At 68.1% G+C, this 56,956-nt stretch carries 51 protein-coding genes and 1 pseudogene (1 of these 52 cut by a window edge); 24 read left to right on the top strand and 28 right to left on the bottom strand.

Annotation, left to right across the window (positions count from 1 at the left end; all coding sequences use genetic code 11):
* Together BLQ73_RS35065 and BLQ73_RS35060 are read left to right on the top strand one after the other, a co-directional pair.
* Window positions 1–343, top strand: the 3' portion of a protein-coding gene (locus BLQ73_RS35065; protein ID WP_093172629.1) for a phospholipase A2. The gene continues 230 nt to the left of window position 1, outside the view; 343 of the gene's 573 nt are visible here — the last part of the coding sequence; the start codon falls outside the window, past its left edge; the stop codon is at window positions 341–343.
* A 177-nt stretch (window positions 344–520) separates the two neighbouring features.
* Window positions 521–844 (top strand): SCO4225 family membrane protein, encoded by a 324-nt coding sequence (locus tag BLQ73_RS35060; protein ID WP_420820028.1) that lies wholly within the window; start codon window positions 521–523, stop codon window positions 842–844.
* Window positions 845–945: 101 nt separating this feature from the next.
* On the opposite strand, the gene BLQ73_RS21385 is transcribed toward BLQ73_RS35060, so the two are convergent.
* Complete coding sequence (locus BLQ73_RS21385; protein WP_176955584.1) at window positions 946–2,838, bottom strand: S8 family peptidase; 1,893 nt, start codon at window positions 2,836–2,838, stop codon at window positions 946–948.
* A 1,164-nt stretch (window positions 2,839–4,002) separates the two neighbouring features.
* Between BLQ73_RS21385 and BLQ73_RS21380 the strand changes: the two genes are divergently transcribed.
* Window positions 4,003–5,700, top strand: coding sequence for a S49 family peptidase (locus tag BLQ73_RS21380; RefSeq protein ID WP_093172625.1), 1,698 nt, complete (start codon window positions 4,003–4,005; stop codon window positions 5,698–5,700).
* A 16-nt stretch (window positions 5,701–5,716) separates the two neighbouring features.
* On the opposite strand, the gene BLQ73_RS21375 is transcribed toward BLQ73_RS21380, so the two are convergent.
* The 6 genes from BLQ73_RS21375 to BLQ73_RS21350 all read right to left on the bottom strand — a co-directional run bounded on the left by BLQ73_RS21375 (window position 5,717) and on the right by BLQ73_RS21350 (window position 10,259).
* Complete coding sequence (locus BLQ73_RS21375; protein ID WP_245691239.1) at window positions 5,717–6,196, bottom strand: flavin reductase family protein; 480 nt, start codon at window positions 6,194–6,196, stop codon at window positions 5,717–5,719.
* 284 nt (window positions 6,197–6,480) lie between these two features.
* Window positions 6,481–7,677: a methyltransferase domain-containing protein gene (locus tag BLQ73_RS21370; RefSeq protein WP_093172621.1), complete on the bottom strand. Its 1,197-nt coding sequence runs from the start codon at window positions 7,675–7,677 to the stop codon at window positions 6,481–6,483.
* Window positions 7,665–8,654: an ATP-grasp ribosomal peptide maturase gene (gene tgmB, locus BLQ73_RS21365; protein ID WP_093172619.1), complete on the bottom strand. Its 990-nt coding sequence runs from the start codon at window positions 8,652–8,654 to the stop codon at window positions 7,665–7,667. The genes BLQ73_RS21370 and tgmB overlap by 13 nt, the downstream gene beginning before the upstream one ends.
* A 4-nt stretch (window positions 8,655–8,658) precedes the next feature.
* Window positions 8,659–8,946 carry a hypothetical protein gene (locus BLQ73_RS21360; RefSeq protein ID WP_093172617.1) on the bottom strand — a complete coding sequence of 96 codons (288 nt, stop codon included), beginning with the start codon at window positions 8,944–8,946 and terminating at the stop codon, window positions 8,659–8,661.
* 291 nt (window positions 8,947–9,237) lie between these two features.
* Window positions 9,238–9,450 (bottom strand): DUF397 domain-containing protein, encoded by a 213-nt coding sequence (locus tag BLQ73_RS21355; protein WP_093172615.1) that lies wholly within the window; start codon window positions 9,448–9,450, stop codon window positions 9,238–9,240.
* Window positions 9,429–10,259, bottom strand: coding sequence for a helix-turn-helix domain-containing protein (locus tag BLQ73_RS21350; RefSeq protein ID WP_176955583.1), 831 nt, complete (start codon window positions 10,257–10,259; stop codon window positions 9,429–9,431). Before BLQ73_RS21350 ends, BLQ73_RS21355 begins: the two co-directional genes overlap by 22 nt.
* 225 nt (window positions 10,260–10,484) lie before the next feature.
* Between BLQ73_RS21350 and BLQ73_RS35055 the strand changes: the two genes are divergently transcribed.
* Window positions 10,485–10,910: an ATP-binding protein gene (locus tag BLQ73_RS35055; RefSeq protein ID WP_218125952.1), complete on the top strand. Its 426-nt coding sequence runs from the start codon at window positions 10,485–10,487 to the stop codon at window positions 10,908–10,910.
* A gap of 152 nt (window positions 10,911–11,062) precedes the next feature.
* Here the strand turns inward: BLQ73_RS35055 and BLQ73_RS21340 are convergent, their stop codons facing one another.
* Genes BLQ73_RS21340 through BLQ73_RS21325 form a run of 4 tightly spaced genes read right to left on the bottom strand, consistent with a single transcriptional unit; the run spans window position 11,063 to window position 14,535 of the window.
* Window positions 11,063–11,980 carry an ABC transporter substrate-binding protein gene (locus BLQ73_RS21340; protein ID WP_093172611.1) on the bottom strand — a complete coding sequence of 306 codons (918 nt, stop codon included), beginning with the start codon at window positions 11,978–11,980 and terminating at the stop codon, window positions 11,063–11,065.
* A gap of 38 nt (window positions 11,981–12,018) precedes the next feature.
* Complete coding sequence (locus BLQ73_RS21335) at window positions 12,019–12,702, bottom strand: ABC transporter permease (RefSeq protein WP_093172609.1); 684 nt, start codon at window positions 12,700–12,702, stop codon at window positions 12,019–12,021.
* Window positions 12,699–13,361 carry an ABC transporter permease gene (locus BLQ73_RS21330; RefSeq protein WP_176955582.1) on the bottom strand — a complete coding sequence of 221 codons (663 nt, stop codon included), beginning with the start codon at window positions 13,359–13,361 and terminating at the stop codon, window positions 12,699–12,701. Before BLQ73_RS21330 ends, BLQ73_RS21335 begins: the two co-directional genes overlap by 4 nt.
* A complete protein-coding gene (locus tag BLQ73_RS21325) occupies window positions 13,354–14,535 on the bottom strand; it encodes an ABC transporter ATP-binding protein (RefSeq protein WP_093172709.1) in 1,182 nt (393 codons plus the stop codon). Before BLQ73_RS21325 ends, BLQ73_RS21330 begins: the two co-directional genes overlap by 8 nt.
* Window positions 14,536–14,856: 321 nt before the next feature.
* Here BLQ73_RS21325 and BLQ73_RS21320 point away from each other — a divergent pair, with 321 nt between their 5' ends.
* The gene (locus BLQ73_RS21320; RefSeq protein WP_093172607.1) at window positions 14,857–16,374 is read left to right on the top strand and encodes an RNA polymerase sigma factor; all 1,518 of its coding nucleotides are present in this window, start codon (window positions 14,857–14,859) and stop codon (window positions 16,372–16,374) included.
* A gap of 183 nt (window positions 16,375–16,557) precedes the next feature.
* Complete coding sequence (locus BLQ73_RS21315) at window positions 16,558–17,247, top strand: TetR family transcriptional regulator (protein ID WP_093172605.1); 690 nt, start codon at window positions 16,558–16,560, stop codon at window positions 17,245–17,247.
* 73 nt (window positions 17,248–17,320) lie between these two features.
* On the opposite strand, the gene BLQ73_RS21310 is transcribed toward BLQ73_RS21315, so the two are convergent.
* The gene (locus BLQ73_RS21310) at window positions 17,321–18,295 is read right to left on the bottom strand and encodes a DUF2332 domain-containing protein (RefSeq protein WP_093172707.1); all 975 of its coding nucleotides are present in this window, start codon (window positions 18,293–18,295) and stop codon (window positions 17,321–17,323) included.
* 70 nt (window positions 18,296–18,365) lie between these two features.
* Window positions 18,366–19,391, bottom strand: a complete 1,026-nt coding sequence (locus BLQ73_RS21305; RefSeq protein WP_093172603.1) for a GDP-mannose 4,6-dehydratase — start codon at window positions 19,389–19,391, stop codon at window positions 18,366–18,368.
* Between the two features lie 262 nt (window positions 19,392–19,653).
* On the opposite strand from BLQ73_RS21305, the gene BLQ73_RS21300 reads away from it, so the two are divergent.
* The 9 genes from BLQ73_RS21300 to BLQ73_RS21260 all read left to right on the top strand — a co-directional run bounded on the left by BLQ73_RS21300 (window position 19,654) and on the right by BLQ73_RS21260 (window position 33,582).
* Window positions 19,654–20,904 (top strand): glycosyltransferase family 4 protein, encoded by a 1,251-nt coding sequence (locus BLQ73_RS21300; RefSeq protein WP_245691238.1) that lies wholly within the window; start codon window positions 19,654–19,656, stop codon window positions 20,902–20,904.
* A 73-nt stretch (window positions 20,905–20,977) separates the two neighbouring features.
* Window positions 20,978–21,691 carry a class I SAM-dependent methyltransferase gene (locus BLQ73_RS21295; protein WP_093172599.1) on the top strand — a complete coding sequence of 238 codons (714 nt, stop codon included), beginning with the start codon at window positions 20,978–20,980 and terminating at the stop codon, window positions 21,689–21,691.
* The gene (locus BLQ73_RS21290; protein WP_420820027.1) at window positions 21,688–22,905 is read left to right on the top strand and encodes a prenyltransferase; all 1,218 of its coding nucleotides are present in this window, start codon (window positions 21,688–21,690) and stop codon (window positions 22,903–22,905) included. The genes BLQ73_RS21295 and BLQ73_RS21290 overlap by 4 nt, the downstream gene beginning before the upstream one ends.
* Before the next feature lie 179 nt (window positions 22,906–23,084).
* Window positions 23,085–24,155, top strand: coding sequence for a DUF1702 family protein (locus BLQ73_RS21285; protein ID WP_093172597.1), 1,071 nt, complete (start codon window positions 23,085–23,087; stop codon window positions 24,153–24,155).
* A 101-nt stretch (window positions 24,156–24,256) separates the two neighbouring features.
* On the top strand, window positions 24,257–26,212 hold the full coding sequence (locus BLQ73_RS21280) for an FG-GAP repeat domain-containing protein (protein WP_093172595.1): 1,956 nt from the start codon (window positions 24,257–24,259) through the stop codon (window positions 26,210–26,212).
* Window positions 26,209–27,162 carry an RnfABCDGE type electron transport complex subunit D gene (locus BLQ73_RS21275; RefSeq protein ID WP_093172593.1) on the top strand — a complete coding sequence of 318 codons (954 nt, stop codon included), beginning with the start codon at window positions 26,209–26,211 and terminating at the stop codon, window positions 27,160–27,162. Before BLQ73_RS21280 ends, BLQ73_RS21275 begins: the two co-directional genes overlap by 4 nt.
* A complete protein-coding gene (locus BLQ73_RS21270; protein WP_093172591.1) occupies window positions 27,159–32,540 on the top strand; it encodes a type I polyketide synthase in 5,382 nt (1,793 codons plus the stop codon). Before BLQ73_RS21275 ends, BLQ73_RS21270 begins: the two co-directional genes overlap by 4 nt.
* Window positions 32,537–32,989: an acyl-CoA thioesterase gene (locus tag BLQ73_RS21265; protein WP_218125951.1), complete on the top strand. Its 453-nt coding sequence runs from the start codon at window positions 32,537–32,539 to the stop codon at window positions 32,987–32,989. Before BLQ73_RS21270 ends, BLQ73_RS21265 begins: the two co-directional genes overlap by 4 nt.
* Entirely contained in the window at window positions 32,986–33,582 is a 597-nt protein-coding gene (locus tag BLQ73_RS21260; RefSeq protein WP_093172589.1) for an MOSC domain-containing protein, read from the top strand. The genes BLQ73_RS21265 and BLQ73_RS21260 overlap by 4 nt, the downstream gene beginning before the upstream one ends.
* Window positions 33,583–33,709: 127 nt before the next feature.
* Here the strand turns inward: BLQ73_RS21260 and BLQ73_RS21255 are convergent, their stop codons facing one another.
* Together BLQ73_RS21255 and BLQ73_RS21250 are read right to left on the bottom strand one after the other, a co-directional pair.
* On the bottom strand, window positions 33,710–34,684 hold the full coding sequence (locus BLQ73_RS21255) for a hypothetical protein (RefSeq protein ID WP_093172587.1): 975 nt from the start codon (window positions 34,682–34,684) through the stop codon (window positions 33,710–33,712).
* A 168-nt stretch (window positions 34,685–34,852) separates the two neighbouring features.
* A complete protein-coding gene (locus BLQ73_RS21250; RefSeq protein WP_093172585.1) occupies window positions 34,853–35,485 on the bottom strand; it encodes a class I SAM-dependent methyltransferase in 633 nt (210 codons plus the stop codon).
* A 341-nt stretch (window positions 35,486–35,826) separates the two neighbouring features.
* Here BLQ73_RS21250 and BLQ73_RS21245 point away from each other — a divergent pair, with 341 nt between their 5' ends.
* The gene (locus BLQ73_RS21245) at window positions 35,827–36,885 is read left to right on the top strand and encodes an NAD(P)H-dependent amine dehydrogenase family protein (protein ID WP_093172584.1); all 1,059 of its coding nucleotides are present in this window, start codon (window positions 35,827–35,829) and stop codon (window positions 36,883–36,885) included.
* 56 nt (window positions 36,886–36,941) lie between these two features.
* On the opposite strand, the gene BLQ73_RS21240 is transcribed toward BLQ73_RS21245, so the two are convergent.
* Genes BLQ73_RS21240 through BLQ73_RS21215 form a run of 6 tightly spaced genes read right to left on the bottom strand, consistent with a single transcriptional unit; the run spans window position 36,942 to window position 42,149 of the window.
* Window positions 36,942–37,481 carry a flavin reductase family protein gene (locus BLQ73_RS21240; RefSeq protein WP_420820026.1) on the bottom strand — a complete coding sequence of 180 codons (540 nt, stop codon included), beginning with the start codon at window positions 37,479–37,481 and terminating at the stop codon, window positions 36,942–36,944.
* Window positions 37,478–38,008 carry an NADPH-dependent FMN reductase gene (locus BLQ73_RS21235; RefSeq protein WP_093172580.1) on the bottom strand — a complete coding sequence of 177 codons (531 nt, stop codon included), beginning with the start codon at window positions 38,006–38,008 and terminating at the stop codon, window positions 37,478–37,480. Before BLQ73_RS21235 ends, BLQ73_RS21240 begins: the two co-directional genes overlap by 4 nt.
* Window positions 38,005–39,417, bottom strand: coding sequence for an LLM class flavin-dependent oxidoreductase (locus tag BLQ73_RS21230; protein ID WP_093172703.1), 1,413 nt, complete (start codon window positions 39,415–39,417; stop codon window positions 38,005–38,007). Before BLQ73_RS21230 ends, BLQ73_RS21235 begins: the two co-directional genes overlap by 4 nt.
* Window positions 39,414–40,337 (bottom strand): ABC transporter permease, encoded by a 924-nt coding sequence (locus tag BLQ73_RS21225; RefSeq protein ID WP_245691237.1) that lies wholly within the window; start codon window positions 40,335–40,337, stop codon window positions 39,414–39,416. The genes BLQ73_RS21230 and BLQ73_RS21225 overlap by 4 nt, the downstream gene beginning before the upstream one ends.
* Window positions 40,330–41,130, bottom strand: a complete 801-nt coding sequence (locus tag BLQ73_RS21220; protein ID WP_093172701.1) for an ABC transporter ATP-binding protein — start codon at window positions 41,128–41,130, stop codon at window positions 40,330–40,332. Before BLQ73_RS21220 ends, BLQ73_RS21225 begins: the two co-directional genes overlap by 8 nt.
* Window positions 41,130–42,149 (bottom strand): ABC transporter substrate-binding protein, encoded by a 1,020-nt coding sequence (locus BLQ73_RS21215; protein WP_176955581.1) that lies wholly within the window; start codon window positions 42,147–42,149, stop codon window positions 41,130–41,132. The genes BLQ73_RS21220 and BLQ73_RS21215 overlap by 1 nt, the downstream gene beginning before the upstream one ends.
* 665 nt (window positions 42,150–42,814) lie before the next feature.
* On the opposite strand from BLQ73_RS21215, the gene BLQ73_RS21210 reads away from it, so the two are divergent.
* Window positions 42,815–44,038 (top strand): alpha/beta hydrolase family protein, encoded by a 1,224-nt coding sequence (locus tag BLQ73_RS21210; protein WP_093172576.1) that lies wholly within the window; start codon window positions 42,815–42,817, stop codon window positions 44,036–44,038.
* On the opposite strand, the gene BLQ73_RS21205 is transcribed toward BLQ73_RS21210, so the two are convergent.
* On the bottom strand, window positions 44,035–45,132 hold the full coding sequence (locus BLQ73_RS21205) for an MBL fold metallo-hydrolase (RefSeq protein ID WP_093172574.1): 1,098 nt from the start codon (window positions 45,130–45,132) through the stop codon (window positions 44,035–44,037). The two genes, BLQ73_RS21210 and BLQ73_RS21205, sit on opposite strands and share 4 nt — an antisense overlap.
* 76 nt (window positions 45,133–45,208) lie before the next feature.
* Between BLQ73_RS21205 and BLQ73_RS21200 the strand changes: the two genes are divergently transcribed.
* Window positions 45,209–46,126 carry a glutathione S-transferase family protein gene (locus BLQ73_RS21200; protein ID WP_093172572.1) on the top strand — a complete coding sequence of 306 codons (918 nt, stop codon included), beginning with the start codon at window positions 45,209–45,211 and terminating at the stop codon, window positions 46,124–46,126.
* A gap of 94 nt (window positions 46,127–46,220) precedes the next feature.
* Here BLQ73_RS21200 and BLQ73_RS31540 read toward each other — a convergent pair whose 3' ends face one another.
* The 3 genes from BLQ73_RS31540 to BLQ73_RS21190 form a co-directional block, all read right to left on the bottom strand.
* Complete coding sequence (locus BLQ73_RS31540; protein ID WP_143020365.1) at window positions 46,221–46,877, bottom strand: hypothetical protein; 657 nt, start codon at window positions 46,875–46,877, stop codon at window positions 46,221–46,223.
* Window positions 46,867–49,239, bottom strand: a complete 2,373-nt coding sequence (locus tag BLQ73_RS21195; RefSeq protein WP_275936308.1) for an RHS repeat-associated core domain-containing protein — start codon at window positions 49,237–49,239, stop codon at window positions 46,867–46,869. The genes BLQ73_RS31540 and BLQ73_RS21195 overlap by 11 nt, the downstream gene beginning before the upstream one ends.
* A 78-nt stretch (window positions 49,240–49,317) precedes the next feature.
* Complete coding sequence (locus BLQ73_RS21190; RefSeq protein ID WP_176955580.1) at window positions 49,318–49,803, bottom strand: LamG domain-containing protein; 486 nt, start codon at window positions 49,801–49,803, stop codon at window positions 49,318–49,320.
* Between the two features lie 6 nt (window positions 49,804–49,809).
* Between BLQ73_RS21190 and BLQ73_RS21185 the strand changes: the two genes are divergently transcribed.
* From BLQ73_RS21185 to BLQ73_RS34190, 4 genes and pseudogenes are all read left to right on the top strand, one after another.
* Window positions 49,810–50,334, top strand: a complete 525-nt coding sequence (locus BLQ73_RS21185) for a SigE family RNA polymerase sigma factor (protein WP_093172697.1) — start codon at window positions 49,810–49,812, stop codon at window positions 50,332–50,334.
* The gene (locus tag BLQ73_RS21180; RefSeq protein WP_093172566.1) at window positions 50,331–51,557 is read left to right on the top strand and encodes a TolB family protein; all 1,227 of its coding nucleotides are present in this window, start codon (window positions 50,331–50,333) and stop codon (window positions 51,555–51,557) included. The genes BLQ73_RS21185 and BLQ73_RS21180 overlap by 4 nt, the downstream gene beginning before the upstream one ends.
* Before the next feature lie 377 nt (window positions 51,558–51,934).
* Window positions 51,935–52,447: pseudogene (locus BLQ73_RS34850) on the top strand (MFS transporter); the annotation flags it as partial.
* A 67-nt stretch (window positions 52,448–52,514) separates the two neighbouring features.
* Complete coding sequence (locus BLQ73_RS34190) at window positions 52,515–53,402, top strand: MFS transporter (RefSeq protein ID WP_275936306.1); 888 nt, start codon at window positions 52,515–52,517, stop codon at window positions 53,400–53,402.
* A 304-nt stretch (window positions 53,403–53,706) separates the two neighbouring features.
* On the opposite strand, the gene BLQ73_RS31535 is transcribed toward BLQ73_RS34190, so the two are convergent.
* Together BLQ73_RS31535 and BLQ73_RS32600 are read right to left on the bottom strand one after the other, a co-directional pair.
* The gene (locus tag BLQ73_RS31535) at window positions 53,707–54,153 is read right to left on the bottom strand and encodes a hypothetical protein (RefSeq protein ID WP_143020364.1); all 447 of its coding nucleotides are present in this window, start codon (window positions 54,151–54,153) and stop codon (window positions 53,707–53,709) included.
* A complete protein-coding gene (locus tag BLQ73_RS32600; protein ID WP_176955579.1) occupies window positions 54,150–54,302 on the bottom strand; it encodes a hypothetical protein in 153 nt (50 codons plus the stop codon). The genes BLQ73_RS31535 and BLQ73_RS32600 overlap by 4 nt, the downstream gene beginning before the upstream one ends.
* Before the next feature lie 408 nt (window positions 54,303–54,710).
* Between BLQ73_RS32600 and BLQ73_RS32595 the strand changes: the two genes are divergently transcribed.
* Entirely contained in the window at window positions 54,711–54,851 is a 141-nt protein-coding gene (locus BLQ73_RS32595; RefSeq protein WP_176955578.1) for a hypothetical protein, read from the top strand.
* 44 nt (window positions 54,852–54,895) lie between these two features.
* Here BLQ73_RS32595 and BLQ73_RS31530 read toward each other — a convergent pair whose 3' ends face one another.
* Window positions 54,896–55,402: a hypothetical protein gene (locus tag BLQ73_RS31530; protein WP_143020363.1), complete on the bottom strand. Its 507-nt coding sequence runs from the start codon at window positions 55,400–55,402 to the stop codon at window positions 54,896–54,898.
* 382 nt (window positions 55,403–55,784) lie between these two features.
* Here BLQ73_RS31530 and BLQ73_RS21165 point away from each other — a divergent pair, with 382 nt between their 5' ends.
* A complete protein-coding gene (locus BLQ73_RS21165) occupies window positions 55,785–56,609 on the top strand; it encodes a transposase (protein ID WP_245691236.1) in 825 nt (274 codons plus the stop codon).
* Window positions 56,610–56,956 lie beyond the last annotated feature (347 nt).

Genomic DNA, 56,956 nt, shown 5'->3' with positions numbered 1-56,956 from the left:
AGGAATCTGGGTGGTCGGCATCTATCACGACCACTGCACAATGTCTCCAGATCGCCCCTCCCGATTTAAATTTGATTTTCGCCATCCATGTGACATGCATGACTACGGCTACGGCCTGATCGGGAACACATATAAACCATATGTTTATTACCTGGATCGGCACCGTAAGGTCGATGTCGATGTAACTTTCTATGTAACTTTACGCGACAAGACCTGCCCCGCTTATGGCGGTCGATGGCTAGGGCAAAGGATTTCCACCATCTGTAAGCGATGGGCGTATATCTATCGAACGGGTGTTCGTACCGGAAATCCCAAGAATGGTGCAGATGCAACAACACCCTGAGCTTTACATCGTCTTATAGTCCAACTTAGACCTAAGCGCTCACGAAGCAGGGCGCAAACGTTCCCGGAATGTCCTAGTTTGCAGGTGGGCCGGGTGGCGCTTCCGTCAACGCCACGAGCGCCATCCGCTCCACTTCAATTTAGTGTGTTCTCATAAAATAACCGCCACAGGGAGACCATGTCCTGGTTTCGGAATGTATTTAAGGGGCGCAGGTACGGAAGAAGGGCGGCTTGGATTGCTGGCACTTATATCTTCGTAGTTCTCGGTACGGCCGGGTATGCGCAGTACGTTTCGTATACCCAGGGGGCTCCTATTGGCGGGACTGTGATATTAATCGTCCTCACCCTGCCGGCATCAGTGCTGATCTTGATTCCGCTATGGCTTGGGGTGCTGGAGGATTTCCTTCAAGGAGGGGTTCTGATCGCAGCGCTGGCGGGGTGTGGCCTATTCCAAGCATGGGTGATCTGGAGATTACTGCGTGGACCGCGGTACCTCAGATGAAATTGCTCGGATGGTGCGAAATAGCTTCTGGAAGGCGTGGGGACCGGGTGGAGTCGTCACCTGGTCCCTATAGCCTCACAAGATGCAATCAGGTGGATTGTTTATTTGTTCACGTTCTTGCCGAGGAACGTGGCGGAGGTGCGGAGCTGGGTAGACTTGGCGGTCCGGTTCAGGCGGTGTTTCTCGGTGGAGGCCAGCGCCTGCTTCAGCGTCGTTGAGCCCTTGACCTTGGTGCCGGAGTTGTGGACGCCGTGGGCCCAGTTGAGCCAGCCCGCCAGAAGCTCACGGTCGAGCGCGGCCCTGGCCGAGGTCGACCTGGGCTTGAGCACGCGGTACGCCTTGGCGATCGTCCCGGCCTTCACGACCTCGGTGAACACCTTGCTCCCGTTAGACGTCAGAGCCAGGTAGCAGCGCAGGGTGGAGTCCGACAGCCTGCCGCTGCTCTTGGAGAACTCGCGGGCCCAGGCGGCGGCGCTCAGCGGCTTGGCACCCTTGCCGCGCTTGCACACCTTCGGCAGCGGCATGGGGATGCCGGGGGTGTCGATGAACGTCGGCTCGGGCGACGGCTCGACGGTCGGGGTGGACGTCGGGGACGCGGTGGGGGAGGGGGTCGGCGTCGGGGTCGCGGGCGGCGGAATCGCGGCGGCGAGGTTGATCCGCGGCGTGGTCACCGAGGGCACGCCGTTCGCGATCGGCTTGCCGGTGGCCTTCAGCTTCTCCAGGAGCTGCGCCACGGGCGCGGTCGGGTTGACCTCACGCAGCAGCGCGAACGCGCCCGCCACGTGCGGGGCCGCCATCGAGGTACCGCCCATGACGCCATACCCGTTGCCCGGGACCGACGCCAGGATGTTCACGCCGGGGGCGAACAGGTCGAGCAGCTTGCCCTGGTTGGAGAACTCGGCCACACCGTCGGCCTCGTTCGTGGCGCCGACGGCCACCGCGGTCGACAGGCACGCGGGCGAGCTGATAGCGCCGGTGTCGCCTCTGTTGCCAGCGGCGATGACCGTGGCCACGCCGCTGTTCCACAGCGTCTGGATCGCATCCCTGACCGGTGCGAGGTCCACCTCGCCGTCGCAGTGCTCGGTATAGAGGTAGCCCCCGAGGCTCATGTTCACCGCGGCGATCTTGTGGGAGACCGCGATGGTCGCGAGGTGGTCGAGCGCGCGCTTCTGGTCGGAGTCGTAGGACAGCACGCAGGGCGCAGTCTCGCCCTGTTCGACGCAGATGTTCCCGTCGAAGCGGGTGAACACCTGCGAGGCGATGATGCCCGCCCCCGGTGCGACGCCGTTGCCGGGGGCGCCCTCGGCGCCCTGGGTCGGCTTCTTACCCGCCGCGATGCCGGCGACGTGGGTGCCGTGGTCGCAGAGGTTCACCTGCCCGCTCTTGCACAGCGCCGTCTCGGCGTTGGCCGCGCCCTCGCCAACCTGAGTGTCGGCCCCGTTCGGGCATAGCGACTTGGCCTGGTAGTACGGGTCAGGGTCGTTGGTGGAGAAGCAGTTCTCCCCCGTGATGCGGCCGGTGAAGAACGGGTGGTCACGGTCAATGCCTGTGTCGATGACGGCGACGTTGTAGCCCGCGCCCGTGTAGCCGCTCTGGTGCACCTTGTCGGCGCCGATCACCTTGAGGCTGACGTCCAGGGAGGGCTTGCTCAAGCCGTCCTTGGTGATGGTGTCGATGCGTTTGTCGCTCTTCAGCGTGTTGAGCGTGCCCTGGTCGACCTCCACCACGAAGAAGCCGTCGGTCTTCTTCTTGGGCAGGACGTCGGTCTCCCGGGAGATCGCCTCAGCGTCGGAGGAAACCTCCTTGACGCTCTCGGTCTCGTTGACGGTGACGATGGCGCGGACCTTCTTGCCAGCCTTGACGTCCTGGACCAGTTCGGAGTCGACGACCGGAACGTCGGCGGGGGGCGCCGCCAGGGCGGTAGGGGAGCCGACCAGCCCGGCCGCCGCGGCGGCGAGCAGAGTCGAACCCGCGATAAGAGACCGTAGTCTCACGGTTCCTCCGGTAGGGGGGTGAGGGGGACCGGCGCGCCACACGGCTTGCGCAGCGGTGTTGAAGAAGTGGAAGTCGTAAGGGCCGGAGGGGGGACGCGGGCGGGTCCTGCCGATGCGCTGTCGGCGCTCCCCTGGCGCGGATCAGGCGTGCGGTGGTCCCGGCCCGCCGGAGGCTTCCGGCGGAGGGGAACGGCTCAGGCCATGGAGGTGCCTGTCGCCGGGAAGAGGGGTACACGCGCGGTGTGATTGCTGGCTCCTTGTCGCACGTGTCGCTCCTAGGGGGATGGGCCTGGTCGGATTATGAAATATCCGGTTGACCCGAAGTGTGTATTTTGCGGGACTTGAGTGTAGTGCGACTTCCGATTGCTAGCGGAGGAATGTGCTGCTTATGGAGAGTGCCTGTCCATTACCTGGAGAAAGGCGCCGCTCAGCCCTCGTGGAGGGTTCCAGGGGGCGTGGAAGGGCGCCCTGCGGGGTGGGGCCCCCGCGCCTGGCAGGCGGCGCGGGGGCCCGGGTGGGGGGTGGGGATATATGGTCTATGTGTCCGCTTTGGTGCTTTTCGTCGGGAATTCTCTCTTGCACACGACGAGGGGGCCGCTGGACCGCTTCCCGAACTCATAGGAAAGTTTCCTATTAGATAACGTGAGCGTAAGAGCTCGTTGGCCGACCGGTCAACGCCATCGGTATGGGTTAATTCGCTCTTGAGCCTCTCTTAAGCGACGAATCCTGAGCGTCGGTCAGCAGCGACCGGCCGCCCGCGCCCTTGGCTCTGCGTGATCTGCGCGGGAGCAAGCCGACCCACCAGGTCGTCCGGTTCCTCGCGGCTCATACCGGTCAGCGGCGGATCGGCCAGGGCCTGCAGGGCAAGAGCGCGGGCTTGCGCCGGGCGGGTGCCGGACAACCACTCGGAGGGCGGCTTTGTCGGCGTACCGGTTGCTGGCCTCGGCCGAGAAGCACCGGCTGAACCGGGCGGCCAAGTCCACCCAGCTCCGCACCTCCGCCACGTTCCTCGGCAAGAACGTCAACAAGTGATAGCCCGGGGCCAGGCGGCCTGACACCGCCTGGCCCCGCCTGGCCCCGCCTGGCCCCGCCTGCGGTTTCGCTTTCAGCCCACCGAATATGGCTTTGCCCGCTTGTGCGATGCGGGTCGCTTAGGGTGGCCGTATGGACCCCACCAAGGCGATCATCGACACCGTGGAGCGCTTCAAGCAGCGGCGCACCGCGCCGCTCGTGCTTGAACTGGACATCACCGAAGGATTCATCGAAGGCCCGCCGAGCGACCCGGTGGAAGCCCTGCTGACCATGCGCAAGGCGCGTCTGGCCGACGTGCTCTCGGGGCTCAAGCGGGCCAGGCAGGACCCTCGGGTCAAGGCGTTGATCGTCAAGATCGGCGGGCCTCTCGGGCTCGCCGCCGTACAGGAGCTGCGCCAGGCCGTCATCCGGCTCCGCGCGGCGGGCAAGCTGACGGTGGCCTACGCCGAGACCTTCGGCGAGTTCGGCGCCGGGACTGTGCCGTACTACCTCGCCACCGCCTTCGAACGGGTCTATCTCCAGCCGTCGGGCGACATCGGCCTGACCGGGGTCGTGATCGAGCAGCACTTCGTCAAGAGCGCCTTGGACAAGCTCGGGGTGGACTACCAGCTCGGTCAGCGGCATGAGTACAAGACCGCCGCGAACACGTTCACCCAGGATCACATGACCGACGCGCACCGCGAGTCGTCGGCCCGGATCGTCCGATCGATCACCGAGCAGGCCGTGGCGGGCATCGCCGAGGGCCGAGGGCTGTCCCCCGAGCGGGTGCGCGAGCTGATCGACCAGGGGCCGTTCATCGGGGCCGAGGCCCTCTCCGCCGGCCTGGTCGACGGCCTCGCCTACCGCGACGAGGTCTACGCGGAGGTGAAGCGGTCCGTCGGGGACGACGCCCACCTGCTGTACGTGGGGCGATACAACAAGACGATCAAGAACTTCAAAATGCCCCACCCCGGGGCGCAGAGTGTCGCATTGATCCACGGCCACGGCGCGATCCGCCTCGGACGCAGCGGGCGCAGCCCCCTGGGCGGCGGCGGGGCGATGGGCGCGGACACGATCTGCGCCGCATTCCGGGCCGCGCGCCGCGACGACAGTGTGAAGGCCGTGGTGTTCCGCGTCGACAGCCCCGGCGGGTCCTACGTGGCGTCCGACGCGATCTGGCGTGAGGTCGTGCTCACCCGCGAGGCCGGTAAGCCGGTCATCGTCTCGATGGGCCAGTACGCGGCGTCGGGAGGCTACTTCGTCTCCATGGCCGCCAATGTGATCGTGGCGCAGCCGGGCACGCTCACCGGGTCGATCGGGGTGTACGGCGGGAAGATGGTGACCGACGAGCTGCTCGGCAAGCTGGGCATCGCCTCCGACCGGGTCGCCGAGGGGGCCAACGCGGGGATGTTCCTGGGGTCCCGCCCCTTCTCCACCGACGAGTGGGGCCGGGTCAACGCCTGGCTGGACCGCATCTACCAGGACTTCGTGAGCAAGGCGGCCGACGGCCGGAAGTTCACCTTCGACGAGGCCCACGAGCTGGCCAAGGGCCGGGTGTGGACGGGCGCCGACGCTCGCGAGAACGGGCTGGTGGACGAGCTCGGCGGGCTGGAGGACGCGGTCTCCCTGGCGCGCGACCGGGCGGGGCTGGCCGACGACGCGCCCGTGCGGGTCTACCCGAAGGCCGGGCCGCTCGAACGGCTGCGCCCGGCGGAGTCCAGCGAGGACCGTTCCGCGGCGCTGGCCCGCATGCGCGTTTCGGCGTGGGGACCGCTGGCGCGGTTCGCGGCGGAGCTCGGCCTGCCGTCCCACGGCCCGCTGATCCTGCCCGGCGCCTGGCGGATCCGCTGAGCGGGGGCCGCGGGCGTCAGCCGACCGGCCGGTAGCGCCCGCGCAGCCGTACGAGCGGCGCGGCGGAGCCGTCAATGTAGTCGACGGCGAGCACGCGGGCGAGGAACAGTGTGTGGTCGCCGGCGGGGAACACCCTCGTGCTCTCCGCCTCGATCGCCGCGACGCCCCCCTCGATGATCAGGGCCTCGCTGTGTTGCCCCCGATGGTGGGGTGTGCCGGCCACGAGCAGCCGGGCGCTGGGGCGTCCGGGCGTGGCGAACCTGCTGGCCACGGCGGTCTGCGCCGACGACAGCAGAGTGGCCGCCCACCGGTCGCGGCGGAGCAGCATCTCGGTGAGGTAGCCCGTGGACGACAGGCTCACGAGCACCAGCGGCGGGTCCGCCGAGACCGACATGATCGCCGTCACCGTAGTGCCGACGTCGTCGCGGCCCTCACGGACGGCCACCACGGCGACGCCCGCGGCGAGTTGGGCCATCGCCTCGGTGAACTCGGTCAACGCACTCCCCCGCATGAGATGGTTCAAGGCGGCGGCACCCGGAGCCCCGCGCTGCCGCCGCCTTGGATGTCTGTCGGCGTCCCCTAGCCCGGCGCCGCCACATCGCTGAGGTCCCCCTCCAGGAGTCTCTCCCTGTCCCGCACGCCGAGCTCAGGCGCCAAACCAGCTTGATCGTCGTCTCTCGGTGTCCACCGCCGCCCTTGGCTACGCTGCCCACCGTTCCGCCCCGCGCCATCCAGCAAGAAGATCCCTGGCAAGCGCCGCCAGGGGACTCGTGGATGTCCTTAGAGCACGGGCATCGTCCAGCTTGATGCACCAGGATGATCAAGCCAGAGATGGACACCGCTTCGATCCACCGTAGCCCCGAAGCGGTTGTAGCTCGGACAGCCGAGTGAAACCCACTGAAGGTAAGCGGACGATAGCTCATCCCAGAGCCGCCGCTTGCCGTACTGCGTCACCTGAAACTCGACGGCCCCCGGCTCGAAGTCGCAAGCCGCCCAGGAGCCAGTGGCCTCTTGGTCGTCCAGCTCGTACATGAGCAGTGAGTACGCCGTGCCATCACTGACATCGTGCCAGCCCACACGGGGAGCCAGCGCGGCGAACATCAACTGCGCACCCAGATCCGCCTCACCGAGCGTACGAGGATGAAGCTCGGTCGTTGACACATCCGCCTCTTCGTAGCAGTGGCTACTCCAGCGGGCGTTATAGCGCTGCTCGCGCAGCATCATGAAACTGGCTGTTCCGTGGAAACGGCCGACCGCCGTGGTGTTGTTCAACACTGTGAGGCGGAGCTGGTGGCCGATGCGCCCGCTGCCGTGCCATGGCATGACGATGGTCCCGCCCGGCCTGGTCTGTTCAATCCAGGCCATGGGGATGTGGGCCACGCCTGCCGTGACATGGACACGATCGTATGGGGCGCGCTCCAGGCAGCCCTTGACGCCGTCGCCGACGATCAGATTTGGCGCATATCCAGCCTTCTGCAGAGTAGCCGCAGCCTGAGCCGCCACCTGAGCATCGACCTCGATCGAAGTGATGCCATCGTGTCCGGCCGCCCACGACAGGAGGGCCGCCGTCCAACCGGAGCCGGTCCCGATCTCCAGAATGCGGTCACCTTTCCGAGGAGTCAGCAGCTGCAGGAAGGGGATCACGATGCCGGGTGCAGATACCGAGGAGGAGAATGTGCCCTTGCCGCTGAGCGGGTCACCCTCCCCATCGTCGGTCTGGAGGATGACAGAGGTGTCGGAGTATACGGCCGACCACCAGGCCGCCGGATCGTCGTGGAGGGCGAATCTTCCTTTCGGCGCGCCGGCGTGATTGGCGGTGAACCAGGCCGTCTCGGGAATGAACAAGTGCCGGGGTACCTCGCGGAGTGCTGTTGCCCACTGAGGCTCGGTCAGCGCGCCTTGCTCTCGCAGTTGGCCGGTCAGCCGGGCGATCAGGTTCTCGGCTGCCTGGCCGTCCGTGGTCGTTACCGTGCCCATGCGGGTCCCTTCTGGAGGACGTCGGCCATGGCGGTGTGCACGGGAAGCCCCGTCTTCAGGTTCAGCCACCCCCACTCCCCACTCTGGTTGGTCTCCAGGAAGTACCACTGGCCGTGCGTGTCACAGACGAGGTCCACGGCTCCGAAGATCAAGCCCAGCCGCTCGTGCAACTCCACCAGGCGATCCCTGACGTCGCCCGGCAGATCGATTCTCTCGTAGCTGAGCGAGTCGTAATCGCTGCGCCAATCGATGGTGCCCTGCTCAGTGCTGGAGTCGATCCGGACCGTGAGGACCTGGCTGCCGACGACGACGGCTCTGGCCTCGCATGCCTTGTCAATCCAAGCCTGGAACATCTGGGCCGTGCGGGACATGGCGGGGTCTCGCAGATCGTCCAGGTCCTTGATGGGTGTGGTGTAGACGACCCGAACCTGTCCCTCGTCGGCATGCCAGATTCCGCCGAGCGGCTTGTACACGATGGGCTCGCCAATGCCTTTGGCCCAGGCATGCGCCGCATGAGGATCGGACGTGATGAGGGTCTTGGGGATCTTAAGGCCGATACGTGCGGCGAGGGCGAGCTGGACGGGCTTGTACTCTGCCCGCATCGCGGCCATCGGATCGTTGACCCAGAGGGTTCCGCTCTGCCGGAGCGCGCTCAGCACGCCGCCGAATCCGTAGCGCGCCTCGGAGTATGCGAACGCCCGTTCGGGCGAGGTCATCTCCTCGTCCATTCTGAACTGTGTCGGCCGCCGCATGTAGACCGCGCCCACACCGGCGAGGTCCAGGTCTCCACGCGGTGTGCTGATGACTCCAGTCCAGCTATCGCTGCCGCTCTCGATATGGGTCGCCATCGAGATCTGTGCAGGGAAGTCTGCGGTGTCCATGGTGACAACGGGAATCCCTCGCTCGACCAGCTCGACCGCAACGCGCTCGGCCACGGTATCGGAGTCATCGGTAATGATCAGAACCGTGTGCGTCATGATCTCAGTCCTTGCACATTTCCTCGTTGGGACCGGTGCCGTCTGAACTCGTTTCGCTCGTTTCGTTGCTGCCGCCCTCGTGCTTGCCCGCGGAGATGGGCGGCACGGTCAGGAAACGCAGGCCCCAGGGGCGCGCAGTGCCGGCCGACGTGTCAGGGGCGGACAGGATGTGCTCACTCGGCGACATGGGGAAGAAGTCCCCGCGCCTGAACAGCATGCCGCGAGACTCCCCGTCAGGACTGTGGGTGATCAGGTCGAGCGGGTGCTGCGCGGTGTGCGTTGCTGCCTGCATGGCCTTTCCTTTCATTGAGGGGAAATTCGCCGAAGGGAAGTTGAAAAATTTCCTCGCCCAGCGCGGGAGATGCGCTAAGGAACCACACGAGGGCGCTTGCACGTTGTTGGCCCGGGACGAACTTTGGATCTTGGCCGCCCTAGGAAAAAGCTGATTGCCTTTCAACGCTAGGCCCAGTCAGACCTCTCCGCCAGATGTGGGGTTTGTCTGTCGGATGACGGACAAGTCCGCGCCTGCAACTAGAAGACCCCTGACCTGGCGGTGCGGGGGTCTGGTTCACTTTGGACGAAGCTAGAAGTCGAATTCGCCCTTCTTTACCCTGTCTGTGAATGCTTCCCACACTTCGGCTCGCACAACGTAAGGAGCGAGCTCAGGAGCCTCTGTGTCGCGGATGGCAACACGCCCCCCAGAGAGCGGGGCGACCTCAATACAGTTGCCGCCATTGCCTGTGGACTTAGTTGCCTTACGCCAGGCCGCCGTTTCTAGTTCGGCCCTGAGGTCCATCTCTCCAACACCTTCCCGATGAACTCGATCGACGCGTTCAGGGGGTAAGCACCTGCCCTGATGGCATCCAACTTCACGGTAACTGTGGCAACCGTCTCCGGGGCACTCGTCACCACGGGTTCCGCAGCGGTTTCAAGGTAGACCGTGTGACGCTGCGCGTTGGCCGCGTGAGCCACGACGATAGCGCCACTAAGCCCGGGATTGGCGCCAAGCGGGACAATTTGGATGGTGACGTGTGGGGCCCGCGTCGCCTCCAGAAGCCGACGCAACTGCTCGGCCATGACCTCTGCTCCGCCGATCGGCCTGCTGAGACTTCCCTCGTCGAGCAGGACGAGGTAGCGAGGAGGCTTGGTGCGGGTGAGGATCTGCTGCCTGGCCAGCCGCGCTTCGACAAGGGCCTGGATCTCCTCCTCGCCATATCGGCGTTCCGCTTTCAAGAGAGCCCGGGCGTACGACTCGGTTTGAAGAAGCCCCGGCACCACCAACGGTTCCCAGGTAATGATCGCGGATGCCTGCTCTTCCTCGGTCATCCACGGGGTGAACCAGCGAGGCGCCTTGTCCCGGTGGCCCGACAGAGACGCCCAGAACTCTCGTATTCCGGGTCCGAGGGCCTTCTCGCAGCCCCCGATGAACTCCGGAGTGGGAGAGCGTTTCCCCACTTCCACCGCCCCGACCTGGCTGCCGGAGTACCCGGCACGCAGGCCGAGCTCGTCCTGGGTGAGCTGTGCTTCTGTTCTTCGTCGCCGCAGCTCAGCGCCGAATGCGGCAGCTCTGCTGGCGTTGGGGTCGAGCGTACGTGGCGCAGGCATGCGACTCCGATCGACGTATCCGACGTATCCAACACTCATCAGTGCGACAAGTTGCCGGACGAATGTCCGCCTGAAACTGCTCCCAAAATACCTTCCGGACAACAGGCTAAGAAGAGTCCGCAACCCCCGGGACCCCCAAGAGCCCAACGTTCGGACACTCAAAAACGAGGCTGACGCTGGATGCGGATGTGCTTTCTTTAGGACAAAGGCGACTAGGCGGTAAGCATGACGCTTTCGCAATCAGACCAGGTGCGACTCGGAGCGGTGTGGATACCTTGCAGCAACCAGGCACCGTGTCTCGCGCGCCGGGAGATGTCAAGGTGGATCGGTTCTTCGAATCCGGCGTGGGAGACCATTGGGCTCGTGGTATCCGAGCTGGTGTCGAACGCTGTCAGGCATGCCGACTGCGCCGAACCTGGAGACCTCATTCAGGTGGCCTTGTGCCAGAAGGATGAGTTCTACCGCGTTGAGGTGACCGACTCCGGTTCGCTCTTCAGCACGCCCCACAAGAGACCGCCAACCGATGAGTCCGAGCATGGCCGCGGACTTCAGATTGTCCATGCCCTATCGGAAGGACGTTGGGGAAGCTACTCCTGCGGCCAGGGCCTCGGTCGGACGGTGTGGTGCGAGCTGCGTGCCGCTTCCTGTTAGCGAAAGGACCCGTTGCAGTATCGCAAGGGACTCCTGAGCTGGGACGATGAGGGGAACCGAACCCCTGGCCTGCCGTTCCCAAGTCAGGGTCACCGCGACGGGCGGCACCGCTTCCCGTGCCGCCGCGCGCGGGTGTCACTGCCCGGGTGTTACTACAGCAGGCCGTTGCCCACCAGCCACTCCTTGGCGACCGTCGGCGGGTCGTCCTTGTCGATCGCGACGCGCTTCATCATGCCGAGCAGCGCCGCCGTGTCGAGCTTGGCGGACACGGCGTCGAGCGCCGCCGTGGCGGCTTCGCCGACTCCGGCCTTGTGGACGAGGGGGGCGATGTTGTTGGACCCGAACACGGCCTTGGTGTCCTTGAGGGCGACCAGGTCGCCGGCGGCGAGCTTGGGGTCGGCGGTGAAGACGTTGCCGACCTGGATGGTGCCGCTCTTGAGCGCGTCGGCGGTGGTTTCGCCGGTGGGCTCCCACTCCTTGAACTCAAGGCCGTAGACGTCCTTGAGCCGCTGCTCCTGGCGGGTCTTGAACTCGGGGGGACCGCCCACGGCGAAGTCCTTGGCGACCGCGGCGAGGTCCTCGATCGAGGTGAGCTTGTGCTTGTCCGCCGTCGCCTTCGTCACGGTGAGGGAGTCGTTGTCCTCCGCGGCGGCGGGTGTGAGGACGGCGAGCTCCGCCGGGAGCTTACCCTTGAGGGCCTCGACGGTCTGCTCCTTGGTGCCCGTGGGCGCGGACTTGTCGACGTAGGCGAGGAGTGAGCCGATGTATTCCGGCATGATGGTCAGGCCGCCGCTCTTCACCTGGTCATAGTAGATTTCGCGGCTGCCGATGTTGAACTTCTCCTCGACCTCGACGCCCTTGGCGCGGAGCGCCTGCGAGTAGATCGAGCCGATCAGGACGCTCCCCGGGAAGTTCGCCGATCCGACGACGACCTTGCCGGCCTTGGCCGTACCTCCGCCGCTCTCCGGGGTCTGCGTCGCGGTGGTGTTGAGCGGGTCGCCGCCACCGCACGCGGACAGTGAGAGCGCGGAGGCCAGGGCGAGCGCCAGCACGCCGATCATTCGTCTCATCGTGCATTTCCCTTCTAAAACGGCAGGCAATAGGGAGATTACCCAGCCTTCAAGCGTTCCCTCACGGCAGGCCGTACACCAGGTGAAACCACCATTCGACCGAGCAGGGTGAACATGAGCTGCACCGCCAGCGCGAGAAGGGCGACCAGTACGGCTCCCCCGATCGTGCTGGGGAAGTCCTTGGTCGCCAGGCCGTCGATGATGTAGCGGCCGAGGCCGCCGAGGCCGACATAGGCCGCCACCGTCGCGGTCGCGACCACCTGAATGGCCGCGACGCGCACGCCGAGCAGGATCAGCGGCAGCGCGACCGGCACCAGCACCCGCAGCAGCACCTGGCCGCCACGCAGGCCCATGCCGTACGCGGCGTCGCGCAGGTCGTGCTCGACGCCCCGGATGCCCTCGTAGGTGTTGACGAGGATGGGCGGTACGGCGAGCGCCACCAGCGGGATGAGCACCGGCAGCGTGGTTCCGACCCCCATGAGCAGGACGATGAGCACCAGCAGGCCCAGCGTCGGAAGAGCCCGTGCCGCGTTGGCCGACACGACGACGAACAGCGCGCCCTTGCCGGTGTGCCCGACCCACAGGCCGAGCGGCACCGCGATCAGCACGGACAGCAGGAGCGCGGCGGCGGAGAATTCGAGGTGCTCCAGCAGCCGCACGGGAATGCCGGACGAGCCCGACCAGTTCGCCGGGTCGGTGAAGAATTCGATGAGCCAGTTCACGCGGCCCGCCTCGCCCTCGACCAGGGCGTCAGCACCCGCTGAGCGGCCACGAGCAGGCCGTCGGCGGCCACCGCGAGAAGCACGACCAGCACGATGCCGACCACGATGGGCGTCGGGAACTGCCGCTGCCACCCGTCGATGAACAGGTAGCCGAGCCCTCCCCTGCCCACCAGCGCGCCCACGCTGACCAGGCTGATGCTGGACACCGTCGCCACGCGCACCCCGGCCAGCACCACGGGCACCGCGATCGGCAGCTCCACCGACACCAGCCGCCGCAGCGGCCGGAAGCCCATCGCCACCGCCGACTGGCGCACATGCGCCGGCACCGAGGCCACCCCGTCCACCACGGCCGGGATCAGTACGGCGAGGGCGTAGAACGTCAGCGGGACGATGACGGTGGCGCGTTCCGCCAGCCCGGTGACGGGGATCAGCACGATGAAGACCGCCAGCGACGGCAGGGAGTAGACGACGTTCATGACGCCGACCGTCGGCTGGTAGAGCCACCGCCACCGCACGCTCGCCAGCCCGAGCGGCAGCGCGATCAGCAGCGCGAAGACGACCGGAAGCACGGCCATGACGACGTGGTCGGCGAGCAGGGACTGGATGTTGGGCCAGTTGCGCCCGATCCAGTCCCAGCGGATCAGTGGTTCCTCATCCACGCCCCGCGCCTTCCGCCGGTACGGCCTGTTCGGACTGTGCGGCCTGTTCTGCCGGTGCGGGCTGCGCGGCGCCGTCGGCCGCGACCTTGGCCGTGGCGCGGGCCAGCTCCTCCCGGGTGGCCACCCCCGCGACCTTTCCGTCCGCGTCGACCGCGATGGCGCACCCCGACGGCGCCAGGAGCGCCGCGTCCAGCGCCGATCGCAGCGACCCGCCGTTCACCTCGAACGTTCCGTACGGCAGAAGCCGCAGGTCCGCCACCTTCCCCGCCGGCGGCAGGCCCTCGGTGGAGACCCAGCCCCTCGGCCTGCCCTCGCCGTCGACGACCGCGAGCCAGGACACCGCGGAGGACGCCGCGGCACCCGCCGCCTCCGACACCTCCGCGTCGATCGGCACGGTCAGGTCACCGCGCAGCGGCAGGTCGGCGGGAACGAAGGACAGCCGGCGGATGCCCCGGTCCCCGCCGAGGAACTCGCGCACGAAGTCGTCGGCCGGCCGCGCCAGCATCGTCTCGGGGTCGTCCACCTGGGCGAGCGTGCCGCCGACGCGCAGGACGGCGACGCGGTCGCCGAGTTTGACGGCCTCGTCGATGTCGTGCGTGACGAAGACGATGGTCTTGTTGAGCTCGTTCTGCAGCCGGATCAGCTCGTCCTGGAGGTCTGCGCGGACTACGGGGTCGACGGCGCTGAACGGCTCGTCCATGAGAAGCACGGGCGGGTCGGCGGCCAGCGCGCGGGCCACGCCGACGCGCTGCTGCTGACCGCCGGAGAGCTGAAAGGGGTAGCGCTCGGCGAGCCCGGCGTCGAGGCCGACGCGCTCCAGCAGTTCCATGGCCCGGGTCCGGGCCTTTCTCTTGTCCCAGCCGAGCAGGTAGGGAACCGTCGCGACGTTATCGACGATCTTTCGGTGCGGGAACAGCCCCGCCTGTTGGATGACATATCCAATGCCGCGCCGCAGGGTGGGCGGGTCGATTGTCTGAACGTCCACGCCGTCGAGGAGGATCTTTCCTTCGGACGCGTCGATCATTCGATTGACCATGCGCAGCGATGTGGTCTTGCCGCATCCGGAAGGGCCCACCAAGACGGTTATCTCGCCCGTGGGGATCTCCAGGTGGAGATCGTTCACGGCGACCGTGCCGTCGGCGTAGCGCTTGGTGACGCCGTCGAATGTGATCACGTGCGACCTCGCGCTCCTCGCCCCCAGAGCCGCGGCCCCCGCCACGACCGCCATCACGATCTGCCCAGACAGACCACCCTACGGGACATCTCCCCGCGAGTGCCGCCCTCACCCCCAAGCATCAAGCTTTGGGATTTATGCCACGTCCCAGAAGATTCGAATGATCACTTAGCAGGACTTTCTATCAAATGGGTATCCAGAGATGCGTGAACCCCCTTGACTTGGCATGATTACCCCAGGTTGCCTAACTTACGTTCCGGCCCTTGTTCCACATTCGCCCCATGGGCACCCGCACGTCCCGCGCCCGAACCGGAGGTCTCGGTGGCTCATCCGCTCACCGGTCGGCGATCCCGCGGCGATCTCATCGCCGAGCTCTACGACCGGCATGGGACCGGCCTTTTCGCCTACTGCCTCGACCAACTCGGCGACCCCGACACCGCCGCCGAAGCCCTCCTCGCCGTCTTCGCCAACCTCCCTCCGGCCGAACCTCCCCGCGCGAGCCTCTATGCCGCTGCCCGGCGCGAGATCCTCCGCCGCGACGTCGTGCGCGCCCCCACCACCGTCGACCCGCTCGCCGACCCCGCCAACGCCCTCGTCGAACGCACCCTCGCCGAACTCCGCCCGCACCAGCGCGAGGTGCTGCTGCTCACGATCGTGTGCGGGCTCACCACCGGGGAACTCGGCTGGGTGCTGGACGTGGCCTCGGACACCGCCGACGAGCTCACGCTGAGCGCCTGCCACAGTTTCACCCAGGCGGTCACGGCGGCCCTCACCTCCGCGGCGGCGACCCCGCGGCTTCCCCAGCGGGTCGCCGAGATCTACGGCGCACTCGGCGTGGCCTCCATCCGGGACACCCTCGCCTGTCTTCCTTGGAGCGCTCCCCCGGCGTATCTGCGCGCCGAACTCCTCCGCGCCCTGGGCGGCAGCGCCGTAGGCGACCGCGCCGCGTGGGGCAGTGCTGCGGGGGGCAGTGCCGCAGGTCACGGTGGCGTGGGCGGGACGCGTCCCGCGGCCCCCTTCCCTCCGCGCAGCTCGGTGTACGTCAAGAGCCTGTGGCCGACGACGGCCGTCTGGCCGCTCCCGCTGAGCGACAACGACCCTGCCACCAGCACCGCGCTGTTCCCCGCCGACCTGGTGATCCCTCCGCCGTTCCCGCGCGCCTTCCGGCACGACGCCGCCACCGAACCCCTGCCGCGCTACACCGAGCGCGACCCGCTCGGCTACCGGCGGCACCAGCCAGCTCCTCGGGCACGCCATCGCAAGCCCGACCCGCTCCCCGACCCGGTCGGGTGGGCCCCGGTCGGATCGGCCCCCGTCGGATCGGCCCCCGTCGGTTCGGACACTCCCGGGCCCGGCCGCCCCTTCGTGCTGTCGGCGCCCGTGCCGGCCGACGTCCTCGACGCACCGGACAGCGCCGCCCCACCCCCCGGAGTCGCGCCGAGCGGCCGGGCCGCGCCCTCCGCGTCGCTGTTCACTCCGCCCGTCTACATCCTTCCGCCGCAAGAGCATGAGCTCGCGGCGGCGCAGTCCCCCTCGGCACCTGACAACACCAGCGCGCACGCACGCCACACCGCGCCCGGCGCGCCGTCCGCCGCGACCGCCCCCGGACCGCGAGCGGCCGAGGAGGCGGCGGCCAAGGACGGCGCCGCCGAGCAGGTCAGGCCCGGCGCACCGGAGGGACCGCTCCACCGGTCCTCCCGCGCCCGCTCCCGGAGAGGCAAGCCCCTCAAGCCGGGCGAGCACCGCTTCGACTGGACGTGGGAGATCATCGGATTCGCCATCTGCATCGCCATCGCGTTGATCGTGTTCTTCTCCGTCCCCATGATCGTCAACCCGTGAGCCCCCAAGCGGGCCGCACGGCACGTTCAGAGAACTAGAACAGATTCCAATTCGCTGTCGTCGAACAGAGAGAAAACCCTCTTGAGAGCAGGTCGCATTACCCAAAAGACATGCATGGACACGCATTCTTAGTGACTCGCGAGTAACAAGCGCGGGGGGTCACCGGTCAGATAACGTGTTCTCATGCGGACACCGCGTTCGACCACCGCACAGCCGAAGGGCGCCCGCCCGCATCCCGGCTCCGCCGCGCTGTCCGACGAGCCAGAGGTGACCCAGGTGGAGAGCCATCACGCGACCGGCGGCGCCGGCGTGCGCACCCGCAGCCAGCACCAGCGGCGCAAACGCATCATCCAGGCCGCCGCGGCGCTGGCCTCGCGCGGCGGGGTCGAGGCGATGCAGATGCGCACGGTCGCCGAGCGGGCCGGCGTCGCGCTCGGCACGCTCTACCGCTACTTCCCCTCGAAGATGGACCTTGTGGTCGCCGTGGTGAGCGAGGAGCTCGACCTGCTCGAAGAGAGCATCGCGCGCCGGCCTCCCGGCTCGACCACGCCCGCGGGGCGTGCCGTCGATGTTCTGATGCGCGCGACACGCTCGCTCATGCGCGAGCCCGAGCTGGCCGACGCCCTCATCCGCTCCCTGATCATGGCCGAGGTGGAGGCCCCGTTCGGCGACCGCGTGACCGGCCTGCTGCTGCGGGTCGCCGCGGGCGGGCTGACCACCGAGGACGCCACGGAGGAGCAGGTCGCCGTCGCGGGCTCACTGGCCGGCATCTGGGTGTGCGAGCTGCTGGAGATGCTCCGCGGCCGGCGCACCCATGACCAGGTGCAGAGCCGCATCGAGATCGCCGCCGCGCGGCTGCTGATCGACTTCTGAGCGACGGGCCCGGCCGGGCCCATGCCGTACACTCGCCCGCGCCCCTGTCCCCTCGGTCGCGGCTCGGGCGCGATCACAGCCACTCCAGCCAGCCTCCGTGCCCGCCCGCCAGGGCGACGGGCTCGCCGTCGAGGGCCACCACGAACGACACGGGGCGCTTGGGGGGTCCGCCCGGCAGCCGCTCGGTCAATCCGGGCATGGTCTCCGGGTCCTCCTGTGAGACCCAGTGGCCGGGGAGGGCCGTCACCTGCGCCTCGAAGCGGTCGCGGGCGGCCTGGTCGAGATACATCAGCACCGCCGAGTGGTAGACAACCAGCGTCGCGCCGTCCGGCACGTCGGCGGCGAGTCTGTCCAGCGTGGTGTTGAGGTCTCCCCGGACGATCCTCGGCGGGTCGGCGCGGGCCACCTCCACGGCGGCGGCGAAGCGGGCGCGCCGCTCCTCGTGCTCGGGCCAGATGAGCGCCTTCAGCCAGCGCATCTCCTCGTCGTCGTTCACGTCCAGCGGGTTGAGGTCGATCCCCGCCCGCCAGACCACGTTCGGAAGGGCATTCGGAAGGGCCTCCGGGAGCGGCGGGTTCCCGGCCACGGAGCAGCGGATCATCACCGCCGCGTCCGCCGGGCCGACGACATGGCCGTCGTAGTCGTAGGAGTAGCGGTCGGGGATCAGGCACAGGCCCGCCGACGCGCCCACCTCCAGCAGCGCGAACGGCCCGGGAAGCCCCGCGAGGACGGCCAGCAGGGCGCTGCAGCGCGCGGGCTCGTTGGTCTGGGTACGGCGGCGCATGACAACGTCGATCACCTCGTCACGCCGCTCAAGGACGAATTCCCGGAACTCCGGATATTCCGGCGTGGTTCCCCGGAGAAAGCGCACCGCCCCGAGAAGCAGATTCGGCTGGCGTTTCTCACGCGGAAGTCCAGCCAGGAGTTCCAGCAGCGTCTCGTCCTCGGACACCGCCACGGAAAGGCGCCGATAGAGCGGTGAGGAATCCTGGACGTGCACCTCCCCGAAGCGCCGATACTGCCGGGCCGTCCTCTGCACGTCGTTCATGCGCACCACCTCGGGATCAGGTCGCTCCCCGAAGTAGAACATGTTATGCGGACAGGTCGTCGGGCCGGGTTCACGGCCAGGAGGAGTCCTGGTCGGGCTCCCCTCCGTCGGCAAGCAGGCGCAAATCCGATTCGACCATCATGGCGATGAGCTCCTCGAACGACACCGACGGCTCCCACCCGAGCTGGGCGCGGGCCTTCTTGGGGTCGGCGCAGAGCAGGTCGACCTCGGCGGGCCGGTGGAGGGAGCGGTCGCCGACGACGTGCCGCTCCCAGTCGAGGCCGGCGGCGGCGAAGGCCGCCTGGACGAGTTCGCGCACGGTGTGGGTGCGCCCGGTGCCGATGACGTAGTCCTCGGGGGTGGGGGTCTGGAGCATCATGTGCATGGCGCGCACGTAGTCGCCGGCGTAGCCCCAGTCGCGCCGGGCTTCGAGGTTGCCCAGGCGCAGCTCGTCGGCGAGGCCGAGCTTGATGCGCGCGGCGCCGAGGGTGACCTTGCGGGTGACGAACTCGGTGCCCCTGCGGGGCGACTCGTGGTTGAACAGGATGCCGGAGACGGCGTGCATGCCGTAGGACTCGCGGTAGTTCTGGGTGAGGAAGTGGCCGTACGCCTTGGCGACGCCGTACGGCGACCGCGGGTGGAACGGGGTGCGTTCGTTCTGCGGGGTCTCCCGGACCTGGCCGAACATCTCGGAGGAGGACGCCTGGTAGAAGCGGATCTGTCCTTGCGCGCCGGTGCGGGTGGAGGACACGCCGGAGCACACCCGAATGGCCTCCAGCATGCGCAGCACGCCCATGCCGGTGACCTCGCCGGTGAGCTCGGCCTGCTCCCAGGACATGGGGACGAAGGAGATGGCGCCCAGGTTGTAGACCTCGTCGGGCGCGGCCTTTTCGACGGCGGAGATGAGGGAGCCCTGGTCGAGCAGGTCTCCGCGGACGAGCCGCACATCGGGGAGGTGGCGGCGCAGGCGCGACACGCGCGGGTTGGCCTGCCCCCGGATGAGGCCCCAGACGTCGTAGCCCTCGCTCAGCAGGTGTTCGGCCAGATAGAGACCGTCCTGCCCGGTGATGCCGGTGATGAGCGCACGCCTGCTCACGGGTCCTCCAACACTCGTCACGCGCAGAAGTATCCTCCTCACCCGGTCAGGTCAGAGCCGAGGCTTGACTAGAACAGGTTTCACCGAGCAGCGCTCGGTGAGGATGACTTCCCAGTTGACACAAGGGAAACGTGACATGAGGAACAATTCCACATTAGGCGCTTCCTAACTACTCGATGGTAGTCTTCGCGGCTAAGGCCATCTTTCACGGTACATGCCTGTCCGGGCGGCTACCGCGGCCAGGGTGAGAAAGGGGCCGAGCGTGGCAGACGAGGGGTCGCTGCGGGTTGCCCTGCTGTCCTACCGGAGCAAGCCGACCTGCGGAGGCCAAGGCGTCTACCTGCGCCATCTCAGCCGCGAACTCGTCGCCCTCGGACACCACGTGGAGGTGTTCTCCGGCCAGCCGTACCCCGAGCTCGACGAGGGCGTGATCCTCCGCAAGGTCCCGAGCCTCGACCTCTACCGCGACGACGACCCCTTCCGCACGCCGAAGCTCGCGGAATACCGCGACTGGATCGACATGCTGGAGGTCGGCACGATGTGGTCGGCCGGCTTCCCCGAGCCGCTGACCTTCTCGCTGCGCGTGCGCCGCGAGCTTTCGCGGCGCGTCGGCGACTTCGACGTGGTGCAGGACAACCAGACCCTGGGCTACGGCCTGCTCGGCATCCAGAAGCACTTCCCCCTGGTGGGCACGATCCACCACCCCATCAGCCAGGACCGGCGCATCGAGCTTGAGGCCGCTGAGGGCTGGAAGAGGCTGAGCCTGCGCCGCTGGTATGGCTTCGTACGGATGCAGTCCTACGTGGCGCCGCGCCTGAACCCGATCCTGACCGTCAGCGAGTCGAGCCTGGCCGACATCCACCGCGACTTCAACGTGCCGCAGTCCAACATGCGGCTGATCCCCCTCGGCGTGGACACCCGCTACTTCCACCCCCGCCCCGACAAACCCCGCCGCAAGGGGTCGATCGTCGCCGTGGCCAGCGCGGACTCGCCGATGAAGGGGGTGGCGACGCTCCTGCGCGCCGTCGCCAAGCTCGCGACCGAACGCGACGTGAAACTGACCGTGGTGAGCAGGCCGACGCCGGGCGGCCCGACGGAGACACTCGTGCGGGAGCTGGCGCTCGGCGACCGCGTCACGTTCGTGCACGGCATCTCCGACGACGAGCTCGGCGAGCTCATCGCCACCTCGGAGATCTCCGTGGTCCCCTCGCTCTACGAGGGGTTCTCGCTGCCCGCCGTGGAGCACATGGCCTGCGGCACCCCGCTCGTGGCCTCGCGCACGGGCGCCCTGCCCGAGGTGGTGGGCGACGCGGCGATCCTGGTGAGACCTGGAGACCCCGAGGAGCTGGCCGCGGTGCTGCGCCGCCTCCACGACTCCCCCGAGGAGCGGGAGAGGGTGGGCCGGGCGGGATACGACCGCGCCATGGAACGGTTCACCTGGCACGTCGTGGCCAAACGCACCGTCGACGCCTACCGTGAGGCCATCCGCATGCGCCGCGCCCGCGCCCGCTGAGCACCGAGCCCGCGGACGCGCGATCCCGTCCAGAGCCCTCCGCAGCCCTCCGCCGAGAACCAGGGAGCAGTACGTGCTGACCGTCGATTTCGCCCGCCTGCCGGTGGGACCGGGCGACCGGGTTCTGGACCTCGGGTGCGGCGGTGGCCGCCACGCCTTCGAGGTGCTGCGCCGGGGAGCGGACGTGGTGGCCTTCGACATGGACGTGGCCGAACTGGAAACGGTGGCGAACATGTTCGCCGCGATGCGCGAGGCCGGGGAGGTGCCCGAGGGGGCGACCGGGGAGACCGTGAAGGGGGACGCGCTCGACATGCCGTTCCCCGACGGGTCGTTCGACCACGTGATCGCCGCGGAGGTGCTGGAGCACATCCCCGATGACATGGCGGCGATGCGCGAGATCGCCAGGGTGCTCAGGCCCGGGGGGACGGCCGCCGTCACGGTGCCGAGCTTCCTGCCGGAACGCATCTGCTGGGCGCTGTCCGAGCAGTACCACACCGCCCCCGGCGGACATATCCGCATTTACACGCTTGCGGAGTTGAAGGCCAAGCTGAAGGCCACCGGCCTGGTGATCGGCCCGCACCACCACGCCCACGGGTTGCACTCGCCGTACTGGTGGATCAAGTGCGCGGTCGGCGTGGACAACGGCGAGAACCCGCTGGCCAAGGCATACCACCGGCTCCTCGTCTGGGACATCATGAAGCGCCCGGCCGCGACCCGCGCCGCCGAGGCGGTGCTCAACCCTCTGATCGGCAAGAGCGTCGTCCTGTACGTCCGGAAGCCGAAGTGACGTCCGCGGGGCAGCGCCCGGCGCCTGAACCGGTGCCGGAGGTGCCGGGGGTGCCGGGGGTGCCGGGGGTGCTGACGGCCGAGCAGGTCGTCCGTACGGCGGGCAGCATCGCGGCCGTCCAGGAGGCCGACGGCGGCGTGCCATGGCCCGGCGGCCACGTCGACGCGTGGAACCACGTGGAATGCCTGATGGCCATGTCGGTGGCGGGGCTGCGCGACGAGGCCCGCCGCGGCTACGCCTGGCTGGCGCGCCACCAGCGCGCCGACGGCTCCTGGCCGATGAAGCTGGTCGGCGGCAGGGCGACCGAGAAGGGCGGCGAGTCCAACCACGCGGCCTACATCGCGGTGGGCGTGTGGCACGAGCTGCTGGTGACGGGCGACGAGGGGTTCGCCCGGCTGATGTGGCCAGCCGTGCGGTCGGCGCTGGAGTTCGTCGTCGGCCTGGCGACCGCCAGGGGCGAGGTGGTGTGGGAGCGCAGGGAGGACGGCACCGCCGCGGACTATGCGCTGCTGACCGGATGCTCGTCGATCTATCAGGGGCTCCGCTGCGGCGTACTGCTCGCCGAGCGCGTGGGCGACCCGCAGCCCGACTGGGAGCTCGCGGCGGCGCGGCTGCGCCACGTGCTGGTGGCGCACCCGGAGGCGTTCGCCGACAAGAGCAGGTTCGCGATGGACTGGTACTACCCGGTGCTCGGCGGCGCACTCCGGGGCACGGCGGCGCGGGAACGGCTGGACGCCGGGTGGAGCGCGTTCGTGGAGCCGGGCCTGGGTGTCCGGTGCGTCGCCGACCAGCCGTGGGTCACCGGGGCGGAGACCTGTGAGCTGGTGCTGACGCTGGCGGCGATCGGGGAGCGGGAGCGCGCGACCGCGCTGTTCGCCGACATGCAGCACCTGCGCCACGAGGACGGGTCGTACTGGACCGGCTGGCAGTTCGCGAACGAGCGGCACTTTCCCCACGAGCAGTCCGCCTACACCGCCGCCGCGGTCGTGCTGGCCGCCGACGCCCTGTCGGGCGCGAGCGGGGCGGCGGACCTGTTCCGGGACGCCGGCCTCGACGACCGCCAGGACGCAGTCGGCACAGTCGGCACAGTCGGCGCCGCGGCCGGCACCGCGACCGGCGCCACGGTCGGCACGGCCGGCGCCGCGACCGGGGCCGCGACCGGCGCGGCAGATCCGGGCGCGTGCGGCTGCGACCTGACGCCGAGCCGCGTCTGACTCGGCCGACGTCTATATCCGGACAATTCACCAGCCTTCACGCGGACATATCCCCGCGCGCCTCCTGAGCAGGCTGTCTTATCCCCATTCTTTGCATAGAGGCATGAGCGGCGTGCTTGATCCGCTCTGTATGGCTCATTACGTTCGGCCTGGCCACGAGGGTCTTGGTCGGGGGTTGAATGGGCAGCACGGAAGCGTTGGGCACCGGAGTCGAGGCGGCGGGGGAGCCCGAGGACGGGCGCACCGCGGCGGAGCAGGCGAGGCGGGCCCGGCAGGCGCCCCCGGTGGAGCGGGCGGAGCCGACGGTCCGCGGCCCGCGCAGGTTCCTCCTGCAGGATCTGGGCCAGACGGACTTCGGCCTGCGGCGGTTCAAGCTCCGGCCGCAGGAGGCGCGCAGCGGTCTTGAAGAGGCGGGCAGGTCATTCCTCTCCGGATTCAACGCGCTCATCTCCCGCCGGACCGAGACGATCGAGGATTTCCGGGAGGACCTCCGCGGGTTCGCGTTCGAGGGCGCGGGCATGGCGGCGGCCGTACTCGACCTCGTCACCCTCACCGGCGGCCGTCACGTCCGCGAACTGCTGAACGGCCCGGCGGCCCGCTATCCGCATCTCGTCCACGTGGGCATCGGCTGGGGCTACGCCCGGATGCGCGCCCGGCCGATGTGGGGCATCAAGACGGCCCACCCCCTGCTGCGCTGGCTCGCACACGACGGATACGGCTTCCACCAGGGCTTCTTCGCCACCGACGCCACCGTGGGGGCGCAGCGCAGGCCGCGCACGATGAGCCGCGCCCACCGAGCACTGGTGGATCAAGGACTCGGCCGCATGCTCTGGTTCCACGAGTGCGCCGGCCCGGACGACGTCGCGGCGCGGATCGCCGAGTTCCCGCCCGGCCGACGGGCGGACCTGTGGAGCGGGGTGGGGCTGGCCTCCACCTACGCCGGCCAGTGCGACGCGGAGGGACTCGCCGCCCTGGCGGCGCACGCCGCTGCCGACGGATGCCGCGCGCATCTCGCCCAGGGCGGCGTCTTCGCCTGCTCCGCGCGTATCCGGTCCGGGATCGTCCCGCCGCACACGGCCGAGGCCGCCCCCGTGCTGTGCGGGGTGGAGGTCGACGAGGCCGCCTCGTGGGCCGACGAGTCCCTGGCGGCCCTGGGCGAGAGCCCCGCGAGCCACGACGACTACCAGGCATGGAGGGCGGGGATCCGCAGGGCGTGGGCCCGCGGGGACAAGACCCGTCCCGACGTCTGACCCGCGGTCCGCGCCGGTCGGCCGTACGGCGATCGCCGCCCTTCGGCCGCCCGCGCGAACCGCACAACCATTGCGATCACGGGGGCAGTGTGAAGGGTTCAATGAGAGCACGGCGACACGCGGCGGGGGCGCTCGCGGTCGCCGTTTCAGTCGGAGCCTGGTCGCTGACCGGGCTCCCCGACGTGTCCAACGCGGCGGAGGTGGCGCAGCGGTTCTCGTTCTCGGCCGAACCTCTCGGGCCGGCCGACGCGCCGGGCGACCCGAAGGTGCGCCCGGTCGCCCCGGCCTACTCGCGGATCAGCGGGTGGATCTCGTCGGTGGGCGCGGGGGTGGCGCTGTTCGACGCGGACGGCACGACCGTGTCGGACGACGTCTGCCTGGTCGACCCGCGCCACGACACCGTGACCGTGAGCCCCGCGCCCGGTACGGCGGAGCGCTACGCGGCGTTCACGCTGGCCGCTCCGGAGCGCAAGCCGTACGAGGCGCCGATGGGATGCCTGCCCGCGGACCTGAACGAGGACGGGTGGCAGGACGTCGTCGTCTACTACTGGGGGCGGTCGCCGGCGCTGTTCCTGCGGCTGCCGAAGGTGGGCCCGTCGGCGGCGGCCTACCAGTACCGGAGCCTGGCCGCCGAGCCTGAGGTGTGGAACACCAACGCCGCGACGATGGGCGACTACGACGGGGACGGGCGGCTCGACCTGGTCTTCGGGAACTACTTCCCCGAAGGCGCGCGCGTGCTCGACCCGACGGGGAACCACGGCGACGTCATCATGAACGACTCGATGTCCAACGCCTCGAACGGCGGGAGGGACCGGCTCTTCCGGGGGCTCGGCGACGGCCGGTTCGAGGAGGTCGGGAACGCGTTCGCCGCCGGCGTGGCGAACGGCTGGACGCTCGCCATGGGCACGCAGGACCTCGACTCCGACGGCCGCCCCGACCTGTACATCGCCAACGACTTCGGCCCGGACAAGCTGCTGATGAACGTGTCGTCGCCCGGGCGCATCGCGTTCAACGAGACCAAGGGCACCCGCCACCTCACCACCCCCAAGTCCAAGGTGGTGGGCAGCGACTCGTTCAAGGGCATGGGTGTCGCCTTCGCCGACCTCAACCGCGACCAGGCGCCCGACATCCTGGTCAGCAACATCACCGAGCCGTACGCGCTTCAGGAGAGCAACTTCGCCTTCATGTCCAAGCCCGGCGGCATGCATGGCGGCCACGCGCCGTTCGACGACCGCAGCGAGGAGCTCGGGCTGAGCCGTACCGGCTGGACGTGGGACGTCAAGGCGGCCGACTTCGACAACGACGGCGACGACGAGATCATGCACGCCACCGGCTTCGTGCGGGGGCGGGTCAACCGCTGGGCGCAGCTTCAGGAAGCGGCCATGTCCAACGACCTGATCCTCGGCCACCCGACCCTGTGGCCGAACTTCAAGCCCGGCGACGACCTGTCGGGCCGCGACGTCAACTCGTTCTTCGCCCGGGACGGCAAGGACCCGAACGGCAGGTACACCGACGTGGCCGCCGCGGCGGGGGTCGGCACCGACGCGGTGAGCAGGGCGTTCGCGGTGGGCGACGTGGACGACGACGGCAGGCTGGACTTCGCGGTGGCCAACCAGTGGGGCCGCTCGGTGCTGTTCAGGAACACCGGCCCGTCGGCCCCCTTCGTGGGCCTGCGGCTGCGGCTTCCCGCGGGCGGCTGCGTCACGGCACAGTCCAGTACGGCACAACCCGGTACGGCACAGCCCGGTACGGCACAGCCCGATACGGCACAGCCCGGCGAGAACCGGACGCGCCCGGCGATCGGCGCGACGGCCACGCTGAAGCTGCCGGACGGTACATCGCGGACGCGCCAGCTCTACCCCGCCAACGGGCACAACGGCGTGTCGGCCCCCGACCTGATGTTCGGCCTGGGCGAGCACGCCACCGCCGAGCCCTTCGCCCTCACCCTGTCGTGGCGCGACGCCTGCGGCGTCGCCCGCACCACCTCGACCTCGATCACGCCGGGGTGGCACCAGGTGCTGCTGACCGGCGACGGACGCGCCGTGGAGATCCGATGACCACAACCGCCCTGCCGACGACCCCCGTGCCCGTAGCCGCCGCGAAGCGGGGGCTCACCCCGCAGCAGAAGCGCAGCAAGGCGCTCCGCCGCTTCGCGGGGTCCATCACGCTGGCGACGGTGCTCGGCCACACCGTCCTCGGCTTCGAACAGGCCTACATCACCCCCGTGGTCGGCGTGCTGGTCGGCCTGCTCACCGAGTTCGTGCTGGAGACGGTCGAGGCGTGGGCCCACCGCAGGCCCGCCCGCTACCGCGGGCGGCCCGGCGAGACGGTCGACTTCTTCCTGCCGTCCTACATCGGCGGCCTGGCCTGCGCCATGCTGCTGTACGGCAACAGCCACCTCATGCCCACCGTCCTCGCCGTCGTGGTCGGCGTCGGCAGCAAGTACGTCTTCCGCGTCAACGGCAAGCACTTCCTGAACCCGTCGAACCTCGGCATCGCGGCCGTCCTGGTGTTGTTCCCCTGGGTCAGCATCGCTCCGCCGTACCAGTTCACCGAGTGGGTGAGCGGGCCGATCGACGCGCTGGTGCCGCTGGTGGTGCTGGTGCTCGGCACGATGCTGAACGCGAAGCTGACCGGCAAGCTGCCGCTGATCCTCGGCTGGCTCGCCGGGTTCGCGGCGCAGGCGGTGCTGCGCGGCCTGTTCACGGACGTGTCGATGGTCAGCGCGCTGCTCCCGATGACGGGGGTGGCGTTCATCCTCTACACGAACTACATGATCACCGACCCGGGGACCACGCCGTGGAAGCCGTTGGGCCAGGTGGCGTTCGGTGTCTCGGTGGCGGCGGTGTACGGGCTGCTGGTCGAGCTCCACATCGTGTTCGGGCTGTTCTTCGCCCTGGTGCTGGTGTGCATCGGCCGGGGCGCCGGCCTCGCCGTACTGGCGCGCTACCGCAGGGCCGCCGCCGCGGTGCCCGCCGAGCCGGTGCTGACGGGAGCGCGGCCGTGAACATCGCGATCGTCGGCATGGCGTGCACATATCCCGACGCTCCCGACCCGGCCGCCCTCTGGGAGAACGTGCTGTGGCGCAGGCGGGCCTTCCGCAGGATTCCCGCGGAACGTCTGGATCTTTCGGACTACCACTCCCCCGACCGGAACGCGACCGACCGCACCTACAGCACGCGGGCGGCGCTCGTCGAAGGCTGGGAGTTCGACCGGGCGGCCTACCGCATCCCGGGCGCCGTCCACCGGGTGACCGACCCCGCGCACTGGCTGGCGCTCGACACGGCGGCGCGGGCGCTGGCCGACTCCGGGTTCCCCGACGCGGCGGGCCTGCCCCGCGAGCGGGTGGCCGTGGTGGTGGGCAACACGCTGACCGGTGAGGTGACGCGGGCGCGGTCCATGCGGCTGCGCTGGCCGTACGTCCGCGCCGTGCTGGCCGCCGCGCTGGCGGACCTGCCGGTGGAGACGGGCGTGCGGGTGCTGTCGCGCGCGGAACACGAGTATCTGGCGCCCTTCCCCGAGACGTCGGACGAGAGCCTGGCGGGCGGCCTGTCGAACACCATCGCCGGCCGCATCTGCAACCACTTCGACTTCGCGGGCGGCGGCTACGCGGTGGACGGCGCCTGCGCGTCGTCCCTGCTCGCTCTGATCACGGCGTGCCGCACGTTGAGCGAGGGCGGCGCCGACTTCGCCCTCGCCGGGGGCGTCGACATCAGCCTCGACCCGTTCGAACTGGTCGGCTTCGCGAAGGCGGGGGCGCTCGCCGCCGAACGCATGCGCGTGTACGACGAGCGCTCCGACGGCTTCTGGCCCGGCGAAGGATGCGGGATCGTCGCGCTGATGCGCGCCGACGACGCCCGCGAGCAGGGCCTGCGGATCTACGCGGAGATCGCCGGGTGGGGCGTGTCGTCCGACGGCCGGGGCGGCATCACCAGGCCGGAGGTCGCCGGCCAGCTCCTGGCGCTGCGCCGCGCCTACTCCCACGCGGGCGTCGCGCCCGACGAGGTGGGGCTGTTCGAAGGGCACGGCACGGGCACCGCGCTGGGCGACACGACGGAGCTGACGGCGTTGGCGCGGCTTCTCGGCCGCCCGCCGTCGCCCGTCGCGCTCGGCTCGGTCAAGGCCAACATCGGCCACACCAAGGCGGCGGCGGGTGTCGCCGGTCTGATCAAGGCGGCGATGAGCGTCGCCACGGGAGTTCTGCCGCCGACGACGGGCTGCGAACGGCCGCACCGGCTGCTCACCGCCCCGGGCGCGCCGCTGCGCGTGCCGTCCGAGCCGGAGGCGTGGCCGGGAGGCCGGCGCTACGCCGGGGTCAGCGCCATGGGGTTCGGCGGCATCAACGCCCACATGGTGCTGACCGGTCCGGGGAGCGAGCGGCGGGGCCCGGCTCCCCGCGTCCGCGTCATGCCCGAACGGCTGCCGACCCGGGACAACCCGCTGGTGTTCGCGGTCTCCGCCGCCGACACCTCCGGCGGCACCTCTGGCAGCACCTCCGCCGACAACACCGCGGCGACGCTGCGCCGCATCGCCGCGCAGGCCGCGCACTGGTCGGAAGCCGAGATGATCGACCTCGCCCGCGAGCTCGGCACCCGGCCGTCGACCGGCCCGCTGCGCGTGGCGATCGTGGCGGGAACCCCCGAGCAGCTCGCGGAGCGGGCCGCCGCGGCCGTCGGCCGTCTGGCGCGGCTCCAGCCCGGCGTGCTCGACACCGCACCCGGCGTCTACCTTGGGGAGAAGGTCCGGGGCCGGGTCACGCTCCTGTTCCCCGGCCAGGGCGCCCCCGTCCGCAGCCCCGACGGCCGCTCCCGCGACGGCGTCGCCGACACGGCCGACGCGCAGCCGGCGATCCTGGCCGCGTCGCTGTCGGCGCTGCGCTACCTCGACCGGCTCGGCCTCAACGCGGGCGCGGCCATCGGCCACAGCCTCGGCGAGATCGCGGGCCTGGTGTGGGCGGGCTGCCTGTCCGCCAAGGACGCGCGCAGACTCGTACGGCACCGCGGACAGGTCATGAGCGAGCTCGGCCGGCCGGGCACCGGCATGATCAGCGTGGCCGCCGACGGCGACGCCGCCGAACGGCTCATGGAGGGAACCGGCCTGGTGGTGGCGGCCGTCAACGGGCCCTCGGCGTACGTCCTGGCCGGACCGGACGAGGACATCGCCGTGGCGGCGCGGCGGGCGGCCGACCGCGGGCTGGCGGCGACCGTGCTCCCGGTGTCGCGGGCGTTCCACTCGCCCTGGGTGGCCGACTGCGCCAAGGCCATGGAGGAGTTCCTCGGCGAGGTGCAATTCTCGCCGCCGCAGCGCACCCTGATCTCCACCGTGACCGGAGAGCCGCTTTCGGCGGGTGACGACCCGGCGGCCCTGCTGCGCGAGCAGATCACCGCGCCGGTGCGCTTCTGGGACGCGGTGACGTGCGTCGCCGACGACACCGACCTGTACTGCGAAGCCGGGCCCGGCCGTACCCTGTCGGCGATGATCGCCGGAGTTCCGGCGGTCAGCGTGGACGCCTTCGGCCGTGGCGGGAGCGCGGAGGCCGAGACCGCCGCCGCGCTGTGGGCCGCGGGCGCCACGACCGACCTGTCGGTGCTGTACGGCGATCTGCCGGGCAGGCCCATCGACATCTGGCGCGACCGCGTCTTCATCGCCAACCCGTGCTCGCGGCCGTCGGGCCGGCGGGCCGCCGACGCGGGCGGCGTCCCCGACGAGCCGCACAGTGAAGCCGCGGCGTATCTCCCCGCCGACGAGGTGCTTCCGCTGATCGTGGGCCTCGTCGCCGAGGCGGTGGAGCTCCCGTCGGAGGCGATCGCCCCGCGTGAACGGCTGCTCAGCGACCTGAGCCTCAGCTCCCTGCGCGTGGCGCAGCTCGTCGCCGCCGCCGCCCGGGCGGCCGGCCGGCAGCCTCCCGTTGCGCCGCTCCTCATGGCCGACGCCTCCATCGCGGAGATGGCCGAGGTCATCGCCGAACTGCCGCCGCTCACCGGCGACAACGACACCTCCGGCCTGCCGGTCCCGGGCGTCGCGCACTGGGTGCGCTGCTTCGCCGAGACCGCCTACCCCGACCACACGCAGCGGCGCGGGCAGGCCCGCGCCCACGTGTTCCCGGCGCGGCGGGCTCCGGCCGACCAGCCGGAGGGCGCGTGCGAGGCCGCTGCGGGAGCGCGCCGCAGGCTGACGGTCGACGACCCGCTGCGCCAGGACGAGATCGCCCGCGTAGTGCGGGCCGCCAGGAAGGCCGTGGCCGACGGCGAAGGGTTCGGCGTCGTCGCCGAATCCGACGCGCTGGCCGGGTTCGTGAGAAGCCTGCACCTGGAGCACCCGGCCCTCTTCGCCGACGACCTGCGCCCCGAGCGGCTCCCGATCGCCCTGCCCGGCGACGGCCCGCTGCCCGTAGGGGCGGGCGACGTCGTGCTGGTCAGCGGCGGCGGCAAGGGCATCGGCTTCGCGTGCGCCGCCGGCCTCGCCGAGGCCGCGGGCTGCGCCCTCGCGCTCGTCGGGCGGGCCTCGCCCGAGGACGATCCGGCGCTCCGGGCCAACCTCGCCGCGCTGACCGAGCGCGGCGTCCGGCACGCGTACGCAGAGGCCGACGTCGCGGACGAGGCCGCCACAGCCCGTGCCGTACGCACCCTCACCAATGCGCTCGGGCCGGTCACCATGCTGATCCACGCCGCCGGGGTCAACCGGCCGGCCGCCTTCGCCGAACTCACCGACGAGGAGATCGCCGCGCACATCTCCCCCAAGGTGACCGGCCTGCTCCACCTGGTCGCCGCCGCCTCGCCCAAGCACATCGTCACCTTCGGGTCGGTGATCGGGCGGTACGGCATGGCCGGCGAAAGCCACTACGCCCTGGCCAACGGGCTGATGCGGGAGCAGACGCGCAGGCTCGGCGGCCTGAACGTGGACTGGACGGTGTGGTCGGGCGCGGGCATGGGCGAACGCCTCGGCGTGCTGGAGTCGCTGACCAGGTCCGATGTGACGGCCATCCCCGAACGCGAGGGCGTGGAGGTGTTCCTGCGGCTGCTCCGCACCCCGGGACTGCCGCCGAGCGTGGCGGTCCACGGCAGGCTCGGCGAGCGCCCGGTGCCGTGCCCGGGCCGGGGCCGGTTCCTCAACGAGGTGCGGGTCCACTACCCGGGGGTGGAGCTCGTGGCCGACAGCGTGCTGTCGCTCGCCACCGACACCTACCTGGACGGCCACCGGGTCGACGGCCTGGCGGTGCTTCCCGCCGTGGTCGCGATCGAGGCCATGGCGCAGGCCGCCGCCGTACTGGCGGGACGGCCGCTGCCCGAGGTGACGGACCTGTCGTTCGACCGGCCCGTGATCGTCCCCGACGTGGGCGCGACGGCGATCAGGGTGTGCGCGCTGCGCCACGAGAGCGCGATCGAGGTCGTGCTGCGGTCGGAGGAGAGCGGCTACGCCGTCGACCACTTCCGCGCGGTGTTCCCGGTGGCCCCGTCGCATGCGGTGGCCGACCTGTCCGATACGGGGGTGGCGTTCGCGGGGGAGCCGCTGGCCGACGGCGACGTCTACGGGGAGCTCTGCTTCCACACCGGGCGTTTCCGCCGCGTGCGCAGGCTCACGCACGTCGAGCCGTCGGCGTGCGCGGGGGAGATCGCCGGAGACCATCTCGGCGGATGGTTCGGCGACACGGCGCCGCTGCTCGGCAGCCCCGGCGTCACCGACGCGACCATTCACGCGCTGCAGGCGTGCGTGCCGCACCGCCAGCTGCTCCCCGTGGGCGCCGGACGGTTCACCGCCCGGCCCGGCGGAGCGCAGGGCGACCTGCGGCTGCGTGCCGCCGAACGGCACAGCGGCGACGGCGAGTACATCTGGGACGTCGAAGCCGTGGACACGCGCGGAAACATCGTGGCGGCCTGGTCGGGGCTCCGGCTGAAGGACGTCGGGCCGCTGCCGCGGCGGGAGCCCTGGCCGCCCGGCCTGCTCCCCGTCTACCTCCAGCGCACCGCCGTGGCGCTCGGCCTGTCCCCCGCGTTGCGGGTCAGCCTCGACCGTCCCGAGGTCGGCGGGTCGCGCAGCTACCTCGACGGGCACGTGCTGTCGGTGTCCTCGCCCGCGACCTGCGACTGGGAGCGCGTCGGCGGTGCCGTACCGGCTCTCGGACCCGGGCTGTCGCGGCTGGTCAACGAGTTGCAGCCGCGATGCGACGAGCCTCGGGACACCGTCGCGACGCGGGTGTGGAACGCCGTCGAGTGCCTGTCGAAGGCGGGGCTGCCGCCCACCGCCCCGCTGACCGTCGCCGGCGTGTTCGAAGGCGGGTGGGCGCTGCTGCGGTCGGGCTCCCAGCTGATCGCCTCGACCGTCGTGCGGATGCGCGGGGTCGATGAGGCCGTCGCGGTCGCCATCATGGCGGAAGGACGCGGGTGAAGACATACAACTACCGGCATCTGGTGACGTTCGAGGAGACCAACCTCGTCGGCAACGTCTACTTCACCAACTACCTGCGCTGGCAGGGCCACTGCCGGGAACGCTTCCTGGCCGACCGCGCCCCGGGCACACTGCGCTCGCTGCGGGACGGCCTGGCTTTAGTCACCGTGAACTGCCGCTGCGACTACTTCGCCGAACTGTTCGCACTCGACCAGGTCGAACTGCGCATGTCGCTCGGCGGGGTCGAGGGCAACCGGGTGCGCATGCTCTTCGACTACTACCGTCTTCCGTCTCAGGCTTCGTCCCGGACGCCCGAGCTGGTCGCCCGGGGCGAGCAGACCGTGGCGTGCATGGCGCGGACCGCGGACGGAGACACCACCCACGCCGATGTGCCCGGAGAGTTCGCGCGAGCCCTGGAACCCTACAGAACCGAGAGGACCACACAATGATCGTCGAATCCGTGAACCTCGCGAAGGCCGCGGAGGCCCCCTGGGGGCACAGCGCGATGCCGAAGCTGCCGGCCACCGGGTCGATCCCGGTCGTCGACACCGGTCTGGAAGGCGACGAACACGTCTACGCCGACCACCGGGGCCCCTACTACCAGTGCACGGCATACCCCGCCGAATCCCTCGCGATCTGGCGCGACCGGCTCGGGCGGGACCTCTCCCCCGGCACTTTCGGGGAGAACTTCACCCTGCGCGGTGTCGACGTACGCACAATGATCCTCGGCCAGTTCTGGCGTCTGGGCGAAGTGCGGTTCGAGGTCATGGGCCCCGCGCTCCCGGGCCCCGCCGTCACCGCCCTCGTCGGCGAGGAGGACTGGATCGACGCCGCGCTGCCCGCCGTCTACCTGCGGCCCATCGTCTGGGAAGGCGGAGGGCGCGTCGGGGCCGGTGACAGCGTCGAGATCCTGTGGACGCCGGTCGAGCAGGTCACCGTGGCGGAGGCGTGGGAGGCGCTGCTCGGCGACGCCGGCATCCTGCAGCGCATCCTCGACGTGCCCGGCCGCTCCCCCGTCTGGGACCTGCTCGTCAAGGCGTGAGCCTTGTCAAGGCGTGAGGCCTGCAGCTGGAGGCCTACAGCGTGATGCATGAAGTCTGAGGCATGAAGAAAGGGCCGTCCCGGCAGACGGCCCTTTCCCCTGTACGCTGCCCGTTCAGGCTGCCCGCTTAGAACGCGGGCATCATCCTCGCCGGGGTGATCGGAGCGGAGGTCACGGTCACGACCTGGGAGACGTTCGTCTGGACGAACTGCGGGCTGAGCTGCGCGGGAGCGCCCTCCTTGTGGCTCACGACCGAGTTGAACTGGTCGATCGTCACCACTGTCGGGCCCGTCGGGTTGTTGATGTCGACGAGCTCGACCGCGCCCGCCGGGGCGTAGCCGGCGTTGCGCGGCGGGAACTCCTTGGCGTTGCCGTTCTCCATGGCGATGGTGTTGCGGTTCACCAGCACCAGGTCGGGATACTTCTCACACGTCACCTTGACGTTGAAGTTCATCTGCTGCTGCGCCGGGAAGAAGAGCCCGATGAAGCCGCGGAAGAAGCCGACCGGGTCGCGCATGAAGTTGGCCGCCAGTGTCGGCCAGCGGAGCGGGTTGAAGAACAGCTCGGCGAACCGTTTGAAGACGCGGACCGGGTCCAGGGGCGAAAGGCCGCTCTGCGGCATGCCGCGCTCGCCGTCGTGGCGGAAGCTGATGAGGCCGAGGGCGTCGCTGATGCCGTCGGAGATGTGGTCGGTGGGGTTCAGCAGCACGTTGATGGCCTGCTCGATGGCGTTCTTGCCCTGCTTGGAGCGGCCTTCTCCGATGGATACGCCGAGGCCGCCGTTGAGGTTGGCGGTGACCTTATCGCCGGTGACCAGGCGCATGACCCCCTGCGGGGTGATGCACAGGCACACCTGGAGGGCGCCGAAGACCGTCTTCAGCGCCATGGACAGGAACTGGCCCGGGTCGGTGGGGAAGGGAAGGCTGGCACCGGGGTAACCCGGAACCGGATATTTGTAGCCCGCCAGGCCGAGGTCGGCCGCGGAGGCGGTGGGGGCCCAGGCAGCGCCGAACAGTCCCCCGGTGGCGGCGCCGGCGCCGACTGCGGCGGCGCCGAGCATGAACCTCCGGCGGTCGGGCTGGCCTTTGAATGCGTCAGACATGCTGACTTCCTTTCGCGCTTTAGGCACAGACGTCCGCAAGCCCTCGGGAAGGAAACGACCCGCCTGTCCCGGTTCAGCCCGCAGATCACTCCTGTGGTGCCCGTGCGCCCTACCCCCTTAGCTCCCGCTTGATTAAAGATCAGGCACGTAGGGGACCATCCCGGCGTATCACCCGATCCCCGCACCTACCCGCTCAAGCACGCGGAGCGACCCCTCGTGCCGCCTCTCCTCGAACGCGCCCGACTCCAGCGCCCGCCGATACACGCGATACGGCCCCTGGCCGCCCTTCGCAGGGTCGGGAAACACGTCGTGGAACACCAGGGCTCCCCCCACGACCACGTGCGGAGCCCACCCCTCGTAGTCCGCCGTCACCGGGCCGTCGGAGTGGCCCCCGTCGATGAACAGCATGCCGAGAGGCGTGTTCCACAGCCGCGCCACCCGCTCCGAACCGCCCACGACGGCGATCACCTCGTCCTCCAGCCCCGCCGACGCGATCGTCTGACGGAACACCGGCAGCGAGTCCATCTTCCCGAACATGACATCCATCAGCGTCGGGTCGTGGTGGGCCCACCCGGGCTGGACCTCCTCCGACCCCCGGTGGTGGTCCACCGTGACCACCACCGACCCGCACACGCGAGCCGCCGCCCCGAGATAGACGGCCGACTTACCGCAATAACTACCGATCTCGCAGATCGGGCCGCGTGTGCCGTACACACAGGCGGTCTCGAACAGGGCCATCCCCTCCGCGGGCGGCATGAAGCCCTTCGCGTGCTCCGCCGCAAAGCGAAGATCAGATGGCATGGTGGGAGTATCCATAAGCACGAGACCTTAGCCCACGCTCCCTACGGGTCTGCACAGGCCGCCCTCAACGTCGAACAGGGCGGTTCCTCTTCATCACCAAAGCCATGATCCCGCATCGTCATTTACGGTCCGCCGAAAGTGCGTTTCCCCCTCCGGGGTCGCCGAGGGAGGCTTTAGCGGATAGTGATTGGTGACAGGATTATCTGCTAGAGTCTTCGACCATTCGGGGCGCGGGTCAACGTCATTCACGCCAGCAGTCCTTTTCATCAGCACTGTTTTTCGCCAAAAGTGCCTTTTTTCAAGCAGTGTCCCGCCCCATGACTCCGGGCTGGAGGCCAAGCATGCCCGCACCACAGCCTCTCCGCGTTCTCCAGTGGGCCACAGGCGCCCTCGGTCGCTACGCGCTTCGCGGCCTGATCACCAGGCCCGAGTTCACCCTGGTCGACGTGCTCGTCTACGATCCCGACAAGGTGGGAACAGACGCGGGCGACCTCGTCGGCCTGCCCGAGGCCGGGGTGGTGTGCACCGACGACGTCGAACGCGTGATCGCCGCCGACGCCGACTGCGTGCTCCACATGCCGCTGCCCGCCTCCTACTTCGGCCACGACCAGACCACCGACGTCGAAACCATCTGCGCGCTGCTCACATCCGGCAAGAACGTCATCACCACCACCGGTTTCGTCCACCCCCGCTCCTACGGCCCCGGCATCGTCGAGCGCATCGAGGCCGCCTGCCGCGCCGGCGGCACCACCCTGCACGGCACGGGCATCAACCCCGGGTTCATGAGCGACCTGCTGCCCCTCGCGCTCACCGGCCTGTCCCACCGCGTCGACCACATCTACGTGCGCGAATCGTCGGACTACCGGGGCCACCCGTCCCGCCAGTTCGTCGTCGACCTCATGGGTTTCACCCGCTCCCAGAAGGACTACACGGCCGCGATCCGCCCCTACCGGGCCTACCAGCACTCGCTGTTCGCGGAAAGCGTCCGGCTCGTCGCCGACGCCCTCGGAGTCCAACTCGACGAGGTCGAGGCGAGCGACGAATACGAACTCGCCACGGAGGACTTCGAGATCTCCGCCGGCCAGGTGCACCCCGGCACGGTCTGCGCGTCGCGCTGGGTCTTCAGCGGGCTCGTCCGAGGCCGGCCGTTCATGACCGTCGAATGCGTCTACAAGGCCGACTCCACCATGGTGCGACGCTGGCCGGAGCCCGGCTTCACCATCCACATCGAGGGCAGCCCCCACCTGGTGTGCACCATGGAGGAGGTGTCCAACGGCCTGGTCGCGGCGGCGGCGCACGCGGTCAACTCGATCGCCGCCGTGTGCGCCGCCCCGCCGGGCATCGCCACCCTCCTCGACCTGCCCCTCGCCACGGGTCGAGGCACCGCGCGCCTCGTGTGAGGCGCGCAGCGCCGTGCCGTACGGCCCTGCGTCACGCCGTACGGCCACGGAGGTTCCTAATGGTGGGGAGTGAACCTGCCGAATCTCCCCCGGTGGTAGAGGAGGGGGCGATCCTGCCCGCCCACGTGGGTGTGGGTGACCAGGCCGACGACCAGATGGTGGTCGCCGATGTCGAACGTGGAATAGTGCGCGCAGACGAGGTGGGCCGACGCGCCGTCGAGCAGCGGCACGCCCAGCTCTCCCCGCCGCCAACCCGTCGGAGGCGCGAACCTGTCGACGTCCTTCCGTGCGAACCTCGCGGCGATGTCCGCCTGGTCGCCGGCGAGCACGTTGACGGCGAAGTGCGCGGCCTCCCGCAGCCGCCGCCACGTGCTGGAGGCGTGTCCCACATAGAACGACACCAGCGGCGGCTTCAGGCTCACCGACGAGAACGACGTCGCCGTCAGCCCCACCGGCTCCCCGCCGACGCTCGCCGTGACCACCACGACCCCGGCGGCGTGTACGGCGAGAGCCCGCTTGAACTTCGCGTCGTCCACCGCCCGGCCGCTCGCGGTCTCGGTCGCCGCCGTACCACCGGCGCCTCTCCCCACGCTCACACCGTCACCCCGCGTCCGCGGTGGGCCGCGACCTGCGGCGCGACCTTCACCGCCCACTGCGACACCACATCGTCGACCTGCGGCAGCTCGGCCTCCGGCAGCGCGAGCCCCGGCGTCGGTACGGCGGCGCCCAACTCCACCAGCAGCGGACGCAGGTGGACCTCCACCGCGAGCGCGTGCCGCGCGTCGCCCACGACGAGCAGCGGCAGCGCCACCGCCCCGACCAGCGCCCCCGGCGGGAGCCTGTCGAGGAACACCTTGAGCAGTCCCGTATACGTGCCCTTGTAGGTGGGGCTCGCCACGATCAGGACATCGGCCCCTTTCACCAGGTCGAGCGCCACTTCGACGCCCGGGGAGGGCGACGGGCCGAGCAGCGTGGGGGCCAGCGCGGCGAGGTCGACGACGTCGCGGCTCCCGCCGTACCCGATCTCGCGGGACAGGGCGTCGGCCGCCGCGACGGCCGCGGCGTAGGTGCGGGAGGCCGGCTTGGGGTTGCCGACCAGGGTGACGATGCTCGCGACGCTCACGAGGCCACCGCCAGACGGGCCTCGGCGCGGGTTCCGGCGCTGGTTCCGGCGCTGGTTCCGGTGCGGGTTCCGGCGCTGGTTCCGGCGCTGGTTCCGGCGCTGGTTCCGGTGCGGACCGCTGGGCGGGGCAGACCGTAGTGTTCGCGCAGAGTGTGCCCCTCGTAGTCGGTGCGGAACAGGTCCCGCGCCTGGAGCTCCGGCACGACGTGGTCGACGAAGTCGGCGAGGCCGCTCGGGAGCAGCGGCGGCATGATGTTGAAGCCGTCGGCCGCGCCCGCGAGGAACCACCCTTGCAGTTCGTCGGCGATCTGCTCGGGGGTGCCCGCGACGACGCGGTGCCCACGCCCGCCCGCGAGCCGCCCGAGCAGCTCGCGGATGGTGAGCTTGTCGCGTTTCGCGAGGTCGGTGACCAGGGTGAACCGGCTCTGCTGACCGTCCGCGACGGGCGGAAGGTCGGGAAGAGGCCCGTCGAGGGGATAGTCCGACAGGTCGTGGCCGAGGATGCCGGCAAGCTGCCTGAGGCCGTACTCCGGAATGATCAACTCGTTGAGCTCACGCTCCAGCCGGCGGGCCTCCTCCTCCGTGCCACCGATGATCGGGGAGATACCGGGCAGGATCTTGACCTCGTCGGGTCCGCGCCCGTGAGCCGCCACCCTCGACTTCAGATCGGCGTAGAACTCCCGCGCCTCGGCGAGCGTCTGCTGCGCCGTGAACACCGCCTCGGCGTGGCGGGCCGCGAACGCCTTGCCGTCCTCCGACGACCCCGCCTGCACGAGCAGCGGATGCCCCTGAGGCGACCGGGGCGAGGTCAGCGGGCCGCGCACCCGGAAATAGCCCCCGTGGTGGTCGACAGCGTGAATCTTGTCGGGGTCGGCGTAGCGCCCGCCGACGCGGTCCGCCACCACCGCGTCGTCCTCCCAACTGTCCCAGAGTTTCTTCGCCACCTCCAAGAACTCGTCGGCCCGCGCATAGCGGTCGGCGTGCGCGGGACGCGCCCTGCCGAAATTCTCCGCCTCCGCCTCACTCGCCGACGTGACGATGTTCCACCCGGCACGGCCGCCGCTCAGATGGTCCAGCGAGGCGAATTTGCGTGCCACGTGGAAAGGCTCGTTGTACGTCGTGGACACCGTGGCGATCAGCCCGATGCGCTCGGTCACCGCCGCCAGGGCGGACAGCAGCGTCAGCGGTTCGAGGCCACCGGCGGCGCCGTGCCGTACGTCGTTCCAGAGGGCCAGTCCGTCGGCGAGGAACAGGGAATCGAGCTTGCCCCGTTCGGCCGTGCGGGCCAACTCCTGGAAGTGGCGCAGATCGGTGATCCGCGACGGCTCCGCACCCGGGTGCCGCCAGGCCGCCTCATGATGGCCGACATTGAGGAGAAAAGCGTTCAGGTGAAGTCTGCGGGTGGTCATGGGGTGGTCCTCCACGTCGAAAAGCGGCGTTCCAGCGAAACGAGAAACACGTTGAACAGCAGGCCCAGCACGGAGATCGCGATGATGCCGGCGTACATGTCGTGGACACGGAAATTGAATTGCGCGTCGTTGATGAGATAACCCAGCCCCGCCTTCGCGCCGACCATTTCCGCGGCCACGAGAACGAGAATGGAATAGGCGCCGGCCAGCCGTACGCCGGTGAAAATCGTGGGCACGGCGGCAGGCAGGATCACCTTCTGGAACAGCGCGAGCGGGCGCAGCCCCATCGAGCGGGCCGACTTCACCAGCAGCGGATCGACGCCCCTGACCCCGGCGATCGTGTTGAGCAGGATCGGCCACGCCGCCGCATACAGGATGATCGCCACCTTGGACGTCTCCCCCAGCCCGAGCAGCAGCACGAACACCGGCAGCAGCGCCAACGTGGCCGTGTTGCGGAACAACTCCAGCACCGGGTTGAGGAACTCCGCCAACGGGCGATACCACCCGATCAGCAGCCCCAGCGGGACGGCGAAGACGATGGCCAGCCCGAACCCCGCCAGCGACCTGCCCAGGCTCGCCCGCGCGTGGTCGAGCAGCTCGCCGCTCGCGGCCAGGTCGCCTAGCGCGAGCAGCACCTCCGACAGCGGCGGCAGGAACGTGCGGTCGAAGACCCCGGCCCTCGGCAGCACCTCCCACACCGCCGCGAGCAGCGCCACCGCCGCGCTCCGCCGCGCGACTTTCGCGGCGTACGGCACAGCCCGGCTCGCCGTGTCCGGCACGACCCGGCTCGCGGTGTCCGGCACGACCCGGCTCGCCGTGTCCGGCGCGGCCTGGTTCAGGGTGCCCGGCACGGCGTGGCGGGCCGCTGCCGCGGCGTCGGGGGTGTCGGCGGATGTCGACGTCGTGGTGATGCTAGCCAACGGGGGCCTCCTCCCGGGCCTGGGCGGCGGCGACCTCGTCGCGGAGCAGGGCCCACACCGCGTGGCGGTACTCCCCGAACCGCGGATCGGCCCGCAGGTCGCCCTCTCTCACCTCGAACTCGACGTCGAGGATGTGCTTGATCCGTCCCGGACGGGACGTCATCACGGCCACCCGCTGCCCGAGGTAAACGGCCTCGTCGATCCCATGCGTGATGAACACAACCGTCTTGCCGGTCTTCTGCCAGATGCCCAGCAGCTCCTCCTGGAGCGACTCCCGCGTCTGCGCGTCGAGGGCGGCGAACGGCTCATCCATCAACAGCACATCCGGGTCGAACGCCAGGCTCCGCGCAATGGCCACCCGCTGCCGCATACCCCCTGAAAGCTCATGCGGATATCGCTCGCCGAACCCCGACAACCCCACCAAGTCCAGGTAGTGGCGGGCCCGCTCGTGCCGCTCCCTCCTCGGCACGGACTTGGCCTCCAAACCGAACGCGATGTTGGCGAGCGCCGTACGCCACGGGAACAGGGCATACTGCTGGAACACGACGCCCCGGTCGAGCCCCGGGCCGTCCACGGGCACCCCGTCGAGCAGGATCTCCCCGTCCGACGGCGCCGTCAGCCCGGCCAGCAGGTCCAGCAGCGTGGACTTGCCGCACCCGCTCGGCCCGACAAGCGTGACGAACTCACCTGCCCGCACATCGAGGTCGATCCCGCGCAGAGCCGTGAAAGGCTGATCACTGCCGCGTACGGAGAACTCCTTCGACACGCCCCGAAAACTGATTCTGGCGCCCATCACTCCGCCCCTCCCCCGGCTGCGATCGCGTAAGGGTTATGAGCGTTGGTGAACACCTCGGCGGCCTTGACCTGGTCGGGACGCAGCTCCCCCTCCCGCTCAAGCCAGTCGATCCAGGTCTGGAACTCCTTTTCCACGATCACACCCCCGGCCGTCGCGATCCCGGTGCTCTTCCAGAACCCGACCGACTGGTCGTCCTCATGTCGCCCACGCTTGGCGATGATCTCCTTGAACTTCGCCACGACCTCCTCACGCGGACGCTCCCGCGTCCACTGAACGGCTTTCGCCGTGGCCTCCACGAACTTCTTGACCGTCGCCGGATGCTCGTCGATGAAGCGCTGAGTGAGCACATAGCTCCCGGCCGAGAACGGCCCGAACAACTCGAAGTCCGAGAACAGCGGCCTCAGCCCGCCGCGTTCCAGCGCCTTGTCCCGCAGAACACCGCCGAGCACCGCGACATCGATCTGCCGCTGCCGAAGGCCCTGCTCGGCGCTCACCGGCGGCACCACCACCGGCTCGACCTGCCCGATCTCCTCCGGCGTCAGCCCGCCGCGTTTCAGATATTCCTTCAGTACGGCCTCGGCGTGCGCACCCAAGGTGTTCATCGCGACCTTTCTGCCGATCAGATCGCGGGCGCTCTTGATGGGGCTGTCCTCCAGCACATAGAAACCCTGGAAGGAATCCTTGTCACTGCCGTAATAGCTGATCACAGCCTTGATCGGCGCCTTCGCGGCGACCAGTTTGGCGATCGCTCCATTGAACGCGCCGCCGAAGTCCGTCTGCCCCGTCGCCACGGCCTGGATATCCTGCGGGCCGCTGATGGTGTTGCCGATCCATGTGAGTTTGAGGGGAGCCAGATAGCCCAGCTCCTCGGCCAGTTCGGGAAGAATCACGGAGCCGACACTGCCCTGGTAGCGCAGCTCCAGTTTCTCGGCGCCGGTCGTCGCCTCCGACGACCCGCAGGCCGTCAGCGATGTCACTAGTAACGCGGCGGCCAGGGCACGATGAAGGGATTTCAAGGTAGCTGTCCTTACCCGTCGCGCGGCACAGCACACGCGCGACGCATTGCACACCTGCTCGCGCCCGGCCCGATGCGGGCGCGGAGCGAGCGAGAGATACGAAACGGGAGGGGCGAAGCGCCGGGCATTCCCTCAGGCTTCTCCCGTGTGTTCAGGGTCAGGATTTCCAGGCGCGCACTGCACGCACGCCCGCGGGAGGTCCGTCCGCTTCGCCGCCGGTCGTCTGAAAGCCGGTTATCTGAAAGCCGGTCGTCTGTCGACCGGAAGGGGCGGCGCCGGCGAGGCGCGCCATACGGCGCGGACACCCCGCCCAATCCGCCCGGAGAGAGAGTCGGTCCTCGGATCGTGCCCTACGGCATGCGACAACACTGGGCGCTGACCACGTGGCCGAAGTCCACATGCATGCGCCTCGTCAGGTACTGGCCCTGGCTCATGATCCGACAGTACGCACCCAGGCGGCACAAAGTCAATATTTCCTACCTGTTTACCCTGAAATGCCAAACCGCCTTCGTCAACATACGTTGACTCCAGACCTGTGCGTCAACTAAGGTTGACGAGTCGGCCTCGGGCAGCGTTGGCCTCGGTCAGACGCATGCCCCCACCAGGCCGATCTCACGAGCAACCCGCGCGCCGAGCGACCACCCCGCAACCGTGAAGGAGTCCCCATGCCATCCCCAGCAAGTGCGGAAACCGCGACCTTGGCTCCTCCCCTGGCCTCCCCCGTCAAACCCGCCATACCCCAGCCACCGAAACTCACCGGCCGACACGGCCTCGGCCGTACGACCCTCCACCTCGTCGACCACGACCGGCCCGACCCGTGGAAACCCGACCGCCCCCGAGAACTCATGGCCACGATCACCTACCCGGCCGCGTCCGTGAAGCAATTCCACCGCGCGCCATGGCTCTCGAAACCCGTCGCCGACCTCATCGACAAGACGCTCGACCCCACCACCACCCCGCCCGGCGTCATCGACTGGGCCGCGATCCGCGCCGGATCGCACATCGACGCCCCCGTGAAAAGGCCGCGCCACGGGCTGCCCGTCATCCTGGTCTCCGGCGGCTATCCGAGCGCGCGCGAATTCAACACCGCCCTTGTGGAAGGGCTCGCCGACCGCGGATACGCGGTCGTGACGGTCGACCACACCTACGAATCCCCCGTCGTCGAATTCCCCGGCGGACGCGTCGAATACGGCCCCGAGCACATCTCCATCGACCCCGTCACCATGAAGAAGACCATCGACGCCCGCGTCGCCGACATCTCCTTCCTCCTGGACGCCCTCTCCGCCCTCGGCAGCAAGCACCCCCGCCTGCCGTACGGCTTGCGCGACGGGCTCAACCTGTCAAAAGTCGGCATGGTCGGCCACTCCTACGGGGGATACGCCGCCGGCGAATCCATGTACAACGACCCCCGCATTCTCGCCGGGGTCAACCTCGACGGCATCATGGCGCACGGCCTCGTCGAACCATACGAGCTCGGCAACGTCGCCGAGCACGGGCTCGACCGGCCCTTCATGCTCATCGGCGCACAGTTCGTCCACCCCGAAACCGGCGAAGTCTACGACATCAACCACCTGCCCGACGGCCCCGGCAACCCGTCGTGGCGCGAATTCTGGGTGAACCAGCGAGGCTGGAAACGCGACTTCACCCTCATCGGCTCCGCCCACAACAGCTTCGACGACTCCCAATGGCTCTTCCCGCAACTCATCAGAGCCCTGCGCCTGCCGCCGCACACCTACGCCCAGCGCATCGGCCGCATCGACCCGGCCCGCTCGATCGCCGTCCAGCACACCTACATCGCCGCGTTCTTCAACCACCACCTACGCGGCCGCGGCGGCCAACTCCTCAACGGCCCCTCCCGCAAACACCCCGAAATGCGCTTCGTCCCCTAGCCTTCTCCACGCCCGTCGGCGGCAACGCCGTACGGCACATGCCACCTCTCCCGCTCCCCCACCTCCCGCCGCACCCGGCCGCGCGCCTCCAGCCACACCAGGTGCGCCAAGGTCTCGTTGTTCGCCGCCCGGCGCATGAACGGCACAATGGTGTCCCACGGCCGCGACCAGGTCAGGCTCGTCGCCAGCTCCCAGCACGTCACGCCACTCTTGAGCGCCAACTGCTCTTCGATCTCCTCCAGCCGCTCATGATGGTGGGCGATCACGTGGTCAACCCGGTCGGCCAATTCCAAGAACCGGTATTCATGCGCCGGCAGCACCTCGTCCACCGCCTCATCGCGCACCTTCGCCAACGCGTCCAGATAGTCCGCCAGCGGATTGGGTGGAGACTGCGTGTGAACCGCCACGATGGGCGTGATCCTCGGCAGAACGTGGTCACCGGAGAAGAGCAGCCGGCGATCCGGCTCCACAAAACACAGATGGCCCGGCGAATGCCCGGGAGTCCACAACGCCCGCAGATTCCAGCCAGGCAGGTCGAGCCGTTCACCGTCCTCGATCAACCGGTCCGGCTTCACGACGGTGACGAACGCCCGCAGCATCTTCGACGACCCCGCGAGCTCGTCCAGCATCTCCTCCGGCGCCCCCGCGATCCTCAACGCGGAGCGTTCCCGCTCGATCAGCCCGTCGAGATAATCGTCGTCATAACGGTCCCTGATCAGCGCCGCGTCCGCCGGATGCAGACCCACCCACGCCCCGGAATCCTCCCGCACGCGCCCCGCCAAACCGTAATGGTCAGCGTGGATGTGCGTCACCAGGACACCCTTCACATCCCCGATCACGTAACCCGCCGTCGCCAGCCCCTCCCGCAGCGCCGCGTACGCCTCGTCGGTGTCCCACCCCGCATCCACGATCACCACCCCGTCGGGGACCTCCAACGCGTATACCAACACGTATCTCAGCGGGTTCTGCGGAATCGGCACCGGAATGGACCACACCCCCGGCCGCACCTTCTCGACATCCGGAAAACCCCCCGTGCGCCACGCCGTACGCTGCGCCTCGTTCGCCGGAGTCACCCCTCGGGCCGCGCCTGCCATCAGCGCTCCTTTCGCCACCCCCGATTGTGCCCCTCTACCGAACAGCGTTCTGACGAGGGGTCGTAGCGTGGAGACTATGAAGCTGGGACGTGAAATCACAGGCGACGGCCGTTTCGTCCGCCAACCCAACCGATTCACCGAGCGCATCCAACCCGACGGCCCCTACCCACCGGCCCCCGGGCGCTATCACCTCTACGCCTCCTACGCCTGCCCCTGGGCCCAGCGCTCACTCATCGTGCGCCGCCTCCTCGGCCTCGACGACATCATCGGCGTCACCATCGTCGACCCCATCCGCGACGACAAAGGCTGGCGCTTCACCCTCTCCCCCGCCGACCGCGACCCCACCACCGGCGCCGCCTACCTCTCCGAGCTCTACCTCGCCACCGACCCCGAATACACCGGCCGCTACACCGTCCCCTGCATCTGGGACACCCACGAGAAAAGACTCGTCACCAACGACTACCCCCAACTCACCATCACCCTCGAAACCGCCTTCGCCCCCTGGCATGCCCCAGGCGCCCCCGACCTCTACCCCACCCACCTACGCCACGACATCGACACCATGAACGACCGGCTCTACAGCGGCATCAACAACGCCGTCTACGAAGCCGGCTTCGCCCGCAGCCAACCCAAATACAAAGAAGCCGTCACCCGCGTCTTCACCACCCTCGACACCCTGGAAAACCGCCTCACCCACCAGCGCTACCTCCACGGCCCCCACCTCACCGACAGCGACGTACGGCTCTACACCACCCTCGCCAGATTCGACCCCGTCTACTACTCCCACTTCAAATGCTCACTCCGCCGCCTCACCGACTACCCCGCCCTCTGGGCCTACGCGCGCGACCTCTACCAACACCCCGCCTTCCACGAAACCACCGACTTCGACCACATCAAACGCCACTACTACATCACCCAAACCAATGTGAACCCCAGCCAAATAGTCCCCCTCGGCCCCGACCTCGACTGGAACGCCCCCCACAACCGCGCTTAATTCCACCCCTAACGGAATAGCGGCTCATACGGCCGTAATGCCTGGCAGCGCGATCGCATTAATTGCCCTTGTAGCCGTCGCCGACAGCGTGCTGCTAATGCAGGACCTGTGCAATATGGGCATCAACCGCCACCACCAACTCCACAAATTCCCTTCTGTCGATACGAATATATTGATTATCACCGACGAATTTTAGCGCGATTATGTCGACAACGAAGCTTCCATAGCATGCACGCCAACCCCAGCGCCGACAATCGTCCGGGGAAAATTCCGTCCTATATTCTACGCAGAAGATTCTGGACGAATCGGCTTTCAGCGAAAAATCCGACTGAAGAACAGTATGCGCCTTAAGGCCATCGACTACATGGTAATTCCTTCCATGCGGCGCACTCCGATAGTCCTCGCCTGCATCGCTGGGACCTGAGAACCTAGTGACGATTTGAGTTATGGACGGCACCTGATCGGCATCTATCCATGTACGTGAAAGATTTTCTTCGGCCTGAGTCATCTCTAGCAGAACTTCGCCGACCTTGTCAGAAGTCCGTCCCGCGATCGCAAACTTCTGCTTAATGGCGCCTGGTATTAAATTATCCTCTACCAAAAGTGAATCGATGCTGACTCGGCCCGCACTCGCACTGTGCACGCCTGATGCAGAATTACGATGATCAACCGCTGGGATAGATCCGCACCCTGCGACAATGACCAGCAGGACAATTACGATGCCTATGCTTATGGTTAACTTACTGGACACTTTTAATCCTCCTAACGATATTGTACGGCCCTCTTGCGCTGGAGGGCAATAGGTAGCCAATTCGTCGTCTGATACCACAGCTCATACGTGATAATCTTTGAACCTTCCGAAATCCCTTTATACTTCGCCTGATATCGAGCGTGTAATGCCTGGTCGGGTCAACACTCGCGAGCGGAGACGCGTTGGCGTAGGTGTAGCGGTTGGCTTGAACGCTGGGACCGGGAGGCAACGTCATCGTGTCCCGTGAGACGAATCCCCCATTGCCGGGCTGGTACCAGCGAGCCAGCATGTTCACCTTGCCGGAAACCGGGTCCGTGTACTCGCCCTGGTAGCCGAGGTTCTTGCGTGTTCCGGATTCAGCGACGATCTCACCGAAGGGGCTATACGCCACGGAGTCGGTGATGGTGGTGGAGGTGAAGGTCGCCACCAAGTCTCCACGCAGGTCGTGGAGGACTGCGACAGCGGCGCCACCGCCTTCTTGCAGGGCCATCAGCTGTCCAGAAGGATCACGGCTGTACTTCGCCTGGAGCACGCCACCGGCATCGGTGACGGCGGCGAGATCATTGTCGAGACCGCTGTAGGTGAAACGCTGAACGGTGCCACCGTCGGTGCGGGAGCCGACCCGGTTGAGCGCATCGTAGCCATATGTGATGGAGCCATCGCTGATGAGCCGGTCAAAGGCATCGAATACCAGGTTCTTGGTGGTTCCATTAGCGGTTTCCCCGCTCAGTGTGCCGCGTGGCGTGTAAGTGTAGTTAGTGCCCCCACTGGCTGTCAGACGGTTACGCTCGTCGTAGGTGAACACCGTGTTTCCGGCTTTGGTGCGGTTGCCGGCGGCGTCCCATTCATAGGACGTTGTGGTACTGGCAGGGTCTGTCCAGGAGATCAGACGTCCTGCTCGGTCGTACCCGTAGGTATTGGTGCCTGCGCCTGCGACGCCTGTGGTGGTCTTGGAGACAAGGTTGTCATCTTTGTCCCACCCGTAATTGATCAGTGCCAGCTGGCCGCCGGTGCCGTTCTTCACCGTGTGGCTAATCCGCCGGTCCAGGTTGTCATAGCCGAACGTCTGCTCGCTGGCCTGCCCAGTTGCGGTTACTGATGTCACTCGGCTGGCCGTGTCGTAGCCGTAGGTGAGGGTGCGGCCCGCGACCGGATCGGTCGCAGTCGACAATCGGTCGGCGGCATCCCACGTGTAGTTCGCCGTTCCCGCAGCGTCGACGCGCTGGAGGAGGTTGCCGACCCCGTCATACGAGTAGGCACTTTCCTGAGCAGCTCCCTTGACGACCTTCATCAAGAGCCCGCGATCGTTGTAATCAATGGCGAAGTCGCCGAAGGCGGTGGGCCGACCGGCGAGGTCATAGCCGAATGTGCGCTCGGCCGTTGCGGTCTCGGCGCCTGCACCGGTCTGGCGAGTGAGATTGCCCAGCTGGTCGAAGGTTCTGTCGATGCGAGCTCCTCCGGGCTGAACAGTCGTGATCTCCTTACCTGCCGTGTCGTAGACGCTGGTCCATGTGCGATCAGCGACATTCGGATAGGTGGAAGTGGCCGGCTCGGTGACGCCTTCCACCAGGCCAAAGCTGTTGTAGGTAGTCCAGACGGCGTTCCCACGTCCGTCGGTGGTGCGGGTGCGGTTGCCCGCGGTGTCGTAGCCGAATGTCGTAGTGATCGACTGTGTAGCGGTCAAGGGTTCAACGAGCTGCGTCACCCGGCCTGCAGCGTCGAAGACCCGGCTGATCGCGTGGCCTTCGGCCGAGGTCTCCGTGATCGGATTACCATCCGCGTCGTAGCCGGTGGACGCTTCGCGAAGCACGGTCCCCACGCTGTCGAGGTTCTTGACCCCGGTCTTTCTTCCCGCCAGGTCGTATTCCGTGACGGTCGCGTTGCCGAGAGGATTGGTCACCTTCGTATCACGACCAGCCAAGTCATAGGCGAACCGCGTGACGTTGCCGGTCGGGTCGGTCTCGACGGCCACCTCGCCTACGGCATTCACCTCGTAGAGGGTGGTGCGCCCTCCAGGGCGGATCTCCTTGGTCTTGTTGCCGGCATCGTTGTACTCAAGGTTCGTCGTGTGCGTGCTGAGCGTGGGTTTGCGCTCGACGATGGTCGCGGTGATCGCGCGGCCGAGGTCATCGTACGTGCTGCCGGTCCTGACGCCCGTCGGGTCGACTACACCGATTTGTTCGCCGAGGTTGTCGTACTCGTATACCCACTGCCCGCCTGGCTGGCCGTTCGGGCCCGGCTCGGTGACACGCACGCGGTTGCCAAGAGCGTCGTACTCCGTATTCCAGTTCGACCCACGCGCGTCGGTGAGCCTGGTGACCCGCCCAGCGGCGTCGTAGGTGTAGCTTACCGTGGGCGTGATTCCGGCCAGGGAGCGGATTTCCTCGCCGGCGAGAGCCCTGCCGTACGCCTGGACCTCGTCGATGTCGCCGCGGAACGACTACTCGTAGGCGCCGTTGTTCTGGCTGCGGCCGATGAGGAAACCGCCTGTGGCGTTGAAGGTGCCGGTCACGGTGTTGGCGGCGACCAGTTCACCGTTCTCGTACAGGCGGATGCGGTTCGCCCCCGCGTCGTAGACACCGGCGAGGTGGGTCCATTCGTTCAACTTGGCGCTGCGATTGGACACCGCCCGCTTCTCTGCCGCTGTCGCGCTGTCGCTGTCGTAGGTCACGAAGCGCCATTTGCCGTCGCCGGGCGCGTAGGCAAGCTTGAAGGCGTTCTTGGTTGCGCCGTTCTGGCTCGCCACCGAGGCATTGAGGTCGCCACGCGTCAGCCGTACCCACGCACTCACCGTGTGGGGGGCATCGGCTTCCGTGGTGATGCTTGGCGGAGGTTCTCGGAAGCGGCAGCCCACAAATTCCACCGGCAGATGCAACAGTTTGCCCTTCGGCGCCCACTGAGAGGTGACAGAGACGACGAAGGGCATGGGTGGGTGGAAACCGATCCCCGGTTCGCGGAGTTCGTCGCCGAACGAGGCGATGCGCTGCTGCGCTACGGCCACGTCCTGGCCGGGAATCCGCATGACGCGGCCGACCTGGTGCAGGAGGCGCTGCTCAAGTTACGTGCCGCCTGGAGACGGCTCAAGGCCGAGGAGAACGCCGAGAAGTACGTGCGCACCATTATGGCGCGCACGCATACAGCTGCCTGGCGGTTGCGCCGACGCGAACTGCTCACCTGGGAGTTGCCTGAGCAGAGCCACCTCGACACGATCCCCAGCGGCTTCGAGCAGACCATGTGGGAGGCACTGGCCGGGCTGCCGCGCAAGCAGCGGGCTGTGGTGGTTCTGCGCTACTACGAGGATCTCAGCGACGAGGAGATCGCGTCGACCTTGGGCATCTCCCGGGGCACCGTGCGGAGCCAAGTGTCGCGGGCGCTCGACAAGCTTCGCTCCGCCGTACCGGCGGACGGTCTCGGCATTTGCGGAAGCGTCACGTCCAAGCAGGGGGAACGGCGATGAACGACGTTGAGAACACGCTGCGCAAGACCTTGGCGCAGGCGGCCGGCGGGGCGCCTCGCCTGTCCGGCGCGGCGGCGGAAGAACTGGAGAAGGGCTACCGGCGGCGTAGGCAGCGGTCTCAGACGCTGCTCGCGGCGGCGGCGGTGGCGGTGATCGCGGGGGGAGGTGTTCTGGGGTTGCGTGTCGGTGGCGAGCAGGGGCCGCCACCGGCCGCCGCGCCCCTGAGCACCCCCTCGGCGGCGGTCACCACGTCGGACGGCGTGCCCGAGCCCATCGGGGAGGTGTGGCCGCAGGCCGTGCACAAGCTGCCGAGCATGGACGGCGAGGGGCGGGAGCTGTACCCGGCCGTGCTGCTCGACGATCGGACGCTGCTTCTGAAGGCCTGGCGCACGTGGGAGCGCAGCGAGGCGATCTATGCCTACGACCTGGTCGACAAGAAGTTGCGCAAGATCACGGACCTGCCCGCTCCAAAGGGGACGGAGTACTTTCCCGCCGATTTTCGCGTCAGCGACGGACAGGTGGCGTGGTGGACCGCGTCTAAGGACAACCGCATGCAGATCTGGACCGTCCCTCTGGAGGGCGGTGAGCCGCGGCAGGTGGCCGAGCAGAAGGCCGAGAGGGACCAGGGGGACCGCTTCTTCTCGCCCAGCGGCTTCGATCTCGCCAACGGCAAGATCACGTTCTCCGTCCGGAAAGGTGGAGTGTTCAGCGTTCCGCTGGCGGGAGGCGCCGTGACGCCTGTCGAGGGCGGCGCCGGGTTGCACCTAATGTCCTGGCCGTGGGCCGGTTCGCCGTACATCCCCGCTACCCCTGACGAGGCGCCTTACACGCGTCTCGTCAATCTGGAGACCGGGGAGAGCAGCTCAGCCCTCGTCAAGGAAGGCGAGCGGATGTTCGCCTGCAGGGTGGAGTGGTGCGTGGGGACCGCTGAGGACGGCAAGGCCTTCACCCGGCACCGGAACGGCTCGCAGCAGAAGGAGATCCCGGCCGGCTACCAGATCTTGGGTCGGCCGAGCCAGAGCCGCTTCTACCTCCGCGACGTCTGGGACGAGGGCCCCGGACTCGGTCTGTATGACGTGGACACGGGTGCCTTCGCCGACCTCGGAATCCGCGGGGAGCCCACCACCCGCGGCGAAGTCCCCCGCACCGACCACTCCGGCCGTTTCATGACCTACCACATCAAAAGCGGCCGCTATCTGATCGACCTATCCAAGATCCCATAACCCGCGTACCGCCAGTGCCGTCGCCGAGCTCGCGCCGCCCGCCGAATGGCCGACCAGCCGGGACCCCTTCCACTCGGCGCGCGTGCCCGTCGACCGGCACCTCAACCACAGCCGTGAGCTCCGCCGCGTAATCGGGGGCGGCGAAGCGGTTCTCCATCGGGTCGGGAGGACGCCCGCGTTCAACCTCGGGTGGAGGGTTTCCGCCGGGCGGCCACGGTGTTCACGGCGGCACATGCGGAAAAGTCTCCGGAGTCGCTTCAACCAAGCCTTGAAGTCATGACATCCGCCAACTGCGAGCGTGCTGTCGTGCCCTGCCCCACTTCGGCACGCGTCGTCTCACCCACCCTCCCTCCCGAGGCCCTCCGCCGCCGATCCGCGTGCGCCGCCCCCGTCCCCGCCGACGGAGCACACTTCACCCGCCTCTCACATCAGCCCTCCCCGGCTGTCGCCGTACCGGCGGCGGGAGCGGGATCGTGAGCGGCTCCCCCGCCCCGTGGCGGGACCTCCTCGGCGCGGAGCATCGCGGTGCCGTCATCGTGCTGGCGGGTGGGGTGCTCGTCGGCGCCGTCAACATCTACCTGACCGCGAGCCTGCTGCCCACCGCAGTCGCCGACCTCGGCGGCGCGAGCTTCTACGCGTGGAACCTCACGGTCTACCTCGTGGCCATGGTCGTCATGACGATGCTCGTCAGCCGGTTCCTCTCCCGATGGGGCAACGTCGGCGCCTACCTGATCGGTTTCGGGGTGTTCGCGGCAGGCTCGCTGGTATGTACGGTGAGCCCGTCGATGCCGGTGCTGCTCATCGGCCGCGCAGTGCAGGGGCTCGGCGCGGGCCTGCTGTCGGGGCTCGCGTACGCGGTGATCCGCTCGGCGTTGCCGCCGCGCCTCTGGACGCGCGGCAGCGCTTTGATGTCGGCGATGTACGGCATAGGCAATCTTGTGGGCCCGGCGCGGCGGCATGTTCGCCCAGTTTGGGGAGTGGCGGTCGGCGTTCGTGCTGAGGGCGGGCGCGGCCGTCGTGGGCGGGGCGGTCGTCCCCCGGGTGCTGCCCCGCGGGGAGCGCGGCGGGGCGCGGGCCCCGATCCCCGTCGTGTCGCTGGCCCTGGTCACCGCCGCGACCGCCGCCGTCAGCGTGGTCTCGGTGCTGCCCGGTGCCGTGGCGATGGCCGCTGGCATCGCGGGGGCGGCGGCGTTGATCGCCGGGTTCGTCGTGTATGAGCGGCGCAGCGACCTCCGGGTCTTCCCCCGCGCGACCTACCGCGCGGACTCCCCCATGAAGTGGATCTACCTCACGATCGGGCTACTGGCCTTCGGCGTCGCCGTCGAGTCCTTCCTCCCGCTGTTCGGGCAGGAGTCGGCCGGGTTGCCACCGCTCGTGGCGGGCTTGTTCGCCGCGGCCATCTCCCTCGGGTGGTCCGCGACCCAGATCTTCAGCTCGTCGGCCGTCGCCGAACGCGCCGTGCGCCGACTGTGCACGCTCGGACCCGTCCTGCTCTCGGGAGGTTTCCTCGCCCTGGCGCTAATGCAGCGGGAAGACCCACCGGTCTGGCTCGTAGCGACCTGGGTGCCGGCGCTGCTGATCGCCGGCGCCGGGATCGGGCTCGCCTACCCGCACCTGTCGGTCGCCGCGATGTCAGCCACCACCGACCCCGAGGAGGGCAGAGCTGCGGCCGCGGGCATCGCGACAGTGACGTCACTGTCCACAGCATTCGGTACGGCTGTCGCCGGCGTCCTGGTCAACCTCGGAGGCACGTCGACCCCTTCCCGGCCCGGCGTTCAATATCCTACTCAGCACATCCAGTTGAATTACGAGAGCATCCGATCTCTCCCAGCTGGTCAGGTGTAGCCATACAGGGCTGAATGCCTGCGATGAAGCCATCGTTCTCGTGTACACATGCTTTCAGCGACCTCCCGCGCTTACTGTCGTCCTGCCCGAATTCGACGGATCCAATAAGGGCGGCTAGTTCGGTATCCCTTCCGGAGGGCCGACCAGGGAGATGACCGGCCTTCGCGTCACACTCTTTCCGGATCATTTCTGTCGGATGGCCGTGGCTTCGACAGCACACCATCAACATAATCGCCAGACGGCTTGCTAAGTGACCTACACCTCAAATCATCGACCGTCAGTTTTTGAAAGTCAAGTGAATTAACTAATTCTCGCCGTAGACACGCTCCCACGCAGCCCGCTGCTCGTCATCAAGCGGAATCGTTGGAAACGACTGCAAGAAGCGATGCGCTAGTTCGATTACGGCAAACCCTTCCAAGTCGGGAAGGTTATCGAATTGATCTCCCGCAATATCCAGCGAGAAATGACCACCCCCTCCTTCCGAGAATAGGGCTGTTACCAAGCACCGGAAGCAGCCTTCGGATTCCTCATACAGGAATGTTAGGTAGAGTCCTGAGATTGATGCACGGTGATCATCCAGCCACACCGGGCGCGCTTGCGCACTCCAATGACTTGCCTTTGCATACTGAACCATACGTTTAATCTCATCGAGAGATACCTTCTTAATATCTCCCCTACCTAGAAATCCGCCCCGATTTTCAATCTGGGGCCATGCGCGCTTGCGGCGCTTACCCCATCCGAAACGCATCACTTGCGGAATCCTAAAATATAGATAGGCGTGTCATCCGTAATTTTCTTCTTCTTACCTGGCATATCCGCTCGCTTCAAAAGCTCACGCATACAGCGATTGCCATTTCCGAGCGTGTTCGAGATCCACTTCGCCACCAGCGACGCCGCCACCGGTGGGAAGACCTCGCACGCCAGGCCCCAACCAACCTACGCCGAGCGTACGATGCAGTCCGCGCCAATCCACGGTCCCAGAAAGAACCGGAGCGACACCACCAACTAAAAGGAAGCCTGGGAAGCGGAGCACACAAAGGCGAGCCTGCCGAGCGGTGCAGTACGAAGTCACTGGCGGAGGGAGGATCCGGTACCTGATCGACGACGCACGTCGAACTGCGTGGGTAACCTACGCTGGCACCAGACATCCCCAAGAAACCGATTAGCGCAGAAGTCGTGGATATAGTCACCATGCTCAGCGCCTAACCCAGATTGAGACCACTGCATCCGGAAGGCAATGACGAGGAACCCGCTAAGGATCGAATCGAGGTTGAGCCACTCACCCATCCCCCGGCGAAGTCGATGCCCGTGACCGCCCCATCACCGTATTCGCCAAGGTTCCCCGACGAGAGCGAGCGGTTGCGCGGCAGGCTCAACGGCCCGTGGCATCAGGCACTGGCGGTGATGGTGCTACTCTCCCTGCACTCGACCGTGGCGATCTGTACATAGGTGCCAGCCGAGGTTTTGAGCAGCATCCCGGTCCGAAACACATGTCACACCGACTTCTTCCTCTTATTCCTTCTCGAATAACGCTCCAGAAAGTCCGCCAAACGAATACTGTCCAGCTCAACACACTCTAGGATACTTCTGGCAGGCGCGTATAACCCAACTGCAAGCTCTCGATAAATAACCCACAACCCCTCCCTTGCCCTTTGCCGACAAGATTCCCCCAGATCGGGAAGACCTCTTTCAACCTCACTCAAGTGGGATTCGCCCGAGACGATCTGGAATAGCAGTTCAAGCGTTGCATGGCGCGCTGGCCGGGCGAGATCTTCAAGTAGTCCAACGATCAGTGCGGGAACTACATACTGCGCGGCCTCGAATAGTTGCCCTTGAACCACGACACGGTTTTCCAGCTCCCAGTATGCCCCAGACACTTGATCTTCCGTGTAGCCCGTAAGCATGCGCTGGACTCCACCAGGAACCTCTGTCGCCTTTCCCGTGATCACGCGTATACTGTCCCAGTTATAGCGCTCCAGCTCAGCTTGAACCAGGTTCACTTTCTACGACTCCACCTTCCACCTAGATCAAACAGAACGTCTGACGGAAATTGATCTTGATCGTATCACTCTTGACATGAAACGCATAAAGGAATGCCACTCCAAAGCTTTCTACGTCAACCAAAAGCCTTTTCGAAACGCGCCCCTTAGGCCCCTTTCCAACCTGACGCTCAATATCCTGCTCCGCACATCCAGTTGGATTACTAGAGCACCCAGTGACGTTTTCTCAGCCTAATCGATTCGGATGATTGGTATTTTTCAGAGACAATCGATCATATTCGGGCAGACTCGCGGACGAACAGCAGAGGTCGCAAACAAGCGTGGAGCCTCCCGGTAGGAAGTGGTTCACCACAAACTTCTTCCACCACCGAAAGGCTCCACGTTGATCCCCTACCCTGCCATGCTCGACGTGTCGGGGGACCTGGTCCGGTTCGTCTGCCGGCCACTGCGGCGGGAGCGCGCCCTGAGGCGCACCCCCAAAGGCAGCAGGGCGCCGACCTGCTGGAAGCACGCGGTATTCGCCATCTCGTGGTTCCGGTCCCGCCCGAACATCGCCCTGCACGGCAAGGCGTTCGGCATCTCCCAGGCCACCGCCTACCGCTACCCGCACGAGGCCGTCAACGTCCTGGCCGCCCGGGCCCCCGACCTCCGCGAAGCCCTCGGACGCGCGGCCACCGACGGCGTTCCGCACCTGATCCTGGACGGCAAGGTATTCGACACCGACCGCTGCCGCATCAAGACCACCAGCGTGAAAGGCGAGGAGATCGACGAATGGTCCTCAGGGAGGACCGGCGCCTTCGGCGGAAACGTCCAAGCACTGTGCGAACCGGACGGGTTCCCGATCTGGACCTCCGAGGTCGAGCCCGGCGGCACGGTCGACCTGGAGGCGGCACGGCGCCATGTCCTGCCCGCCGCCTATCCCTATACGAAGACCATGCCGATCCTCGCCGATCCCGGCTACCAAGGCGCAGTTCGAGGCGTGGTCATCCCGTTCAAGCAGCCTTCCTGCGGCAATGCGCTCAGCATCGACAACCGCACCCGCAACGCCCTCCAGCGCGCACTGTGCTGCCTCGGCGAACGCGGATTCGCGCTGCTCACCGAACGCTGGACCACTCTTCAGCACATCACTCTCAGCCCGAGCAGGCTGGGCGACCTCGTCCGAGCCGATCTCGTCCTTGTTCATTTCGAGCATCACAGGATCAAATGAAAATCAGTGTAGGGTCGGGGGCTGGCGCGGTGGCGTAATTGACGGTAGGGCTCGGGGCCTTTCCTCCGCCGGTTTCCCGGCCGGGTGTGCTCTCCCCGATGACCATGGCCAATTCGCTTCCGTCTCCAGCCCCCGCCTCCTCGAACCGTGCATGCGGTTCTCCCGCACACGGCTCACCGACGTCGTTCACCGCCGACATTCGGCTTGACCCGCCAGTCCTTGAAGGGCCTGGGTGTGACGACGATTCCATACATTCTGATCAGGCCGAACTCGTTCGGCGACAGAGCGACGAGCACTCTCCACCCGAATCCCCGGCTTGCCCGGTGACGTTTACTGACTAACAACGC

It is taken from the genome of Sinosporangium album (genome assembly GCF_900100605.1).
GTDB classification, from domain to species: domain Bacteria; phylum Actinomycetota; class Actinomycetes; order Streptosporangiales; family Streptosporangiaceae; genus Sinosporangium; species Sinosporangium album.
The sequence above is the reverse complement of the archived record's forward strand: the minus strand, read 5'-3'. Positions and strand labels throughout refer to the sequence as shown.

What these genes read in the sequence shown, in the direction of transcription:
- BLQ73_RS35060 (WP_420820028.1), top strand. Translation starts at nt 521, where the DNA reads ATGTCCTGGTTTCGGAATGTATTTAAGGGGCGCAGGTACGGAAGAAGG.
- BLQ73_RS21380 (WP_093172625.1), top strand. Translation starts at nt 4,003, where the DNA reads ATGGACCCCACCAAGGCGATCATCGACACCGTGGAGCGCTTCAAGCAG.
- BLQ73_RS21370 (WP_093172621.1), bottom strand. Translation starts at nt 7,677, where the DNA reads ATGGGCACGGTAACGACCACGGACGGCCAGGCAGCCGAGAACCTGATC.
- tgmB (WP_093172619.1), bottom strand. Translation starts at nt 8,654, where the DNA reads ATGACGCACACGGTTCTGATCATTACCGATGACTCCGATACCGTGGCC.
- BLQ73_RS21360 (WP_093172617.1), bottom strand. Translation starts at nt 8,946, where the DNA reads ATGCAGGCAGCAACGCACACCGCGCAGCACCCGCTCGACCTGATCACC.
- BLQ73_RS21355 (WP_093172615.1), bottom strand. Translation starts at nt 9,450, where the DNA reads ATGGACCTCAGGGCCGAACTAGAAACGGCGGCCTGGCGTAAGGCAACT.
- BLQ73_RS21350 (WP_176955583.1), bottom strand. Translation starts at nt 10,259, where the DNA reads ATGCCTGCGCCACGTACGCTCGACCCCAACGCCAGCAGAGCTGCCGCA.
- BLQ73_RS35055 (WP_218125952.1), top strand. Translation starts at nt 10,485, where the DNA reads ATGACGCTTTCGCAATCAGACCAGGTGCGACTCGGAGCGGTGTGGATA.
- BLQ73_RS21340 (WP_093172611.1), bottom strand. Translation starts at nt 11,980, where the DNA reads ATGAGACGAATGATCGGCGTGCTGGCGCTCGCCCTGGCCTCCGCGCTC.
- BLQ73_RS21315 (WP_093172605.1), top strand. Translation starts at nt 16,558, where the DNA reads ATGCGGACACCGCGTTCGACCACCGCACAGCCGAAGGGCGCCCGCCCG.
- BLQ73_RS21310 (WP_093172707.1), bottom strand. Translation starts at nt 18,295, where the DNA reads ATGAACGACGTGCAGAGGACGGCCCGGCAGTATCGGCGCTTCGGGGAG.
- BLQ73_RS21285 (WP_093172597.1), top strand. Translation starts at nt 23,085, where the DNA reads ATGGGCAGCACGGAAGCGTTGGGCACCGGAGTCGAGGCGGCGGGGGAG.
- BLQ73_RS21280 (WP_093172595.1), top strand. Translation starts at nt 24,257, where the DNA reads ATGAGAGCACGGCGACACGCGGCGGGGGCGCTCGCGGTCGCCGTTTCA.
- BLQ73_RS21275 (WP_093172593.1), top strand. Translation starts at nt 26,209, where the DNA reads ATGACCACAACCGCCCTGCCGACGACCCCCGTGCCCGTAGCCGCCGCG.
- BLQ73_RS21260 (WP_093172589.1), top strand. Translation starts at nt 32,986, where the DNA reads ATGATCGTCGAATCCGTGAACCTCGCGAAGGCCGCGGAGGCCCCCTGG.
- BLQ73_RS21255 (WP_093172587.1), bottom strand. Translation starts at nt 34,684, where the DNA reads ATGTCTGACGCATTCAAAGGCCAGCCCGACCGCCGGAGGTTCATGCTC.
- BLQ73_RS21250 (WP_093172585.1), bottom strand. Translation starts at nt 35,485, where the DNA reads ATGCCATCTGATCTTCGCTTTGCGGCGGAGCACGCGAAGGGCTTCATG.
- BLQ73_RS21245 (WP_093172584.1), top strand. Translation starts at nt 35,827, where the DNA reads ATGCCCGCACCACAGCCTCTCCGCGTTCTCCAGTGGGCCACAGGCGCC.
- BLQ73_RS21230 (WP_093172703.1), bottom strand. Translation starts at nt 39,417, where the DNA reads ATGACCACCCGCAGACTTCACCTGAACGCTTTTCTCCTCAATGTCGGC.
- BLQ73_RS21220 (WP_093172701.1), bottom strand. Translation starts at nt 41,130, where the DNA reads ATGGGCGCCAGAATCAGTTTTCGGGGCGTGTCGAAGGAGTTCTCCGTA.
- BLQ73_RS21210 (WP_093172576.1), top strand. Translation starts at nt 42,815, where the DNA reads ATGCCATCCCCAGCAAGTGCGGAAACCGCGACCTTGGCTCCTCCCCTG.
- BLQ73_RS21205 (WP_093172574.1), bottom strand. Translation starts at nt 45,132, where the DNA reads ATGGCAGGCGCGGCCCGAGGGGTGACTCCGGCGAACGAGGCGCAGCGT.
- BLQ73_RS21200 (WP_093172572.1), top strand. Translation starts at nt 45,209, where the DNA reads ATGAAGCTGGGACGTGAAATCACAGGCGACGGCCGTTTCGTCCGCCAA.
- BLQ73_RS21190 (WP_176955580.1), bottom strand. Translation starts at nt 49,803, where the DNA reads ATGCCCTTCGTCGTCTCTGTCACCTCTCAGTGGGCGCCGAAGGGCAAA.
- BLQ73_RS21180 (WP_093172566.1), top strand. Translation starts at nt 50,331, where the DNA reads ATGAACGACGTTGAGAACACGCTGCGCAAGACCTTGGCGCAGGCGGCC.
- BLQ73_RS34190 (WP_275936306.1), top strand. Translation starts at nt 52,515, where the DNA reads ATGTTCGCCCAGTTTGGGGAGTGGCGGTCGGCGTTCGTGCTGAGGGCG.